Annotated in this window: 70 protein-coding genes and 1 other annotated feature (1 of these 71 cut by a window edge); of the genes, 3 read left to right on the forward strand and 67 right to left on the reverse strand. The window is 46.4% G+C overall.

Annotated elements, in window-relative coordinates:
• Nucleotides 1–233 precede the first annotated feature (233 nt).
• Together NO352_RS19135 and NO352_RS19140 are read right to left on the reverse strand one after the other, a co-directional pair.
• Nucleotides 234–458 (reverse strand): hypothetical protein, encoded by a 225-nt coding sequence (locus NO352_RS19135; protein WP_005544487.1) that lies wholly within the window; start codon nt 456–458, stop codon nt 234–236.
• A 201-nt stretch (nt 459–659) separates the two neighbouring features.
• Nucleotides 660–1,265 (reverse strand): stage II sporulation protein M, encoded by a 606-nt coding sequence (locus NO352_RS19140; RefSeq protein WP_268621578.1) that lies wholly within the window; start codon nt 1,263–1,265, stop codon nt 660–662.
• A gap of 164 nt (nt 1,266–1,429) precedes the next feature.
• Between NO352_RS19140 and pdaB the strand changes: the two genes are divergently transcribed.
• The gene (gene pdaB, locus NO352_RS19145; RefSeq protein WP_163979329.1) at nt 1,430–2,236 is read left to right on the forward strand and encodes a polysaccharide deacetylase family sporulation protein PdaB; all 807 of its coding nucleotides are present in this window, start codon (nt 1,430–1,432) and stop codon (nt 2,234–2,236) included.
• A gap of 31 nt (nt 2,237–2,267) precedes the next feature.
• Here pdaB and NO352_RS19150 read toward each other — a convergent pair whose 3' ends face one another.
• On the reverse strand, nt 2,268–2,870 hold the full coding sequence (locus tag NO352_RS19150; RefSeq protein ID WP_289356527.1) for a KinB-signaling pathway activation protein: 603 nt from the start codon (nt 2,868–2,870) through the stop codon (nt 2,268–2,270).
• 131 nt (nt 2,871–3,001) lie between these two features.
• Here NO352_RS19150 and gerD point away from each other — a divergent pair, with 131 nt between their 5' ends.
• Nucleotides 3,002–3,676 carry a spore germination lipoprotein GerD gene (gene gerD, locus NO352_RS19155; protein ID WP_005544494.1) on the forward strand — a complete coding sequence of 225 codons (675 nt, stop codon included), beginning with the start codon at nt 3,002–3,004 and terminating at the stop codon, nt 3,674–3,676.
• Nucleotides 3,677–3,750: 74 nt separating this feature from the next.
• Here gerD and NO352_RS19160 read toward each other — a convergent pair whose 3' ends face one another.
• The 64 genes from NO352_RS19160 to NO352_RS19475 all read right to left on the reverse strand — a co-directional run bounded on the left by NO352_RS19160 (nt 3,751) and on the right by NO352_RS19475 (nt 54,891).
• On the reverse strand, nt 3,751–4,896 hold the full coding sequence (locus NO352_RS19160) for an Mrp/NBP35 family ATP-binding protein (RefSeq protein WP_289356528.1): 1,146 nt from the start codon (nt 4,894–4,896) through the stop codon (nt 3,751–3,753).
• 70 nt (nt 4,897–4,966) lie between these two features.
• Nucleotides 4,967–5,725 (reverse strand): N-acetylmuramoyl-L-alanine amidase CwlD, encoded by a 759-nt coding sequence (gene cwlD / locus NO352_RS19165; protein ID WP_163979333.1) that lies wholly within the window; start codon nt 5,723–5,725, stop codon nt 4,967–4,969.
• Between the two features lie 115 nt (nt 5,726–5,840).
• Nucleotides 5,841–7,019 carry a sulfate adenylyltransferase gene (sat, locus tag NO352_RS19170; protein WP_289356529.1) on the reverse strand — a complete coding sequence of 393 codons (1,179 nt, stop codon included), beginning with the start codon at nt 7,017–7,019 and terminating at the stop codon, nt 5,841–5,843.
• Nucleotides 7,020–7,141: 122 nt separating this feature from the next.
• The gene (locus tag NO352_RS19175; protein WP_005544498.1) at nt 7,142–7,834 is read right to left on the reverse strand and encodes a phosphoadenylyl-sulfate reductase; all 693 of its coding nucleotides are present in this window, start codon (nt 7,832–7,834) and stop codon (nt 7,142–7,144) included.
• Nucleotides 7,835–8,113: 279 nt separating this feature from the next.
• Nucleotides 8,114–8,506, reverse strand: coding sequence for a 30S ribosomal protein S9 (gene rpsI / locus NO352_RS19180; RefSeq protein ID WP_005544499.1), 393 nt, complete (start codon nt 8,504–8,506; stop codon nt 8,114–8,116).
• Nucleotides 8,507–8,528: 22 nt separating this feature from the next.
• Nucleotides 8,529–8,966 (reverse strand): 50S ribosomal protein L13, encoded by a 438-nt coding sequence (rplM, locus tag NO352_RS19185; protein ID WP_005544500.1) that lies wholly within the window; start codon nt 8,964–8,966, stop codon nt 8,529–8,531.
• Between the two features lie 181 nt (nt 8,967–9,147).
• Nucleotides 9,148–9,948 (reverse strand): tRNA pseudouridine(38-40) synthase TruA, encoded by an 801-nt coding sequence (truA, locus tag NO352_RS19190; RefSeq protein ID WP_005544501.1) that lies wholly within the window; start codon nt 9,946–9,948, stop codon nt 9,148–9,150.
• A 272-nt stretch (nt 9,949–10,220) separates the two neighbouring features.
• Entirely contained in the window at nt 10,221–10,586 is a 366-nt protein-coding gene (gene rplQ, locus NO352_RS19195; protein ID WP_005544503.1) for a 50S ribosomal protein L17, read from the reverse strand.
• Nucleotides 10,587–10,619: 33 nt separating this feature from the next.
• Nucleotides 10,620–11,564: a DNA-directed RNA polymerase subunit alpha gene (locus NO352_RS19200; RefSeq protein WP_005544505.1), complete on the reverse strand. Its 945-nt coding sequence runs from the start codon at nt 11,562–11,564 to the stop codon at nt 10,620–10,622.
• A 138-nt stretch (nt 11,565–11,702) separates the two neighbouring features.
• Nucleotides 11,703–12,098 (reverse strand): 30S ribosomal protein S11, encoded by a 396-nt coding sequence (rpsK, locus tag NO352_RS19205; protein WP_021252440.1) that lies wholly within the window; start codon nt 12,096–12,098, stop codon nt 11,703–11,705.
• A 19-nt stretch (nt 12,099–12,117) separates the two neighbouring features.
• Nucleotides 12,118–12,486: a 30S ribosomal protein S13 gene (gene rpsM / locus NO352_RS19210; RefSeq protein WP_005544507.1), complete on the reverse strand. Its 369-nt coding sequence runs from the start codon at nt 12,484–12,486 to the stop codon at nt 12,118–12,120.
• 20 nt (nt 12,487–12,506) lie between these two features.
• Nucleotides 12,507–12,620: a 50S ribosomal protein L36 gene (gene rpmJ / locus NO352_RS19215; RefSeq protein ID WP_003333770.1), complete on the reverse strand. Its 114-nt coding sequence runs from the start codon at nt 12,618–12,620 to the stop codon at nt 12,507–12,509.
• Nucleotides 12,621–12,721: 101 nt separating this feature from the next.
• Nucleotides 12,722–12,937 carry a translation initiation factor IF-1 gene (infA, locus tag NO352_RS19220; RefSeq protein WP_005544522.1) on the reverse strand — a complete coding sequence of 72 codons (216 nt, stop codon included), beginning with the start codon at nt 12,935–12,937 and terminating at the stop codon, nt 12,722–12,724.
• 2 nt (nt 12,938–12,939) lie between these two features.
• Nucleotides 12,940–13,251, reverse strand: a complete 312-nt coding sequence (locus NO352_RS19225) for a KOW domain-containing RNA-binding protein (protein WP_005544523.1) — start codon at nt 13,249–13,251, stop codon at nt 12,940–12,942.
• 9 nt (nt 13,252–13,260) lie between these two features.
• Entirely contained in the window at nt 13,261–14,013 is a 753-nt protein-coding gene (gene map / locus NO352_RS19230) for a type I methionyl aminopeptidase (RefSeq protein WP_040735556.1), read from the reverse strand.
• A 3-nt stretch (nt 14,014–14,016) separates the two neighbouring features.
• A complete protein-coding gene (locus tag NO352_RS19235; RefSeq protein WP_005544525.1) occupies nt 14,017–14,661 on the reverse strand; it encodes an adenylate kinase in 645 nt (214 codons plus the stop codon).
• A 142-nt stretch (nt 14,662–14,803) separates the two neighbouring features.
• Nucleotides 14,804–16,102, reverse strand: a complete 1,299-nt coding sequence (gene secY, locus NO352_RS19240; RefSeq protein ID WP_005544526.1) for a preprotein translocase subunit SecY — start codon at nt 16,100–16,102, stop codon at nt 14,804–14,806.
• Entirely contained in the window at nt 16,102–16,542 is a 441-nt protein-coding gene (rplO, locus tag NO352_RS19245) for a 50S ribosomal protein L15 (protein WP_005544528.1), read from the reverse strand. The genes secY and rplO overlap by 1 nt, the downstream gene beginning before the upstream one ends.
• A gap of 94 nt (nt 16,543–16,636) precedes the next feature.
• A complete protein-coding gene (gene rpmD / locus NO352_RS19250) occupies nt 16,637–16,822 on the reverse strand; it encodes a 50S ribosomal protein L30 (protein WP_005544529.1) in 186 nt (61 codons plus the stop codon).
• Between the two features lie 13 nt (nt 16,823–16,835).
• Entirely contained in the window at nt 16,836–17,333 is a 498-nt protein-coding gene (rpsE, locus tag NO352_RS19255; RefSeq protein ID WP_005544531.1) for a 30S ribosomal protein S5, read from the reverse strand.
• A 25-nt stretch (nt 17,334–17,358) separates the two neighbouring features.
• The gene (rplR, locus tag NO352_RS19260; RefSeq protein WP_163979321.1) at nt 17,359–17,727 is read right to left on the reverse strand and encodes a 50S ribosomal protein L18; all 369 of its coding nucleotides are present in this window, start codon (nt 17,725–17,727) and stop codon (nt 17,359–17,361) included.
• Nucleotides 17,728–17,791: 64 nt separating this feature from the next.
• Nucleotides 17,792–18,334: a 50S ribosomal protein L6 gene (gene rplF, locus NO352_RS19265; RefSeq protein WP_021252448.1), complete on the reverse strand. Its 543-nt coding sequence runs from the start codon at nt 18,332–18,334 to the stop codon at nt 17,792–17,794.
• 31 nt (nt 18,335–18,365) lie between these two features.
• Complete coding sequence (gene rpsH, locus NO352_RS19270; RefSeq protein WP_005544534.1) at nt 18,366–18,764, reverse strand: 30S ribosomal protein S8; 399 nt, start codon at nt 18,762–18,764, stop codon at nt 18,366–18,368.
• A 32-nt stretch (nt 18,765–18,796) separates the two neighbouring features.
• Nucleotides 18,797–18,982 (reverse strand): type Z 30S ribosomal protein S14, encoded by a 186-nt coding sequence (locus NO352_RS19275; RefSeq protein ID WP_005544535.1) that lies wholly within the window; start codon nt 18,980–18,982, stop codon nt 18,797–18,799.
• Between the two features lie 89 nt (nt 18,983–19,071).
• Entirely contained in the window at nt 19,072–19,614 is a 543-nt protein-coding gene (rplE, locus tag NO352_RS19280; RefSeq protein ID WP_005544536.1) for a 50S ribosomal protein L5, read from the reverse strand.
• A 27-nt stretch (nt 19,615–19,641) separates the two neighbouring features.
• Entirely contained in the window at nt 19,642–19,992 is a 351-nt protein-coding gene (gene rplX / locus NO352_RS19285) for a 50S ribosomal protein L24 (RefSeq protein WP_005544537.1), read from the reverse strand.
• 39 nt (nt 19,993–20,031) lie between these two features.
• Nucleotides 20,032–20,400: a 50S ribosomal protein L14 gene (gene rplN, locus NO352_RS19290; protein ID WP_005544538.1), complete on the reverse strand. Its 369-nt coding sequence runs from the start codon at nt 20,398–20,400 to the stop codon at nt 20,032–20,034.
• Between the two features lie 35 nt (nt 20,401–20,435).
• The gene (gene rpsQ / locus NO352_RS19295; RefSeq protein WP_005544539.1) at nt 20,436–20,702 is read right to left on the reverse strand and encodes a 30S ribosomal protein S17; all 267 of its coding nucleotides are present in this window, start codon (nt 20,700–20,702) and stop codon (nt 20,436–20,438) included.
• Between the two features lie 63 nt (nt 20,703–20,765).
• The gene (rpmC, locus tag NO352_RS19300; RefSeq protein WP_005544540.1) at nt 20,766–20,966 is read right to left on the reverse strand and encodes a 50S ribosomal protein L29; all 201 of its coding nucleotides are present in this window, start codon (nt 20,964–20,966) and stop codon (nt 20,766–20,768) included.
• Nucleotides 20,956–21,390, reverse strand: a complete 435-nt coding sequence (gene rplP, locus NO352_RS19305; protein ID WP_005544541.1) for a 50S ribosomal protein L16 — start codon at nt 21,388–21,390, stop codon at nt 20,956–20,958. The genes rpmC and rplP overlap by 11 nt, the downstream gene beginning before the upstream one ends.
• 2 nt (nt 21,391–21,392) lie before the next feature.
• Nucleotides 21,393–22,058, reverse strand: coding sequence for a 30S ribosomal protein S3 (rpsC, locus tag NO352_RS19310; protein ID WP_005544543.1), 666 nt, complete (start codon nt 22,056–22,058; stop codon nt 21,393–21,395).
• Nucleotides 22,059–22,071: 13 nt separating this feature from the next.
• Entirely contained in the window at nt 22,072–22,404 is a 333-nt protein-coding gene (gene rplV, locus NO352_RS19315; RefSeq protein WP_005544545.1) for a 50S ribosomal protein L22, read from the reverse strand.
• Nucleotides 22,405–22,440: 36 nt separating this feature from the next.
• Nucleotides 22,441–22,719: a 30S ribosomal protein S19 gene (rpsS, locus tag NO352_RS19320; RefSeq protein WP_163979320.1), complete on the reverse strand. Its 279-nt coding sequence runs from the start codon at nt 22,717–22,719 to the stop codon at nt 22,441–22,443.
• Nucleotides 22,720–22,789: 70 nt separating this feature from the next.
• Complete coding sequence (gene rplB, locus NO352_RS19325) at nt 22,790–23,620, reverse strand: 50S ribosomal protein L2 (protein ID WP_005544548.1); 831 nt, start codon at nt 23,618–23,620, stop codon at nt 22,790–22,792.
• Between the two features lie 31 nt (nt 23,621–23,651).
• On the reverse strand, nt 23,652–23,942 hold the full coding sequence (rplW, locus tag NO352_RS19330) for a 50S ribosomal protein L23 (RefSeq protein WP_005544549.1): 291 nt from the start codon (nt 23,940–23,942) through the stop codon (nt 23,652–23,654).
• A complete protein-coding gene (gene rplD, locus NO352_RS19335; protein ID WP_005544550.1) occupies nt 23,942–24,565 on the reverse strand; it encodes a 50S ribosomal protein L4 in 624 nt (207 codons plus the stop codon). The genes rplW and rplD overlap by 1 nt, the downstream gene beginning before the upstream one ends.
• Before the next feature lie 25 nt (nt 24,566–24,590).
• Complete coding sequence (gene rplC / locus NO352_RS19340) at nt 24,591–25,214, reverse strand: 50S ribosomal protein L3 (protein WP_005544551.1); 624 nt, start codon at nt 25,212–25,214, stop codon at nt 24,591–24,593.
• Between the two features lie 87 nt (nt 25,215–25,301).
• Nucleotides 25,302–25,610 (reverse strand): 30S ribosomal protein S10, encoded by a 309-nt coding sequence (gene rpsJ / locus NO352_RS19345; protein ID WP_005544556.1) that lies wholly within the window; start codon nt 25,608–25,610, stop codon nt 25,302–25,304.
• A 323-nt stretch (nt 25,611–25,933) separates the two neighbouring features.
• Entirely contained in the window at nt 25,934–27,169 is a 1,236-nt protein-coding gene (locus tag NO352_RS19350) for a hypothetical protein (RefSeq protein WP_289356536.1), read from the reverse strand.
• Between the two features lie 1,004 nt (nt 27,170–28,173).
• A complete protein-coding gene (gene tuf, locus NO352_RS19355; RefSeq protein ID WP_005544560.1) occupies nt 28,174–29,367 on the reverse strand; it encodes an elongation factor Tu in 1,194 nt (397 codons plus the stop codon).
• Nucleotides 29,368–29,472: 105 nt separating this feature from the next.
• A complete protein-coding gene (fusA, locus tag NO352_RS19360; RefSeq protein WP_005544561.1) occupies nt 29,473–31,548 on the reverse strand; it encodes an elongation factor G in 2,076 nt (691 codons plus the stop codon).
• Between the two features lie 62 nt (nt 31,549–31,610).
• Nucleotides 31,611–32,081 carry a 30S ribosomal protein S7 gene (gene rpsG / locus NO352_RS19365; RefSeq protein WP_005544562.1) on the reverse strand — a complete coding sequence of 157 codons (471 nt, stop codon included), beginning with the start codon at nt 32,079–32,081 and terminating at the stop codon, nt 31,611–31,613.
• 32 nt (nt 32,082–32,113) lie between these two features.
• Complete coding sequence (gene rpsL / locus NO352_RS19370; protein ID WP_005544563.1) at nt 32,114–32,533, reverse strand: 30S ribosomal protein S12; 420 nt, start codon at nt 32,531–32,533, stop codon at nt 32,114–32,116.
• 136 nt (nt 32,534–32,669) lie between these two features.
• Complete coding sequence (locus NO352_RS19375) at nt 32,670–32,924, reverse strand: ribosomal L7Ae/L30e/S12e/Gadd45 family protein (RefSeq protein ID WP_005544564.1); 255 nt, start codon at nt 32,922–32,924, stop codon at nt 32,670–32,672.
• A gap of 185 nt (nt 32,925–33,109) precedes the next feature.
• Nucleotides 33,110–36,733 (reverse strand): DNA-directed RNA polymerase subunit beta', encoded by a 3,624-nt coding sequence (gene rpoC / locus NO352_RS19380; protein ID WP_040735562.1) that lies wholly within the window; start codon nt 36,731–36,733, stop codon nt 33,110–33,112.
• 151 nt (nt 36,734–36,884) lie between these two features.
• Nucleotides 36,885–40,427: a DNA-directed RNA polymerase subunit beta gene (gene rpoB / locus NO352_RS19385; protein ID WP_268594477.1), complete on the reverse strand. Its 3,543-nt coding sequence runs from the start codon at nt 40,425–40,427 to the stop codon at nt 36,885–36,887.
• A gap of 366 nt (nt 40,428–40,793) precedes the next feature.
• Nucleotides 40,794–41,408 carry a class I SAM-dependent methyltransferase gene (locus NO352_RS19390; protein ID WP_289356539.1) on the reverse strand — a complete coding sequence of 205 codons (615 nt, stop codon included), beginning with the start codon at nt 41,406–41,408 and terminating at the stop codon, nt 40,794–40,796.
• A 181-nt stretch (nt 41,409–41,589) separates the two neighbouring features.
• Entirely contained in the window at nt 41,590–41,955 is a 366-nt protein-coding gene (gene rplL / locus NO352_RS19395) for a 50S ribosomal protein L7/L12 (protein ID WP_005544568.1), read from the reverse strand.
• 46 nt (nt 41,956–42,001) lie between these two features.
• Nucleotides 42,002–42,505, reverse strand: coding sequence for a 50S ribosomal protein L10 (gene rplJ, locus NO352_RS19400; RefSeq protein WP_005544571.1), 504 nt, complete (start codon nt 42,503–42,505; stop codon nt 42,002–42,004).
• 60 nt (nt 42,506–42,565) lie between these two features.
• Nucleotides 42,566–42,731 (reverse strand) — a sequence feature (ribosomal protein L10 leader region).
• Nucleotides 42,732–42,839: 108 nt separating this feature from the next.
• Complete coding sequence (gene rplA, locus NO352_RS19405) at nt 42,840–43,532, reverse strand: 50S ribosomal protein L1 (RefSeq protein ID WP_005544572.1); 693 nt, start codon at nt 43,530–43,532, stop codon at nt 42,840–42,842.
• Between the two features lie 61 nt (nt 43,533–43,593).
• Entirely contained in the window at nt 43,594–44,019 is a 426-nt protein-coding gene (gene rplK, locus NO352_RS19410) for a 50S ribosomal protein L11 (protein WP_005544573.1), read from the reverse strand.
• Nucleotides 44,020–44,095: 76 nt separating this feature from the next.
• Complete coding sequence (gene nusG, locus NO352_RS19415; RefSeq protein WP_005544574.1) at nt 44,096–44,629, reverse strand: transcription termination/antitermination protein NusG; 534 nt, start codon at nt 44,627–44,629, stop codon at nt 44,096–44,098.
• A gap of 23 nt (nt 44,630–44,652) precedes the next feature.
• Complete coding sequence (gene secE / locus NO352_RS19420) at nt 44,653–44,844, reverse strand: preprotein translocase subunit SecE (protein ID WP_040735664.1); 192 nt, start codon at nt 44,842–44,844, stop codon at nt 44,653–44,655.
• Nucleotides 44,845–44,882: 38 nt separating this feature from the next.
• Nucleotides 44,883–45,032, reverse strand: a complete 150-nt coding sequence (gene rpmG / locus NO352_RS19425) for a 50S ribosomal protein L33 (RefSeq protein WP_019420680.1) — start codon at nt 45,030–45,032, stop codon at nt 44,883–44,885.
• 473 nt (nt 45,033–45,505) lie between these two features.
• Complete coding sequence (gene sigH, locus NO352_RS19430; protein WP_005544576.1) at nt 45,506–46,165, reverse strand: RNA polymerase sporulation sigma factor SigH; 660 nt, start codon at nt 46,163–46,165, stop codon at nt 45,506–45,508.
• Nucleotides 46,166–46,372: 207 nt separating this feature from the next.
• Nucleotides 46,373–46,912: an NYN domain-containing protein gene (locus tag NO352_RS19435; RefSeq protein WP_005544577.1), complete on the reverse strand. Its 540-nt coding sequence runs from the start codon at nt 46,910–46,912 to the stop codon at nt 46,373–46,375.
• Nucleotides 46,913–46,923: 11 nt separating this feature from the next.
• The gene (rlmB, locus tag NO352_RS19440) at nt 46,924–47,664 is read right to left on the reverse strand and encodes a 23S rRNA (guanosine(2251)-2'-O)-methyltransferase RlmB (RefSeq protein ID WP_289356543.1); all 741 of its coding nucleotides are present in this window, start codon (nt 47,662–47,664) and stop codon (nt 46,924–46,926) included.
• Between the two features lie 34 nt (nt 47,665–47,698).
• Nucleotides 47,699–48,181, reverse strand: a complete 483-nt coding sequence (locus NO352_RS19445; protein WP_005544579.1) for a Mini-ribonuclease 3 — start codon at nt 48,179–48,181, stop codon at nt 47,699–47,701.
• Nucleotides 48,182–48,224: 43 nt separating this feature from the next.
• Nucleotides 48,225–49,640 carry a cysteine--tRNA ligase gene (gene cysS, locus NO352_RS19450; protein WP_289356544.1) on the reverse strand — a complete coding sequence of 472 codons (1,416 nt, stop codon included), beginning with the start codon at nt 49,638–49,640 and terminating at the stop codon, nt 48,225–48,227.
• A 30-nt stretch (nt 49,641–49,670) separates the two neighbouring features.
• Complete coding sequence (cysE, locus tag NO352_RS19455; protein ID WP_412071057.1) at nt 49,671–50,444, reverse strand: serine O-acetyltransferase; 774 nt, start codon at nt 50,442–50,444, stop codon at nt 49,671–49,673.
• Between the two features lie 604 nt (nt 50,445–51,048).
• Nucleotides 51,049–52,497 (reverse strand): glutamate--tRNA ligase, encoded by a 1,449-nt coding sequence (gltX, locus tag NO352_RS19460; RefSeq protein WP_216633905.1) that lies wholly within the window; start codon nt 52,495–52,497, stop codon nt 51,049–51,051.
• A gap of 43 nt (nt 52,498–52,540) precedes the next feature.
• Entirely contained in the window at nt 52,541–53,023 is a 483-nt protein-coding gene (ispF, locus tag NO352_RS19465) for a 2-C-methyl-D-erythritol 2,4-cyclodiphosphate synthase (RefSeq protein WP_005544587.1), read from the reverse strand.
• 32 nt (nt 53,024–53,055) lie between these two features.
• The gene (gene ispD, locus NO352_RS19470; protein ID WP_289356545.1) at nt 53,056–53,763 is read right to left on the reverse strand and encodes a 2-C-methyl-D-erythritol 4-phosphate cytidylyltransferase; all 708 of its coding nucleotides are present in this window, start codon (nt 53,761–53,763) and stop codon (nt 53,056–53,058) included.
• A 42-nt stretch (nt 53,764–53,805) separates the two neighbouring features.
• Nucleotides 53,806–54,891 (reverse strand): PIN/TRAM domain-containing protein, encoded by a 1,086-nt coding sequence (locus NO352_RS19475; RefSeq protein WP_289356546.1) that lies wholly within the window; start codon nt 54,889–54,891, stop codon nt 53,806–53,808.
• 229 nt (nt 54,892–55,120) lie between these two features.
• On the opposite strand from NO352_RS19475, the gene NO352_RS19480 reads away from it, so the two are divergent.
• Nucleotides 55,121–55,426, forward strand: the 5' portion of a protein-coding gene (locus NO352_RS19480; RefSeq protein WP_005544593.1) for a nucleoside triphosphate pyrophosphohydrolase family protein. 90 nt of this gene lie beyond the right edge of the window; 306 of the gene's 396 nt are visible here — the first part of the coding sequence; its start codon is at nt 55,121–55,123; its stop codon lies beyond the right edge, outside the window.

Consider the following 55,426-nt stretch of genomic DNA (forward strand, 5'->3'; position numbering starts at 1 on the left):
CAGTCAGTAACCAATCTCTTAGTTACTTTCTTTTTCTCACCGCTTTGTCAGCGGCGACTTTTATATCTTATCATTTCATTCAGTTGATGTCAACACTTTTTTTCAAATGTTTTTTTCAACCGTTCTTTATGATGTTATTCCCACTCGCTTCATGTCGAAGTCGTTCAGAAGGGAACGAAAAATAATTTATCATATATTCGAAAACACGTCAACACTTTTTTAAAACTTTTTTATTACATAGTAACATTGCGATGATTCCTTGCATACTTAGACAGTTCTTTAGGTGAAGCTATCCGTGCATACATGCGGAAAACCGTGCGATATCGCTTGGATATGGCATCCCGAATTTCTACTTCTAAACGTTTATCGCTTAAGTCGAACAGCATCTCATCTAATTCTTTTCGAAGCATATAACTTAACTCTTTACATTCTCTCTCATTGAACAGAAATCCTAGCATAACTGACCGCATCCTCCCTTGAGACAATACCCCATTGAACATAATGTCTTGCTTCCATAAAGCGCATTACAGCCATAAGGTGAGCTTCAGGCTGACAGCATACACCCGCTTCTGTGATTTTACAGAAAGAATGGTGCCGCTTTACTGTTATGCTCATTTTTAAGACGTTTTATCACAGGGAGGTGCGTATTCTTCATCTAGTTAACTATGCATGAGCCAAAATGTGACTGTACTCTCAATAATAGCAGCTACTAGCAGCATTGCGGTTATCCATACAGCCCCTACTCCGGTATGCTTCACCCATTCTATAATTGTAGGCACTTCGGTTCGTTTCCGTTTGCTAAAGCATCGCTGCAAAATAAGCATTCCAAATCTCATACCGTAGGCTCCTGCGATAAGAATGGCCGGAATTTCAAGTATCCCGTGCGGCAGTAAGCCCTTGACGATTGTACTTGCTAAATCAATGCCTTGTGACTCCATCATCCGAAGCAGCAGCCCGATCACCATGCCATTGATAACAAGGAATGCTGCTGGAACAATTCCTAATACGATCCCAGCAAACATAATTAAAACGGCTTTAATCGCATTGTTATAGAAAATGAACACAAAGAACGACAACTCTTGATTTTCGGATTGCATCAACTGATCCCGAATGCCCTGAATCCCTTTGAGCTGCTCCATAATAAACCCTTCAAACCCGCTCCACTGGTTCCCCAGTATGTAACCTCCAGCAAAAAGCACGACAGCGGCTAGGAGATACAAACGAATCTGCTTTAACGTATTCCACCATGATGGAAATCGAAGCATATGAACCCTCCTTTCAGACTGACCTGCAGACATAATTCTATATACTCAGCATACAGTGTAGTAAACAAGCATGACAAGCTGCAGCTTGTCGACGGGCAGCAATATATTGGATTACTTCCTGTTAAGAAGCCCTATTCCAACGGTACGAGAGGAGCAGCCCTGCTATGAATTACTTTTATGTATTTAGCGGCAAAAAAATAAAACGCGTATTTTTCCTCGCTATTGCGATGTTATTCGCCGCTGGTGTCGTTTACGTGGAGAGCGACAACATCACTGTATTTTCAGAAGGCAGCAGTCCTTCTGCGATTTACAGCGTTCCTACTGACAAAAAAATGCTCGCACTAACGTTCGATATCAGTTGGGGCGATAGCCGCATCGAGCCTATTTTACAGGTTTTGCAGGAGAAGGGTGTCAAGAAAGCAACGTTTTTTCTCTCCTCTCCTTGGAGCAAAACGCACAGTGATCTAGTGAAAAAGATCGTAAGCGCAGGCTATGAAATTGGAAGCCATGGTCACAAGCATGACAATTACAGCAGTATGAGTGATGAGGATATTCGCAAGCAAATACAAGCAGCCCATCATATTTTGACCGAAGTTACGGGGAAATCTCCGAATTTAATCCGCATGCCCAATGGGGATTTTGACAAACGTGTTCTCCAAATCGCGAATAGCCTAAATTATAAAGTTATTCAATGGGATACGGATTCATTGGATTGGAAAAATCCCGGGGTCGATACGATTGTAAACCGTGTTGTTAGCAAAGCACATCCTGGGGACATTATTCTCATGCACGCCAGTGATTCATGCAAGCAAACCCACCTCGCTCTGCCGACCATTCTGGATCAGCTGTCTGCCAAGGGATTTGAGTTCGTCACGGTCTCGGAACTAATACAACAAACCGAAATGAAGAGCAAAGCAATTCAAGATCAAGCGACCATGATGGAGCATTTGCAAAATGCAGTTGGCATGTAAGGTGATAAACAAGAAAGCTGACGGATTTCCGTCAGCTTTTTACTGTGCCCAGCAGTCGATGCAGCATCAAAATTTGATATGCATTGCAGATTGCGAGCGGTATGTATACGAACCAAGTAGCCATATTTCCAATATTAAGTGCTGACAATGTTTCAACTGTGGTGATGGCAATCATAAAGAATAAGGTTGGAATGAGAGCTGTTGCATTTGTCGCTTTAACTTTCCAATAGGAAACAACGACAGCGAATACAAGGACGACTACGCCTAATAAGATATCCTCATATCCTCCTCTTGCTGCACCTTCTGGCCTGTCAACTAACAACATCCGTAAAAACATTAGATCCAGCAGAGCAATTACAGTCAATACGACCTGAACATACGGCCATCCTTTCTTAAACAGACCTATGGCAATATAATTCAATGTCAAGTATGCGAAAAAGCCCATCTGAGAATAGACGCTTATCATACATCCGCTCAAAATCAGTTGAAGCACATTAAGCATAATGTCCACTGGTCCTCTAAAATTGCCCATTTCCCCTTGAAATACTTGTAATGCGAGGCCAATGACGAGACTAATCGCCCCACCAATACATGTAGTCGTCCAAAATAAATAAGACCATTTTTTCAAATTCATGGTGCTCCACCTCCGCAATGTTCATTATTTTACCAATGTTCTCAGCAAAAAACTATCATTGTCAAACATAATTCATAATTTCCTCCACATACTACGCGTGAGGGACATGGACAGAAGGGAGCGAAGCTGTTATGAAGGCACCACTGGGCAAGCTTGCGATTGTCAGTCTTATCGTAATCGTGCTGTTGACCTCTTGCGGCATGGAGCAGCCCACACAAAGCAGTAATCTCGATTATAAAGAAGTCAAAACGATGGTTGTCGATATTTTAAAGACTGAGGAAGCTCAAAAGGCGATCCAATCAGGGCCATCAGGCGGTGGCGGCGGCGGTATGCAAGCCCAATCGCTTACCATGCAGCAGCAGGAGCAATTACGTACAGCTGTTAAGGATACACTTGTATCACCTGAATATGAAAAAGTGCTGGATAAGGTGATGAAGGATCCGAAATTCGCCGGGGAATTCGCTAAGGCTGTCAGCAAAGAAAATAAACAGATCCTGAAAGCATTAATGAAGGATCCAGAATATCAGAAGGATTTTGGGGATATTGTAAAATCACCGGATATGATGAAATCCTATTTGGATATGGTGAAAACACCGGAGTATCGCAAACAGCTTCAAACGGTAATGAAAGACGCAATGAATAGCCCTTTATTTAAGCTTGAAGTTATGGACTTATTAGGAAAGGTCGTTAAGGAAGAGCTTCAGCCGAAGGAAAAAGGTAAGGAAGGACAGAAAAAAGGCGGAGAAAAGCAAGGCGGCGGCGAGAGTGGAGGATCTGAAGAAGAGGGCGGAAGTAGCGAAGGCTAATAGTTACGCTATCCCCTTTTGAAATCAAAATGGAGAGGAGCTCCTGATTTGGGCCCTCTCCAATCTTGATCTTGTTATATCGAACCGGCTTGTATCTTTGCATCAACAGCCGTTGCCAGTTCATCGAACAGCTTCCCAATTGGGGAATCAGCCTTATATATAGAAGGTGCATAATCTGGCTCAGCAGGATGGTTGTCAGGAGCACCAAGCGGGAGCTGTGCAAGCAAATCAACATGAAGCTCATCTGCAAGCTTCGCACCGCCACCGCGTCCAAATACATACTGCTTCTCGCCACACGAGCCGCATTCCAAGTAGGACATATTTTCAACGATCCCAATAATGTCATGCTTCGTATGAACGGCCATCGTTCCTGCGCGCGCTGCAACAAAAGCAGCTGTCGCATGCGGTGTTGTAACGATGATTTCTTGGCTTTGCGGAATCATCTGATGGATATCGAGAGCGACATCCCCCGTACCCGGCGGCAAGTCGAGAAGCATGTAGTCTAGATCTCCCCATTGTACTTCTTGGAAGAAATTACGCAACATCTTGCCAAGCATCGGACCACGCCATACGACCGGACTATTGTCTTCCACAAAGAATCCCATGGACATTACCTTCACTCCAAAGCGCTCTTGCGGAATGATATAGTTGTCCACCACTACTGGGCGATCTTCTATTCCCATCATATCAGGTACACTAAACCCATAAATATCTGCATCTATAAGACCAACACGCTTACCGAGACGAGCAAGCGCAACCGCAAGATTCACGGTAACCGTTGATTTTCCAACCCCGCCCTTACCGCTCGCAATTGCAATGAACTTGACTCCAGATTCCGGATCCAAGATAGGATGCTGCTCTAATCCCGTACCATGTCCGCGAGGAGCAGTGCCTCCTTGAGCGTTACGGCTCGCATTCGCTTGCTCCGGAGATTGCCCTTGCATCGCTATCCCTGCAGCATTACATTCAGCTTCAGAAGCAATCCGAGTACGCACATATACATTGTGATGTCCAATTCTAGCCAAACGTTCCTTAATCTGTTCGGCCAGCGATTCGCGTGCGGCTGCATCTGCTGCCTGCGGCGCTACGATAGCCGTCAGCTTCACTTCATCTTGCTTAATCATCATATCGCGAATCCAATGAAGGCTTGTCATGTCTTGTCCGGACACCGGCTCTTGCAAGCCCTGCAGCGCTTGCAGCACTTCTTCTTTCGTCGTCATGATGGCACCTCGTCTCCTATGAAGTTCATATCGGTCACTATGTAACCGCTTCTATTATAGCATAAGGTCCTCATTTCCCAGTCTTTTCCCCTGCAATATATCGCAAAATTCCCTTGTAAATGGATGCAGCTAACTTACGCTGATATTCTTCATTAGCCAACATTCGCGATTCTTCCGGATTTGATAGGAATCCAGACTCCACCAATACAGAAGGGATTGAGATATGATCCATAAAGTAAAGCTTTCGATCCGTCGGTTTGGCTTCCCGATCGGTATTGCCCAAATTCGTTCGAATTTCAGCTTGAATCCACTTCGCTAAACGCTCATTATCGGGATGGCGATTCGTATAAAAGGCCTGTGCCCCACTCCAGCGCGAAGAAGGAACACTGTTCATATGGAGACTAATGACGACGTCCACTTTCTTTTCCTCGATATAGCTTACACGCTTCTTCAAGTCCTCAGCTTTCCTTCGAGAATAACCTTTCGTATTCTTATCTGCCAAATCATAGTCTCCTTCACGTGTCATGACAACAATAGCACCTGCTTGCTGCAAATAATCCCGTAACAAAAGCGCAATCGTTAAATTGATATCCTTTTCGAGCAGTCCTTCACGACCTACAGCTCCCCCATCCACGCCTCCATGCCCCGCATCGATTGCAATCACTTTGCCTGATAACGGAATCGACCAATACGTCCACGTTTTCGATACCGGCATCTCCATTGTCATTACCGTGATGACGGCAAGCACCAGGCATAGGCTTATCACCCATTGGCGGACATTACGCAACGGTATCCATAAGATTGACGTTTGTCTTCGTTTTTGTTTCATTTGTCCCCATCTCACATTTTTCACAAAAAAGTCCACCTCCGCTCCATAAAGACTCCTAATCATCTATATGGGACGAGGTGGACAAATATACGTTCTCTGCCGAAGGTTCCTCTATTCAATTCGTACGAGCAGTTGTGGAATGTGCCATTCCTTCGATTAAGATACGGGCTACCTCCGGTCTCGAGAACTCTGGCGGAGGACATGTTCCCTCACGCAATAAGGCACGTACCTTCGTCCCCGACAAGGTCAAATGATGGGTCGCACTGTGAGGGCAGGTTTTGTTGGAGGCCATACCGCCACATGTCCTGCAATAGAAGCTATGCTCAAAGAACAAAGGCTGTATTCCTAGTTCTCCTGGTTCGAAGGAGCTGAATATATGCTGAGCATCATAGGTGCCGTAATAATCGCCTACTCCTGCATGATCGCGGCCAACAATGAAATGTGTACAGCCGTAGTTTTTCCGTACGATGGCATGGAATATGGCTTCTCTTGGCCCCGCATAACGCATTGCAGCTGGGAATACTCCAAGAAATACTCGATTCTCTGGATAATAATTCGCTAGTAATGCTTCATAACTGCGCATGCGCACATCAGCAGGGACATCATCAGATTTGGTTTCCCCAACGAGCGGATTTAAAAATAATGCATCTACAATTTCCATTGCACTCTTCTGAATATACTCGTGTGCACGATGAACCGGATTTCGCGTTTGGAAGCCTACAATCGTTCTCCAGCCTTTGTCCGCAAATAATCGACGAGTCTCCGCCGGATCAAAATAATATTGGGTAAACTGATCCGGCTGCTTTCGCTCCAATACGGACACCTTGCCTCCTACATATGTAGAAGGTCGCTTCAGAAGCTTCTCGACCCCAGGATGCGCCGTATCCATCGTTCTGTAGATTTGTTCTGCTTCATGCAGTAAGTCCGCCTGATAGATGCTTTCGATGTCAATAGTGCCATACAGTTTTCCATCCTCTTCCCCAACTAATGCTGCCGTTTCTCCAATCGAGAGTTCCTTTGCAACTTCATCAGTCACTGCCAACGTAATAGGCAAGCTCCATATGATGTCATTTGCCAGCCTCATCCGAGCTACTACACTCTTATAATCGTCCTCATTCATAAAGCCTTCTAGTGGAGAAAAAGCCCCTACCCCGATCATTTCTAAATCTGATAATGTCCGACCGTCTATTTGGATATGCGGCAAAGCTGCCGCCTCATTGCGTTTATGTTCCTTATCAACTTCCAGTACTAGTCGATTGACTAGTATCCTCCCGTGAGGTTCTATTGTTGGCATAGTGGTTTCCACCTCTCCTCTCGCAGCAACAATACTCCTATTATTCGATGAAAGATAAGTTTAGATTATGAGCTCCACATTTACACTTGTGCAATGCCTTTTAACTTTTAATGGCTATAAAATTACTTATGAAGTCCACATTCAACTTTCTCTGTGCCTGACCAACGACCAGAACGAGGGTCTTCACCAGCTTGAACAGTTCGTGTGCAATATGAGCAACCTATACTGGGATATCCATGATCGTGAAGCGGGTTATAAATGACACCATTAACACGGATATAATTCCATACATCTTCTGATGTCCATGCAGCTAATGGATTGAATTTAATAAGGCCAAATTTAGAATCGTATTCAACTTTTCGTGCATTGGCTCTTGTTGGTGCTTGATCTCGGCGAATCCCTGTTATCCAAGCATCATATTTACTAAGAATACGTGTGAGTGGTTCTACCTTCCGCAAATTACAGCATTGATTGGGATCTCGGAGCCATAGTTCATCACCGAACTGTTCAGCTTGCTTCTGAGGGGAAAGTTGTGGGGTGACACGAACAAAATCCAAACCATATTGTTCAGAAATTCGATCTCTCGTGTCATAAGTCTCATTAAAATGGAAATCGGTATCTAAGTAAAATATATCGGTTGAAGGACTGATTCGCTGCAGCATATCTACCAATACAACGTCTTCGGCGCCAAAACTGCAGGCAAATGTAATATTCGGAAAGGTCTCTACCGCCCAGGCAACGACTTCTTCCGGCTTCGAGTGCTCGAATTGCTCAGCCATCTCGTGAATGAGGGCCTCTTTCTCCAACAAATTCATTTTCGCATCCTCCAAATACTCGCCTTATTATTCCTAGTATTTTGATATGTTTTATATAATAAATAATTATAGATCGTTTCCACGCTTTGTCAATTCGAAAATTAGAAATTAAAGAAACACGTACGATAACAGCCTATTCCAGGCGGATGTTTAAGGTGATTGTAAAGTTGGAGAGATTGATGCTTTGCGTTGAGGAGAAATGAATGACATTATTGGACAAACAAAAAAGCCCTTCTTGGCCATAGACCAAGAAAGGGCTGTATGTTCGGTAATCCAATCTTAACGTTTGGAGAACTGAGGTGCGCGACGAGCTGCTTTAAGACCGTATTTCTTACGTTCTTTCATACGAGGGTCGCGAGTCAAGAATCCTGCTTTTTTCAAAGCTGGACGAAGCTCAGGGTCAGCCTTGAGCAATGCACGGGAAATGCCGTGACGAATTGCGCCAGCTTGACCGGAGATGCCGCCACCATGAGCCAATACCAACACATCGTATTTGCCGAGTGTTTCTGTAAGGTTCAATGGTTGCTTCACGATAAGCTTCAAAGTTTCCAAACCAAAGTATTCATTAAGGTCACGTTTGTTGATCACGATGCGGCCTTCGCCTGGTACAAGGCGAACACGCGCTACGGAATGCTTACGACGACCTGTCCCATAGTATTGTACTTGTGCCATGAAACTGTCCTCCCTTTATTTATTATCCGCGAAGTTCGTAAACTTCAGGTTGTTGTGCTTGATGTGGATGCTCAGCGCCTGCATATGCTTTAACGCGAAGCTTCATTTTGTTACCCATGCGAGTCTTAGGCAACATCCCTTGAACAGCAAGTTCGATCATACGCTCTGGCTTGTTGTTCAACATTTCTTGAGCCGATGTCACTTTCAAACCGCCTGGATAGTGGGAGTGACGATAGTATTTCTTGTCAGTCAATTTCTTACCTGTCAACACGATTTTCTCAGCGTTGATGATAACAACGAAATCACCGCCGTCAACATGTGGCGTGAAAGTTGGTTTGTGTTTGCCGCGAATAAGTGCAGCTGCTTCGCTCGCCAAGCGGCCAAGTGTCTTACCTTCAGCGTCGATAATGAACCATTTGCGCTCAACGTCAGCTGGCTTCGCCATGTAAGTGGTACGCATGAAATATCCTCCTTAATAACATTCGTTCCTGTCTAGCTTGTGTATATTCGTTCAATCGTTAATTTCCATTCAAGAACTGCAATCTGCAGTGTGATTTCTTTGGGGGGCTGTGGGAAAGCCTAAAGAAACACAAAAGTTATTTTACAACAGATTAGTGCATAATGCAAGGAATTCTTTCGAATCACTCGGATACGTTGTTTATGAGGTCAAGACGCTCTTCGCCGCCATATTCCACGCTCCACAGCATCAGTCCTTGAGGAACAGCCAAGGGACCTGCCACCTGGCGATTCTTCGCTTCAAGAATGCGTGGGATATCATGAGGTGCGAGCTTGCCTTGTCCCACCCGTATCATCGTACCTGCAATGATGCGAACCATATTGTATAAGAAGCCATTGCCTGTCACGACGATATGGATCCTCCCGCGGCCTTCTTCCCCCGTTTCGCTTGGTTCATATTCGATGTGGGCATCATAAATGGTGCGAACATTGCTCACCTTCGTCGACTTCGGAGAAGTAAACGAGGTAAAGTCATGCTCCCCTATTATATGTGTAATGGCTTCTTGCATTGCACGGACATTCAGAGGCTTCGGGTAAAAGAACTCGGTCAACCTCCGGAATACATCCGGTTTCCGCTCTGCAATGATGGAGTAACGGTATGTCTTCCGCTTCGACGAGTAACGAGAATGGAATGACAATGGCGCCTCCCACGTCTCACGGATGACAATGTCATCTGGCAAACGCGAATTGATCGCAATCGTCCACCGGTCAATCGGAATCGCCGATTCGGTCATGAAGTTGAATACTTGGCCGTAAGCATGCACTCCTGCATCTGTCCGACCTGAAGCATGAATGCTTATAGATTCATTCGTCAGCATTTTAATAGCTTGCTCAATCCGACCCTGTACCGTGTCTTCATTCGGCTGTATCTGAAAACCGCTGTAAGCTGTTCCATCGTAGCTTACAAGCATTCCTATGTTACGCATGAAGACTCCTTTCATTCACTGCTCTGCGTGGCAGGGCAGTCGCTGCCATCTCTATTTGCATAAAGATAGCCGCTGCATTGCGTAAGTTCTTGCATTCATTCACCACATGAGATATAGCATATAAGGTTCATAAGTGAATCATTGCAAGAGTCATGACTGGAGACCAACAGGAGTTGGCTCCAATCCGACACAGTTAAAAAGAAAAGCTCCTCATGGGAGCCTTCTTTCACGTCGCTGTTACACGACGTATTGAACGTATTTTCTAACCGCAATTACGCGCGGTCAACCAGTTCCAAATAAACCATAGGCGCGGAGTCGCCACGGCGTGGTCCCAGTTTCATGATACGTGTGTAGCCACCTGGACGCTCTGCGTAACGTGGTGCAAGCTCCGAGAACAGCTTTTGGATTGCATCTTGTTCACCGTTCAACGTTTCGCGACGAACGAATGCTGCCACTTGACGGCGAGCATGCAAGTCACCGCGCTTCGCCAACGTGATCAACTTTTCAGCGATGGAACGAACTTCTTTCGCTTTCGCTTCAGTTGTTTGGATGCGCTCATATAAGAACAAGTCAGTAACCAAGTCGCGGAACAAAGCTTTACGCGCGCTAGAGTCACGACCCAACTTTTGGTATGCCATTGCTATTTCCCCTCCTTCTATGCCAAGTCCCGTTTAGTCTTCCATGCGTAAGCCCAATCCGAGTTCTTCGAGCTTCTCTTGAACTTCTTCCAAAGATTTGCGGCCCAAGTTGCGAACCTTCATCATATCTTCTTCCGTTTTCGTAATCAGCTCTTGAACCGTATTGATGCCGGCACGTTTCAAGCAGTTATAGGAACGAACGGAGAGATCCAGCTCTTCGATAGTCATCTCAAGAACTTTCTCTTTCTTATCTTCCTCTTTTTCAACCATGATTTCTGCGTCTTTCGCTTCATCAGTCAGACCAACGAAGAGCATCAGATGCTCTGTGAGGATCTTCGCGCCGAGGCTAACCGCTTCTTCTGGTCGAATGCTTCCGTCACTCCATACTTCAAGCATCAGCTTGTCGTAGTTGGTTACTTGACCAACACGAGTGTTCTCTACTGTGTAGTTCACACGCGAGATTGGTGTGTAGATCGAATCAACTGGAATGACACCGATTGGCTGATCTTCCCGTTTGTTGCGATCTGCTTGTACGTAACCACGTCCACGATTCGCATAAATGCGCATATGGAGTCTCGAACCTTGTGATAATGTCGCAATGCGGAGATCCGGGTTCAAAATTTCCACATCACTATCCGCTCGAATATCGCCAGCCGTTACTACCCCTTCGCCTTCCGCATCGATTTCGAGAATTTTCTCTTCATCGGAGTGAATTTTCAGCGATAGGGCCTTCAAGTTCAAGATAATCTCAGTAACGTCTTCATAGACGCCTGGGACTGTCGAGAACTCGTGCAAGACACCGTCGATTTGAACGGACGTCACTGCTGCACCGGGCAACGAGGAGAGGAGAATACGGCGCAGGGAGTTACCCAGCGTCGTACCGTATCCACGCTCTAATGGTTCTACGACAAATTTGCCGTATGTGCCTTCCTCATTGACTTCCACGGTTTCAATCTTCGGCTTTTCGATCTCAATCACTATATAACCCTCCTTAAAACGTCGCTGGCGTTCATTAACGTCAAACACCTACGGTCGGTCGATTCATGCAGTATGCCTAAACAACCATTCTTCCCAACAGGCGCTAGCTTAATACTACACGCATCGGTGTTGCCGTCATTATACGCGACGACGTTTTGGTGGGCGGCAGCCGTTGTGCGGGATTGGCGTTACGTCTTTGATCATGCTAACTTCCAAACCTGCAGCTTGCAGAGAACGGATGGCAGCTTCACGACCTGCGCCTGGGCCTTTAACCATAACTTCTACCGTCTTCATGCCATGTTCCATAGCAGCTTTAGCTGCGGATTCAGCAGCCATTTGAGCTGCGAATGGCGTAGATTTACGGGAGCCTTTATAGCCCAAACCGCCGGAGCTAGCCCAAGAAATTGCGTTGCCGTGTGGATCCGTGATAGTCACGATCGTGTTGTTGAACGTGGAACGGATATGAGCCACACCAGTCTCAATATTTTTACGGTCACGACGTTTTGTACGTACGACTTTTTTTGGTTTTGCCATTGCTACTTATCCCCCCTTATTACTTCTTCTTGTTCGCTACAGTACGACGAGGGCCTTTACGTGTACGAGCATTTGTTTTCGTGCGTTGTCCACGAACAGGCAATCCACGGCGATGACGGATACCACGATAGCATCCGATTTCAACCAAACGCTTCAAGTTCAGAGAAATCTCACGACGAAGGTCACCTTCAACCTTAACCGTTTTGTCAATCAGCTCACGAATTTTGTTTACCTCATCTTCCGTCAAATCGCGAACGCGAGTATCAGGGTTAACGCCAGCCTCAGCAATTACCTTTTTAGAAGTTGTTTTACCAATACCAAAAATGTATGTCAAGGCGATCTCAACGCGTTTATCCCGTGGCAAGTCTACACCAGCTATACGAGCCATTTACGCTACACCCCCTTCTATTATCCTTGTTTTTGTTTGTGTTTCGGATTTTCACAGATTACCATAACGTTGCCTTTGCGACGAATGACTTTGCATTTCTCGCAAATGGGCTTAACAGAAGGTCTTACCTTCATGCTGAATACCTCCCAGTTTCTCAAGTAGCACGTCAAACCGTCTTCCTGACGCGTGAACGGCCTGCAAGTTCATGCAAGCGCGACTCGGAACGATCCGAGCACTACTTCCGATATGTGATGCGACCTTTACTCAAATCGTATGGCGACAGTTGAACGACCACTTTGTCCCCCGTCAGGATACGGATGAAATGCATCCGCAGCTTTCCGGAAACGTGGGCAAGAATTTGGTGACCATTCTCCAGCTCAACACGGAACGTTGCATTCGGCAACGGTTCAATTACAACACCTTCAACTTCAATTACATCTTCTTTGGCCAACGTCATTCTCCTTTCTCATCAGCATGTGCAGCGGCTTGTTGTTCAGCATGCTTCGCTATGACATAACGTAGCTTGCTGTTCGTTACCCGTCCGCTTTCGTGTAAACTATGGACAACTTCATGGCTAATTGCAGGTTGCAATTCGAGATGAAGCAAGTTTTTACGCTTTGGTTGATCAAACTTTCGTTTGTCTCCGTCCGCTATCTTGACGTAGCGCGACTCTTCAATGCCGACAATAACCGCATATTTGCTTTCATCACGACCTTGAAGAACCTTGACGAATTGGCCGAGACGCGGAGTCGAATATTCATTCATGCCTCTCACCTACTCAACCAGCTTCGTCAAAATTTCGCATCCGTCCGGCGTTACAGCTACCGTATGCTCGAAATGAGCACACCATGAACTGTCCACCGTCACGACCGTCCAGTTGTCTGCGAGCGTTTTGACGTGACGCCCACCGGCAATGACCATCGGCTCAATCGCGAGCGCCATGCCCGGCTTTAAGCGTGGTCCGCGGTCCGGAATGCCGTAGTTCGGAATTTGCGGCTCTTCATGAAGCTCCGCACCGATTCCGTGTCCGACATATTCCCGTACAACGGAAAAACCTGCATCCTCGATCACGCGTTGAATCGCGTGCGATATCGTGTACAACCGAACATCCGGCTTAACCAGCGCTAAGCCAGCATAAAGTGATTGTTCCGTTACGTCAAGCAACTGCTGAGCTGCATCCGTAATCTTACCAACACCGTATGTCCAGGCAGAGTCGCCATGATATCCGCGGTATTCCGCACCGATGTCGATGCTGATGATGTCGCCTTCGTTTAACTTGCGCTTTCCGGGAATGCCGTGAACCAGTTCTTCGTTCACTGATGCGCAAATGCTGCCGGAAAAACCGTTGTAGCCCTTGAAAGAAGGTGTTGCTTCTTGGCTGCGAATAAACGAATCCGCGATCGAATCAAGCTCGAGAGTGGTAATCCCCGGCTCAATCGATTTCGCTAAAAGACGATGCGTTTCCGCAACAATTCGCCCAGCTTCCCTCATGAAGCCTAATTCCACTTCGGACTTACAAATGATCATGGTTTAACCCCGCAGTAAAGATACGATTTCTGACGTGACCGTATCAATTTCCTTCTCCCCGTCAACCTGACGCAACAAGCCTTTGTCCTCATAGTATGCGAGCAAAGGTGCCGTTTTGTTGATGTACTCATCAAGACGTGTGCCAACTTTCTCTTCGGAATCATCCGAACGTTGGTACAGCTCGCCTTGGCACTTATCACAAACGCCCTCTTGTTTAGGCGGGTTATAGATGACATGGTACGTCGCGCCGCAAGACTTGCAAATGCGTCGTCCTGTAAGACGCGCCAGCAGTAAATCGCGGTCAACGCTCAGGTTGATGACGTGATCAAGACTGCGACTCAGTTCCACCAAGATGCTATCCAGCGCTTCAGCTTGCGCCAATGTGCGTGGGAAACCATCGAGAAGGAAACCTTTCTCGCAATCAGGTTGTGCAAGGCGCTCTCGCACGATGCCTACCGTCACGTCATCCGGAACGAGCAGACCCTGATCAATGTATTCTTTAGCCTTCAATCCGATAGGAGTGCCTTCACCAATTGCCTTGCGGAATGCGTCTCCTGTCGAGATATGAGGAACGCCGAATTGTTCAACGATACGCTCGGCCTGTGTTCCTTTTCCTGCCCCAGGAGGCCCCATGAATAGAATGTTCATCGAATGTCACTCCCTTTATGGTAAGCACAGGCTTAACTTCGTCGGAAGTGGGGTGCTTCGATGCCATTCGTTAAGCCTCTGCTCTACAAGAACAGCACAATAGGTGCCAATGAGCCTAAATGGTCTCATCAGAACCTATTGCCTATTTATTAATGAAACCTTTGTAATGGCGTTTGATCAATTGGCTTTCGATCTGCTTCATTGTGTCAAGCGCAACGCCGACAACGATGAGAATCGAAGTACCACCAATTTGAACAGATTGCGGCAATCCAGCTAGTGCCCCGAAGAACACTGGCAAGATGGATACGCCAGCAAGGAAGATAGCTCCAGCAAGTGTAATGCGAGACATTACACGCGTCAAGTACGTAGCTGTTGCTTTCCCCGGACGAATTCCTGGAATATAACCGCCATTCTTTTTCATTTGATCAGCCATTTGCTGTGGATTCAACTGTACAAATGTGTAGAAGAACGTAAACCCGATAATCAAGAGAACGTATAAGAACATGCCAAGCGGCTTGTTCAATCCCATATGTTCAATGATCCAACGAGCCCACGGCTTATCCGCCCAGAATTGAGCAATTGTAGCCGGGAACATCAAAAGCGAAGATGCAAAGATGACCGGAATAACGCCTGCACCATTTACTTTAAGCGGAATGTGCGTGTTCTGTCCACCATACATTTTGTTACCCACAACACGTTTAGCGTATTGTACCGGGATTTTACGGTTCCCTTGCTGAATGTAGATAACACCCACCACAATCAGCACGATAACCAATACGATAACGATCATTTTGACGATGTTGAGGAACATTTGTCCGCTTGCATCGGCAAATTGACTACGATAAATCTCCCCGATATGAATCGGGATAGCTGCGACGATACCTGCGAAAATCAGAATCGAGATACCGTTGCCGATACCCTTTTCCGTGATTTGCTCACCGATCCACATCAAGAACGCCGTACCAGCAGTCAAGACAATCGCGATTAGGACATAATCCGCAAATGTCGCACCTGGAACCAGCTGCGCACCGTACATGCGATTAAACCCAATCGCCGTACCGAAAGCTTGAATCAATCCCAATATTACGGTACCGTAGCGCGTGATTTGGGAAAGCTTACGTTTGCCGACTTCTCCTTCTTTCGCCCATTGAGTAAACTTCGGAATGACGTCCATCGACAGAAGCTGTACGATGATCGATGCCGTAATGTACGGCATAATTCCTAGAGCAAAGATAGAGAATTTAAACAGCGCACCACCAGAGAATGTGTTCAGCATGCTGAACAAATCCGTGTTTTGGTTTGCTGTAGCAAAGACCGACGTATCGACGCCGGGAACCGGTATAAAGGACCCGACGCGATAAACGATCAGAACCATGAGCGTAAACAAAATCTTACGTCTCAAGTCCTCGACTCGCCATATATTCGATACGGTCTTGAACATTAGATCACCTCGGATTTACCGCCGGCAGCCTCGATCTTCTCTACCGCAGATTGAGAGAACTTATTAGCTTTGACCGTCAATTTAACGGACAGCTCGCCATTGCCCAATACTTTGATTCCGCTCATTGGGTTGTTCACGATGCCTTGTTCCATCAACAATTCCGGAGTTACTTCCGTACCAGCCTCAAAGCGGTTCAAATCCGTTACGTTAACTACCGCATACTCTTTACGAGTAGGATTTACAAAGCCGCGTTTTGGCAGACGACGGTAAAGTGGGTTTTGTCCACCTTCGAAGCCCGGACGAACACCACCGCCAGAACGGGAATTTTGACCCTTGTGACCACGGCCAGATGTTTTACCGTTTCCTGTCGCGATACCACGGCCTACACGATTACGTGTTTGGCGGGAACCAGGTGCCGGAGAAAGTTCATTCAACTTCATCGTTCGTCGCACCTCCTTTAATATTTATGACTCTAATCTTTTGTATTGTACCATGTAATCTATATCCGATTACAGAAGTCGTATGGTGTTACCCTTACGCTTCGATCTCTTTGACTTCAACCAAGTGTTTAACTTGGTTTACCATTCCGCGGATCGCAACGTTGTCGTTATGAACAACCGTCTGATTCAACTTGCGCAAACCCAAAGTGTTCACCGTTTGGCGATGAGTTTCCGGGCGACCGATCAGACTGCGAACGAGGGTAATTTGCAATTTCGCCATCTTCGTCCCCTCCTTAACCTAACAGTTCTTCAACGGATTTACCGCGCAATTTTGCTACTTGTTCAGCTGTCTTCAAACGAGACAAGCCTTCCAATGTAGCGTTAACCATGTTCATGGAGTTAGAGGAACCAAGCGATTTCGTCAAGATATCGCCTACACCAGCCAACTCAAGAACGGCACGTACTGGACCGCCTGCGATAACCCCAGTACCTTCGGATGCTGGCTTCAAGAGAACTTTACCAGCGCCGAACTGACCAATTACTTGGTGAGGGATTGTCGTGTTAACAAACGGAACATGAATCAGGTTTTTCTTAGCGTCTTCGATACCTTTGCGGATTGCGTCTGGTACTTCGGATGCTTTACCGATTCCAGCGCCAACCCAGCCCTTGCCATCGCCGACAACCACGAGAGCGCTAAAGCTAAAGCGACGTCCGCCTTTAACAACTTTAGCAACGCGGTTAATTTGAACAACTTTTTCAGAAAGTTCTAACGTGTTTGGATCAACTCGCAAGTCGTTTACCTCCTTCGATTAAAAATTAGAATTCAAGACCAGCTTCGCGTGCTGCGTCAGCCAAAGCTTGAATACGTCCATGGTACAAGTAACCACCGCGATCGAATACGATTGTCTCATATCCTTGCTCTTTCGCACGTTTTGCGATCAATTCGCCAACTTTGCGAGCGGATTCTACGTTACCACCATTTTTGATATCTCCACGAAGCTCTTTATCCATAGTCGAAGCGGAAGCGACTGTTACGCCTTTCACGTCATCGATAAGTTGAGCGTAAATATGTTTGGAAGAACGGAATACGTTCAAACGAGGACGTTCCGTTGTACCTTCGATTTTTTTACGGACACGCAGGTGTCTTTTCAAACGAGCTTTGTTCTTATCGCCTTTGGTAATCATCGGATTGTTTCACTCCCTTCAGTTTAACCATTAAGCTGCTAAGGTAAGTGAGCTAGGCAAGATCTTACTTCTTCTTGCCTGCTTTACCTTCTTTACGAATGATGCGTTCGCCTTCGTACTTGATACCTTTACCTTTGTAAGGTTCTGGTTCACGTACTGCACGAATGTTCGCTGCATATGCACCAACGCGCTCTTTATCAATGCCTTTAACGATGATTTTCGTTTGAGCAGGCACTTCGAATTCAATACCAGCTTCCGGTGTAATTTCAACCGGATGGGAGTATCCTACGTTCAAGACAAGCTTGTCGCCGGATTTGTTAGCACGGTAACCTACACCGACCAACTCAAGGGTTTTGGAGAAACCATCAGTTACTCCGCTAACCATGTTGTTGATTACGCTGCGTGTTGTACCGTGCAACGAACGATGAAGTTTATTTTCAGAAGGACGTTCTACGGAAATGACGTTCTCTTCTACAGACACTTTCATGTCTTTATGAAGTTCACGAGTCAAAGTTCCTTTCGGTCCTTTTACTGTAATAACGTGGTTTTCCAAAGTGACAGTTACGCCACCTGGTACCTCAATTGGTTTGCGACCAATACGGGACATGTTGTTGCACCTCCAATCTTATGCGAATGGTTTACCAAACGTAGCAGATTACCTCGCCGCCGGATTTGGACTGGCGAGCTTCTTTGTCAGTCATGACGCCCTTGGACGTCGAGATGATTGCGATACCGAGACCGCCCAGTACACGAGGAACCTCATTAGCTTTCGTGTACACGCGCAGTCCTGGTTTACTGATGCGCTTCAAGCCTGTGATAACACGCTCGTTGTTTGCACCGTACTTCAGGAACACGCGAATGATCCCTTGTTTGTTGTCATCGATATATTCAGCGTCACGGATAAAGCCTTCACGCTTCAAGATTTCTGCGATTTGCTTCTTCATAGTAGAAGCAGGCATTTCCACCGTTTCATGACGCACTGTATTAGCATTGCGAATGCGTGTAAGCATATCTGCAATCGGATCGGACATAACCATTAGTGTAAACCTCCTTCCCGCAACAGGGTTGATTACCAGCTTGCTTTTTTAACGCCAGGAATCTGGCCTTTGTATGCCAATTCGCGGAAACAAATCCGGCAAATTTTGAACTTACGTAATACGGAATGCGGACGTCCGCAGCGCTCACAGCGCGTATATGCCCGTACTTCAAACTTCGGTTTGCGTTGTTGCTTGATTTTCATCGAAGTTTTTGCCACGTGAGTTGACACCTCCTAGAGATTTGTGTCGATGGATTCAAAACTGATTGCTCAGTTCGTATCTCAAACGTAACCGACCTTTTTACGAATTACTTCGCGAAAGGCATGCCGAGTTGCGTCAACAATTCGCGGGACTCTTCGTCCGTCTTCGCCGTCGTAACGATGACGATATCCATACCACGAACCTTGTCAACTTTATCGTACTCGATTTCAGGGAAGATGATTTGCTCCTTCAAACCGAGTGTGTAGTTGCCGCGGCCGTCAAACGCTTTGTTCGAGATACCGCGGAAGTCGCGTACACGAGGAAGCGTGACATTGAACAATTTGTCCAAGAAGTGATACATGCGCTCGCCGCGCAATGTAACTTTCACACCAATCGGCATTCCCTCACGAAGCTTAAAGCCTGCGATAGACTTCTTCGCGCGAGTGATTACTGGCTTTTGACCAGCGATTTGTTGCAATTCAGCTACTGCAGTATCCAAAACTTTGGAGTTTTGAACAGCCTCACCCATACCGATGTTGATGACGACTTTCTCCACTTTTGGAGCTTGCATAACTGATGTATAGTTGAACTTCTGCACTAGCGCAGGAGTAATTTCGTTCAAATAACGTTCTTTCAAACGAGCTGCCATCTAGAATGGACCTCCTTTCCGAAGCGATTAGTCGATAATTTCGCCGGAGCGTTTAGCTACGCGCACTTTTTTACCGTTTTCCACTTTGTAACCGATGCGCGTTACTTTACCCGACTTTGGATCCACGTGCATAACGTTAGATGCATGAATTGCTGCTTCTTGCTCAACGATACCGCCTTGTGGGTTCTTAGCGTTAGGCTTCTGATGCTTCTTCACCATGTTTACGCCTTCCACAATAACGCGGTTTTCACGAGGGAATGCTGCAATAACACGGCCTTTTTTGCCTTTATCTTTACCCGTGATCACGATGACAGTGTCATCTTTTTTCACGTGCAATTTGTTGTTATGCGACTCGAGAATTTTTTTCAATCGTGGCATGTGTCACACCTCCTGAGTCTTGCCTGGCGGGCAAGTTGATTAGATAACTTCCGGTGCCAGGGAAACGATTTTCATGAAGTCTTTTTCGCGAAGTTCGCGAGCGACAGGTCCGAAAATACGAGTCCCACGTGGGCCCTTATCTTCTTTCACGATAACCGCTGCGTTTTCGTCAAATGCGATGTAAGAACCGTCTTTACGGCGAACAGCACGCTTCGTACGAACGATAACCGCTTTGACTACGTCACCCTTTTTGACAACGCCGCCTGGTGTTGCTTGTTTGACGGAGCATACGATCAAGTCACCGATGTGAGCTGATTTACGGCCAGTACCGCCCAACACGCGAATACACATCAGTTCTTTCGCACCAGAGTTGTCTGCTACATTTAAACGTGAAAATGCTTGAATCATTCGAATGTCCTCCTTTCGGTGAAACTATCCGTTCATTAAACGATAACTGCTTTCTCAACGATTTCAACGAGTCTCCAGCGCTTGTCTTTCGACAACGGACGCGTCTCCATGATTTTCACAGTATCGCCAATTTTGGCTTCGTTATTTTCGTCATGCGCTTTGAACTTCTTCGTGTATTTGATGCGTTTGTGATACAAATCATGCTTCTTGTATGTCTCAACCGCTACTACGATTGTTTTGTCCATTTTGTCGCTGACAACTTTACCAATTTGCACTTTACGAGCGTTACGTACTTCACTCATTAGTGTTCTGCCTCCTTCCTGGATACAGGATGTCTATTTTTCCGAAACTGACATCTTGGTGAATTAGCTAGTAATACCAAGTTCTCTTTCACGCAGAATCGTATGTGCACGAGCAATCGCTTTACGCACGTCACGAATGCGAGTTGGGTTGTCAAGCTGTCCGGTAGCCAATTGGAAACGGAGGTTGAAAAGTTCTTCCTTGAATCCGGCAATCTTTTGTTCAATTTCAGCAGTGGTCAAGTTGCGGAATTCACTAGCTTTCATTTGCTTCACCACCCATTTCTTCACGTTTCACAAACTTAGTCTTGACAGGCAGTTTGTGAGCAGCAAGGCGCATAGCTTCGCGAGCTACCTCTTCAGGTACACCGGAAAGTTCGAACATTACTTTACCAGGCTTAACTACAGCAACCCACTTCTCAACGTTACCTTTACCGCTACCCATACGAACCTCAAGCGGCTTAGCCGTAATTGGTTTGTCTGGGAAAATTTTAATCCATACTTTACCGCCACGTTTGATGTAACGAGTCATCGCAATACGAGCAGCCTCGATTTGACGGTTCGTAATCCATGTAGGCTCCAATGCTTGCAACCCGTATTCACCGAAGTGAACTGTCGTGCCACCTTTAGCTTGACCCTTCATGCGTCCTTTTTGCTGCTTCCGGTGCTTTACACGTTTAGGTACCAACATGATTAGTTGCCTCCTTCCTCAACAGCCTTTTTCTTAGCCGTAGGAAGTACCTCTCCACGATAGATCCATACTTTTACGCCGATACGGCCGTAAGTTGTATGAGCTTCAGCTGTGCCGTAGTCGATGTCGGCGCGAAGCGTATGAAGTGGCACTGTCCCTTCGCTGTATCCTTCTGTACGAGCGATTTCAGCACCGCCCAAACGACCGCTTACTGCAGTCTTGATCCCTTTCGCACCAGCGCGCATGGAACGTTGAATTGATTGTTTCAAAGCGCGGCGGAAAGAAACGCGGCGTTCCAGTTGTTGTGCAATGCTCTCTGCAACGAGAGTTGCGTCCAAATCTGGAGTTTTGATTTCCGAGATGTTGATGTGTACTTTTTTGCCGTTAGCAATTTTCGTTACTTCACGACGAAGTGCTTCAACTTCGGAACCGCCTTTACCGATTACCATACCCGGTTTCGCAGTGTGGATTGTAACGTTCACGCGGTTAGCTGCACGTTCAATCTCAATGCGGGATACGGCGGATTCTTTCAATTTATTTTTAAGGAATTCACGAATCTTCACGTCTTCGATGAGCAATGTACCGAAATCTTTCTCGGCATACCACTTGGATTCCCAATCGCGGATAACGCCCACTCGAAGTCCGACTGGATTTACCTTTTGACCCACACGTTGTCCCTCCTTATTTTTCAGATACTACAAGCGTGATGTGGCTTGTTCTTTTGTTAATTCGGCTCGCACGTCCCATAGCGCGTGGACGGAAACGTTTCATCGTTGGACCTTGGTTCACGAAGACTTCCGAAATAACGAGATTATTAACGTCCATTTGATGGTTGTGTTCTGCATTGGCAATTGCAGAGTTCAACAATTTTTCAACCACTGGCGAAGCTGACTTCGGCGTGTGGCGCAAAATTGCGATTGCTTCGCCCACTTGTTTGCCGCGGATCAAGTCAATAACGAGCTTAACTTTGCGCGGGGCGATGCGAATGTTATTCGCATGTGCTTTTGCTTGCATGGAAGTACCTCCCCTCGAATGCTCTCTAATCAATAATTAGCGTTTGCCTGTTTTTCTGTCATCGTCATGACCTTTGTACGTACGCGTTGGCGCGAATTCGCCAAGCTTATGGCCGACCATATCTTCCGTTACGTACACTGGCACATGTTTACGTCCGTCATATACCCCGAACGTGTGACCGATGAATTGAGGGAAAATTGTAGAACGACGGGACCAAGTCTTGATAACAACTTTTTTGCTTGTATCGTTCAATTCTTCAACTTTCTTCATCAGGTGACCATCAACAAATGGTCCTTTTTTCAAACTGCGACCCATGTATGAATCCTCCCTTCGACAGAACTGATTCGCTTGCGATTACGCTGCTGCGCAATGAAACGGAAACATATTATTTCGTGCGACGACGAACGATATATTTATCGGAATGTTTGCCTTTTTTACGCGTTTTGTAACCAAGTGTCGGTTTGCCCCATGGAGACATAGGAGACTTACGACCGATTGGAGCTTTACCTTCACCACCACCGTGAGGGTGATCAACCGGGTTCATTACCACACCACGAACGACTGGACGTTTGCCCAACCAGCGGTTACGGCCTGCTTTACCGATTTTGATAAGCTCATGGTCTCCGTTACCTACGGAACCGATTGTAGCACGGCACACTTTCAACAATTTACGAACTTCGCCAGAAGACAAGCGTACTGTTACGTACTTTTCTTCTTTACCAAGCAATTGAGCTTCCGTACCAGCGGCGCGAACCAACTGACCACCCTTACCTGGTTGCAATTCGATATTGTGGATAACTGTACCTACTGGAATGTTTTCCAATGGCAATGCGTTACCGATTTTGATGTCTGCGCCGGAACCGGATTCGATTACGTCGCCTACTTTCAACCCTTTAGGAGCGATGATATAACGCTTTTCACCATCAGCATAGTTGATCAATGCGATATTGGAAGTACGGTTTGGATCGTACTCGATTGTAGCAACGCGGCCTGGAATGCCATCCTTGTTACGTTTGAAATCGATGATACGGTATTTACGCTTGTGTCCACCACCGTGGTGACGAACCGTAATTTTACCTTGGTTGTTGCGGCCCGCAGTTTTGCTCAAAGGAGCCAACAACGATTTCTCCGGTACATTCGTTGTAATTTCTTCGAACGTGGACACGCTCATATTACGACGAGCCGGGGATGTCGGTTTGTACTTTTTGATAGGCACTTGTTTTCCCTCCTTACTTTAGAAATCTATATTAAACCGTCTCGAAGAACTCGAGTGGCTTGCTGTCTTTTGCCAAAGTGACGAACGCTTTTTTCCATTCGGAAGTGTAGCCGGAGTGACGGCCATAGCGTTTTGGCTTAGCAGGCATACGAAGCGTGTTCACGTTCGCAACCTTCACTTTGAAGATTTGTTCTACAGCCAATTTGATTTCAGTCTTGTTAGCACGCATATCAACTTCGAATACGTATTTCAAGTCATTCATCATGTCTGCTGTACGCTCAGTAATAACCGGACGCTTAATGATATCGCGAGGGTCTTTCATTATGCGAACACCTCCTCTACCTTCTGAACCGCATCCTTCGTAATGATGAGCTTCTCATGGCGAAGAACATCATATACGTTGACACCGTCAGCTGCAACAAGCTTTACAGAAGGAATGTTGCGAGCGGAAAGTGCTACGTTGTCGTTGTACTCAGGAAGCACGACAAGCGCTTTGCGATCCACTTTCAGGTTGTTCAATACTGCCGCGAATTCCTTCGTTTTTGGCGTGTTCAAAGCAAGGCTATCGATTACGATAATTTGCTCTGCCAACACTTTCGAAGACAATGCGGATTTAATCGCCAAACGACGAACTTTCTTAGGAAGCTTGTAAGCATAGCTACGTGGTGTCGGTCCAAATACTGTACCGCCGCCAACCCATTGTGGCGAACGAATGGAACCTTGACGCGCACGACCTGTGCCTTTTTGTTTCCATGGTTTGCGACCGCCGCCGCTAACTTCGGAACGGTTCTTAACTTTGTGAGTACCTTGACGCATAGATGCAAGCTGCATCACGACTGCATCATGAAGTACATGTTTGTTTGGTTCAATGCCGAATACGCTGTCGGACAATTCGATCTCGCCAACTTGCGCACCGCTCATGTTGTAAACTGCTACTTTAGGCATTATGTGCTCCTCCTTTCCTCACCAATTACTTTTTAATTGCAGATTTAATGTTAACGAAGCTGTTTTTAGGGCCTGGAATAGAACCTTTAACGAGGATAACATTGCGTTCTGCATCCACTTTAACAACTTCAAGGTTTTGAATTGTTACTGTGTCAGTACCCATGTGACCTGGAAGGCGTTTGCCTTTTGGTACGCGGTTCGCTTGAATGGAACCCATGGAACCTGGACCACGATGGTAACGGGAACCGTGAGACATAGGGCCCGTGCTTTGTCCCCAACGCTTAATTACGCCGGCAAAGCCTTTACCTTTCGAAATACCTGTAACGTCAACGTATTCTCCCTCAGCGAACAAATCAGCCTTCAATTCTTGGCCAACTTCATATTGAGAAAGATCCACACCACGAAGTTCTTTAACGTAGCGCTTAGGTGTTGCGTTAGCTTTTTTCGCGTGACCGATTTCTGGTTTCGTAGCACGCTTTTCTTTCTTATCAGCGTAGCCGATTTGGATTGCTTCGTAGCCATCGTTCTCAACGTCTTTCTTTTGCAGAACGACGCAAGGACCAGCTTCGATAACAGTTACCGGCAGTACATTACCTTCAGCGGTAAATACTTGAGTCATGCCGAGCTTTTTACCTAAGATACCTTTCATGTTGACACCTCTTTTCTTTCCTTAGTCCGTTCATAGTGAAGTAGAAACGGCTTTGCTATCCACATGTGGATAACCGTTTCAACTAACTTACAATTTGATTTCGATATCTACACCGGACGGCAAGTCCAAGCGCATCAGCGCATCCACCGTTTGCGGCGTTGGATTCACGATGTCGATAAGGCGCTTATGAGTGCGCATTTCGAACTGCTCGCGGGAATCCTTATACTTGTGCACCGCACGAAGAATCGTAATGATTTGCTTCTCCGTTGGCAACGGGATTGGACCGGATACTCCAGCACCGGAACGTTTTGCCGTTTCAACGATTTTCTCAGCGGATTGGTCAAGAATTCTGTGATCGTATGCTTTCAAGCGAATACGAATTTTTTGCTTTGCCATTTTAGTCCCTCCTTTTATCGCCCAATTTTGCATCGGACATACTCCGTGAAAATTTTCCTAACACATCGCCATGGCAAAGGGGCCGGGTGTGTCGGTAACCTCTCACTTCATCGCAACGTCGACGAACAACATTCACTATTATATATAAATGTCCTGACTATTGCAAGTTTTTTTCGTAACTCTTTTCAGACGATTGCTTGCGGGCAGCCAGGACATAACATAACTCAATTCTATTAGGCACTTGTTAGAGTCTATCACAGTTTATATAAATATTGAAAGATGAAGGTTCTGGATGCTGTTCCAACCTCCGTAAGCTGTCCGATTTACTTTGCTCTCCATACGGTACCGTCGGAGAACTTAACCGATGTTACCTTCACACTTGCCTTGACCATATTGTCATGGAAATGCATCTTCCAGGTGTAGACTCCTCTACTCCCCATTCCTATCACCTCGGAAAGATTTTGGGCAATTCCCTTTAATGATGATTCCTTTGTTATGGTATTTCGGACGACTCGGTTGTAACTGTCATATCCCGTCACAATAACTTCGAATGCGACTACTCGCTTCTCCGATAAATTTATGATGTCAACATTTACTTTAGGAGTACCTATAGAGTCATAACTTACTTCTGTACCTAGCACTTTTAGTGGTTGGTTATTATTTCTCTTCAACTCTTGCTTCAAATACGCTTTGACTTCTTTTTCGAATATCTTATACTCCTGATCTAATTGGTACTTTACGTCTTCAAGTCGTGTCTTACTTTTGTAAAAATCGATTTCCTCTATAGCTCTTAAGTTTGCTACTTTTTCCCCCTCGACGGTAACCACATTAAATAAAACCGTTCCTAAGTATCCCATCACTATTCGTTTTGCATTATCCTCTTGCTTGTTACCTTTTACTGCAGCGACAGTTTCAACATTACGTAGGGTTTCAAACTTCTCTTGTATTTGACCATCTTGCAAGTAGAAATGCTTAATTTGAATTTGACTCATCGTTTGTCCAGTGCGATTATAAACTTTATCGTCTGTGACCCAAATATTCAATTCATTGTTATAGGTTGAAGAATTGAGCTTCAATTGTATCGTTTTACTTTTTGCTTCCCATGTCATATCACCAAACATTTTCAGATCGCTTAAACGAATTACGTTTGTATTATCAATTTGATATGCTGTCAGCTTAAGGTTCCCCACGTAGATTTCTTTGTCTGTATAATGAACCGTAATTTCCTTTTTTGAAGGAGCTGTATTTCCTTGTTTTACTCCTTTTATTTCCTTATTAAGGTTACGAGAAATACGTATAGGATCCGTTTTTCCACCAACTGCTACATCGAATCCGTATTCGATTAGCTGTTTAACCGGTATCCAGAAAGAATTACGAAATGTATAGCCTGATATCGAAATCCCGTTAATTTTTCCTTTCATTTGCTCAGATGAGATCTTCCCTATAGCAGCACTTTCTTGTAAATAATTCGATTTTGCTGATGCTATACCCGACATCGAGGTCAGTAGTAATACACTTACAAGCATCAATACAACCGCCTGACTCATCCACTTTCTCATTTGTCTCCCCCTGTTTATAAATAAAGTAAATACGAAAGCAAGCATAACACGCAAAACATCCATAACATAGAAAAAGACTAGTCATTAAACCAGTCTCTTCCACTGTATGCTGGATTTCTATCGACAAAGAAATCAACGTGACTATAAATGCTTCATTTAGGATTCAATTGCTCAGCTGAAAATGCAACCTCTACTTTCACCTCATGTATACAGCTGATCATCCTTAAAAGGTGAATCATCACCTTGAATAAGCTCCAATGCGATGTACTATGCTTTACATGCTCCACGATTTGCTGAAATGCACCTTCTTATTAGCGGCCAACTTGTTCCCTCTTTAGCTACAATGGCCAACTTGCGCCATGCTCACCTGCTCGGTCGTTCTAGTCGATCCCGTTCTTCATATGTTTGTACAAGCTGGTGCTCAAGACATTTCATCGGTATGCTGTTCCAATGTCAGTTGCAAACATTCTATTGGACAGTGTTTTAGAATCAGCTGTTTTAATTGATCCATACTTATGATTGTTAACTTGTTAAAACTTCTCTGTCATACCTTTCATCTGTGGCAATAAATATAGCCTAAACTGACATAGCAAGGTAAGTTTGTCCCACGTCAAACCGATGACATCGATGTATGGGATGAGTTGTGGATAAAAGAATCATAGCTTGTTCTAATGGTTGGCTTTCTGTAGATATTATAACTTTGTTATCCACAGTACGTTCCTTGGTTTACTTGGCACCCCATTCCCAGCAGCTTGTTGCTCCTTCTTATTGCTTCCCTCCTGTGTCTCACTACTTCCACAAATATTCTATTTTCTCTAGCTCTACGTACCTATACCTTTTGAATTTTATTACATATTATAGCGCTATAACGGAATATTCGTGTAAAGCATTCTGGTCAGCACTTCTTAAAAGAATGATGAACATTAGCTGTTCTTTATATAAAGCAAAAACCCCTTATCACAAGGATAAGGGGCTTTTATTACCGACTATTGTCGGTACTATCATTATTTGATGATAGTTGCAACCGCACCAGCACCTACTGTACGGCCACCTTCGCGGATCGCGAAGCGAGTACCTTCTTCAATCGCGATTGGAGCGATCAATTGTACAGTAACTGTGATGTTGTCACCAGGCATAACCATTTCAGTACCTTCTGGCAAGTTGATGATACCAGTTACGTCCGTTGTACGGAAGTAGAACTGTGGACGGTAGCCTGTGAAGAATGGCTTATGACGGCCACCTTCTTCTTTAGTCAAAACGTAAACTTGAGCAGTGAACTCAGTGTGTGGTTTAACCGAACCTGGCTTAACCAATACTTGGCCACGCTCGATGTTGTTGCGGTCTACACCACGAAGCAACGCACCGATGTTGTCACCAGCTTGAGCGGAATCCAAAAGTTTACGGAACATTTCAACGCCTGTTACTACGGACTTGCGAGTCTCTTCTTGGATACCAACGATTTCGATCTCGTCGCCGACTTTAACAGTACCACGCTCTACGCGGCCAGTAGCAACTGTACCACGACCAGTGATGGAGAATACGTCCTCGACTGGCATCAAGAATGGCTTGTCAGTGTCACGTTCTGGAGTTGGGATGTACTCGTCGATTTGTGCGAACAATTCAACGATTTTGTCAGCCCATTCTCCGTCTGGGTTTTGAAGAGCTTCACGAGCGGAACCGCGGATAACTGGAGTGTCATCGCCAGGGAATTCGTATTCGCTAAGCAAATCGCGAATTTCCATTTCAACCAATTCCAACAACTCTTCGTCTTCAACCATGTCGCATTTGTTCATGAATACGACGATGTAAGGTACGCCTACTTGGCGAGACAACAAGATGTGCTCACGTGTTTGTGGCATTGGGCCGTCAGCTGCGGATACTACGAGAATCGCGCCATCCATTTGAGCAGCACCAGTGATCATGTTTTTAACATAGTCGGCGTGACCTGGGCAGTCAACGTGTGCATAGTGACGGTTAGCGGACTCATACTCTACGTGGGACGTGGAGATTGTGATACCGCGCTCGCGCTCTTCTGGAGCTTTATCGATTTGATCGAATGCTACAGCTGCACCGCTACCATATTTTTTAGACAGAACTGTTGTGATAGCAGCTGTCAAAGTTGTTTTACCATGGTCAACGTGACCAATTGTACCGATATTAACGTGCGGTTTCGTACGTTCAAACTTAGCCTTTGCCATTTGAACTAGTCCTCCTTCAATGAGTGGAATAGATATATGTTATAAGCAGCTGAGACACACAACAAGTCATGTGCTCAGCCGATTGCAAATGAATCAGAAGCGAAATTATTCGCCTTTGTTCTTCGCGATAATCTCTTCGGAGATATTCTTAGGAACTTCTTCATAGTGAGAGAGTTCCATGGAGAACACACCGCGTCCTTGAGTACCGGAACGCAAAGTTGTGGAGTAACCAAACATCTCGGAGAGAGGTACCTTAGCACGGATAATTTGTGCACCAGCACGAGCATCCATACCTTCGATACGACCACGACGGGAGTTCAACATACCCATAACATCGCCCATGTACTCTTCTGGCACTGTAACTTCTACTTTCATGATTGGCTCAAGCAATACTGGCTTACACTTGTCCTTAGCAGCTTTAAGCGCCATGGAACCAGCGATCTTAAACGCCATTTCACTTGAGTCAACATCATGGTAGGAACCGTCGAAGATAGTAGCCTTGATATCAACAAGCGGGAAGCCTGCCAAGACACCGTTCTTCATCGATTCTTCAATACCAGCTTGAACCGCAGGCACGTATTCACGAGGGACTACGCCACCAACAATTTTGTTCTCGAACTGGAATCCTGTTCCTGGCTCGAGAGGTTCGAAGTCGATCCATACGTGACCGTATTGACCACGACCACCGGACTGACGTACGAATTTACCTTCAACTTTAGCTGGTTGACGGAATGTCTCACGATAAGCAACCTGTGGGCTACCTACGTTCGTATCAACCTTGAACTCACGACGCATACGGTCGATGATGATATCAAGGTGAAGCTCACCCATACCAGACAAGATCGTTTGACCTGTCTCTTCATCAGTGTAAGCACGAAGTGTTGGGTCTTCTTCTGTCAACTTCGCCAAAGCAGTACCCATTTTATCTTGGTCTGCTTTAGTCTTCGGCTCAACTGCGATACTGATAACCGGATCTGGGAAGTTCATGGATTCCAAGATGATCGGAGATTTTTCATCGCAGAGTGTGTCGCCTGTACCTGTATCTTTCAAACCAACGGCAGCAGCGATATCACCAGCATAAACTGTAGCGATTTCCTCACGGCTGTTCGCATGCATTTGAAGGATACGGCCAATACGTTCACGTTTGCCTTTTGTCGCGTTCAAGACGTAAGAACCGGAGTTCAATACACCAGAGTAAACGCGGAAGAACGTCAACTTACCAACATAAGGGTCAGTCATGATCTTGAACGCAAGTGCCGAGAACGGCTCTTCATCCGAAGAATGACGAACTTCTTCTTCACCATCTTCAAGATGACCTTTAATGTCAGGTACATCAAGTGGGGATGGCAAGTAGTCAACGACAGCATCAATCATGAGCTGTACGCCTTTGTTGCGGTAGGAAGAACCACATACTACTGGGAAGATTTGGACGCTACATACCCCTTTGCGAAGAGCTGCTTTCAGTTCAGGAACTGTAATTTCTTCGCCTTCAAGGTATTTCATCATCAGATCTTCGTCAAGTTCTGCGATTTTCTCTATCATTTCCATACGAAGTTCAGCGACTTTGTCTTTGAACTCAGCAGGAACTTCTGTTTCATCAACTTCTTTACCCAAGTCATCTTTGAAGATGTAAGCTTTCTCTTCCATCAAGTCAATGATGCCTGTAAAGTCGTTTTCTGCACCGATAGGAAGCTGAATAGCAACAGCATTCGCTTGCAAACGATCCTTCATGGACTCGATAACGTTGAGGTAATCAGCGCCGATGATGTCCATTTTGTTAACGTATGCGATACGAGGTACGCTGTACTTGTCAGCTTGACGCCATACCGTTTCAGATTGCGGTTCTACGCCTTCTTTAGCGGAGAACACGCCTACTGCTCCATCCAATACGCGAAGGGAACGCTCAACCTCTACCGTAAAGTCAACGTGCCCCGGAGTGTCGATGATATTTACACGATGGCCCTTCCATTGCGCTGTAGTCGCAGCGGAAGTGATCGTAATACCACGCTCTTGCTCTTGTTCCATCCAGTCCATCGTAGCGGCGCCTTCATGCACCTCTCCGATTTTGTGAGTACGGCCTGTGTAGAACAAGATACGTTCCGTAGTTGTTGTTTTACCGGCATCGATGTGAGCCATGATTCCGATGTTACGCGTATTTGCTAAGGAGAACTCTCTTGCCATGGAATGGTCTCCCTTCAAATTGGGTTTGGTTACTCGAATATCGAGACCAAAACAGCTTTATCCTACCAACGGTAGTGAGCAAACGCTTTGTTCGCTTCAGCCATTTTGTGCGTATCTTCGCGTTTCTTAACTGCTGCACCAGTGTTGTTGGAAGCATCGATAATCTCTGCTGCCAAACGCTCTTCCATCGTTTTCTCACCGCGGTTGCGGGAGTAGTTAACCAACCAGCGCAATCCCAAGGATGTGCGGCGCTCAGGTTTAACTTCGATAGGCACTTGATAGTTAGAACCACCTACACGGCGAGCCTTAACTTCAAGGACTGGCATGATGTTTTTCAGTGCTGCTTCAAATACTTCCATAGGATCGTTGCCTGTACGCTCACGAATGATTTCGAAAGAATTGTACAAGATCGATTGAGCAACACCACGTTTACCGTCGAGCATGATGCGGTTGATCAAGCGAGTAACAAGCTTGCTGTTATACACCGGATCCGGCAACACGTCGCGCTTAGGAACTGGACCTTTGCGTGGCATGTGAATCCCCCTTTCTGAGTAGCATTAACTTCTTATTTCTTTGCTTTAGGACGCTTCGTACCGTATTTGGAACGAGCTTGCATACGATTGTTTACACCTGCAGTATCCAAAGCACCGCGAACGATGTGGTAACGAACACCCGGAAGGTCTTTTACACGACCACCGCGAACGAGAACAACACTGTGCTCTTGCAAGTTATGGCCGATACCACCGATGTACGCTGTAACTTCTACACGGTTCGTCAAGCGAACACGAGCATATTTACGAAGCGCGGAGTTCGGTTTCTTCGGAGTCATTGTACCTACACGAGTGCAGACACCGCGTTTTTGAGGCGCGCTCAAATCCGTTTCTTCACGTTTCAACGCGTTGAAACCTTTTTGCAAAGCTGGGGATTTGGATTTAGTAACTTTATCTTTGCGGCCCTTACGTACCAATTGGTTAATTGTTGGCATGTTGGCACCCCCTTCCCATATTATCGACACCTTCACAAATCATTCATCTAAGTCCACAGATCCAGGTGGTTCATAAATGAACAAATGAAATGTCTTTGCCCCAGAATTTCTTCTGTTACAAAAACAATCGGCTTCCTTATTCTTCTTCAACGACAGCTGCGACGGCTGCACCTACTTCAATGCCGCATGCCTTGCCAAGATCGCGCATCGTGCTGACATATGTCAATTTGATACCCTTCTTCTCACATAAGCTTACGACTTTCGATGTAACGCGTTCATCAGCGTCTTCGGCAATGTACACCTCGATGGCCTTATCAAGCTCAACCATCTTCAATGTTTGCTTCGTCCCAATACGAATTGTTGCATCCTGTAAACCTTTTTCATTAGACATGAAGCATGTTCCTCCAAAAGCACAGGTCTTTGTCTTGGGCACACTACGACATAATATCACTTCGTTTACCCAGTGTCAAGCAATTTCGTAACTTCTTTTTCAAAACAATATATTTGTTACAAAAATGGAGGTTGGCGCCGTACTAGACAGCGCCAACCAACTCATTTGAAACTCATTATTTGAGCTTACTCAGCTGCGCCAACACTTGCTGCATCTAGGGATTCTTCCGTTACTTCCTCGTCAAGCGGATTAATCACTTTAACGCTGCGATAACGGTTCATACCTGTACCTGCAGGGATCAGCTTACCGATAATAACGTTCTCTTTCAAGCCGAGCAATTGGTCGACTTTACCTTTGATCGCTGCATCAGTAAGAACGCGAGTTGTCTCCTGGAAGGATGCTGCAGACAAGAAGGAGTCTGTCTCCAAGGATGCCTTCGTGATACCGAGCAAGATCGGTTTCGCAACAGCAGGTTCCTTGCCAGAGAGGATCGCCTCTTTGTTCGCTGCTTCATATTCATGCATGTCAACGAATGATCCTGGAAGCAATGTCGTTTCACCCGCATCGATGATACGGATTTTGCGAAGCATTTGCTTGATCATAACTTCGACGTGCTTATCGTTAATTTCTACCCCTTGGTTCCGGTATACGCGTTGAACTTCTTGCAAGATGTAGTTCTGAACGCCACGGATACCTTTAATGCGGAGCATTTCTTTAGGGTCGATGGAACCGTCTGTAATCTCATCGCCGGCTTCGATTGCCATGCCTTCGCTTACGCGGACACGAGAACCGTATGTGACGGAGTACACTTTGGACTCTGCCTCACCTTGGATTTCGATTTCACGACGATCTTTCGCTTCGCGAATTTCCTTAACCACACCGTCGATCTCGGAAATGATCGCTTGCCCTTTCGGATTGCGCGCCTCGAACAACTCTTGGATACGCGGCAAACCTTGTGTAATATCGTCACCCGCGACACCACCGGTATGGAACGTACGCATGGTGAGCTGTGTACCTGGTTCACCGATGGACTGCGCCGCGATGATACCAACAGATTCACCAATTTCAACGTGCTTACCAGTCGCCAGGTTGCGACCATAACAAATTTTACATACACCGTGACGAGCACGGCAGCTGAGTACGGAACGGATCATCATCTTCTGTACGCCAGCATTGACGATCAACTCTGCCTTATCCGTATCGATCAGTTCGTTGCGGTTAACAAGGATTTCCCCTGTCTCCGGATGGCGAACTGTTTCACCGGAATAGCGACCTTCGATACGATCGTACAAGCCTTCGATAACTTCTTTACCGTCGGAGATGTTGGCTACTAAGAAGCCTTTATCCGTACCGCAATCTTCTTCACGAACGATAACGTCTTGTGCAACGTCAACGAGACGACGAGTCAAGTAACCCGAGTCCGCCGTACGAAGAGCCGTATCCGCGAGACCTTTACGCGCACCGTGAGTGGAAATAAAGTATTCCAGGACCGTCAGGCCCTCACGGAAGTTCGATTTAATTGGCAACTCAATGATTCGACCGGACGGGTTGGCCATGAGACCACGCATACCACCCAGCTGAGTAATCTGCGATTTGTTACCCCGTGCTTTGGAGTCAACCATGAGCATGATGGAGTTATAGCGTTCCATCGATTTCATCAAAATATCGGTAATCCGATCTTTCGTGTTCGACCAGATTTCGATGACACGGTCATAACGTTCTTCGTTCGTAATCAGACCGCGACGATATTGGTTCGTAATCACGCGTACTTTCTCTTCGGATTCCTTCAAGATATCCACTTTCTCTTGCGGTACGATAACGTCGGATACCGCGATCGAGATACCAGCCTTCGTGGAATACGTGAAACCGATTTGCTTGATACGGTCCAAGATAACAGAAGTCTTCGTCGTATGGAAAATATCAAAGCAGCGGGCGATAATTTGACCAAGATAGTCTTTACCTACCCCACCTGTTTGCGGAATATTTTCAATCAACTCTCTAATATTCGCGCCTTTTTCATATACGAAATAGTGTTCCGGTGTTCCCTCGAACAAGTTGCGCTTCGTCGGCTCGTTGATGTACGGGAAGTCCGCCGGGAAGATTTCGTTGAAAATGATACGTCCAACCGTTGTAATGAGGAACGCATCTTGTTGTTTTTCAGTAAAGTCAGATTTACCCAATGCACGTACTGGAATCGCAACGCGTGCGTGCAAGGATGCCGAACCGCGTTGATAAGCAGATACAGCCTCGTTAACGGAGCCAAAGATCATGCCTGTTCCTTTAGCTTCCTTGTTGTCCATCGTCAAGTAGAAGGATCCAAGAACCATATCCTGAGATGGGGTTACAACTGGCTTACCGTCTTTCGGGTTCAAGATGTTGCCGGAAGCGAGCATAAGAAGACGAGCTTCTGCTTGCGCTTCTGCAGACAACGGAACGTGAACCGCCATTTGGTCACCGTCGAAGTCAGCGTTATAGGCTGTACATACGAGTGGGTGAAGACGGATTGCTTTCCCTTCTACCAAAATCGGCTCAAATGCTTGGATACCGAGACGGTGAAGTGTTGGTGCACGGTTAAGCAATACTGGATGCTCGCGAATCACTTCTTCGAGAACGTCCCATACTTCCGGGCTAATGCGCTCTACTTTACGTTTCGCGCTCTTAATGTTGTGTGCCAAACCTTTATTCACGAGTTCTTTCATGACAAAAGGTTTGAACAGCTCAAGCGCCATTTCCTTCGGCAAACCACATTGGTACATCTTCAAGTAAGGACCTACGACGATAACGGAACGACCAGAGTAGTCAACCCGTTTACCGAGCAAGTTCTGACGGAAACGACCTTGCTTACCTTTGAGCATATGGCTGAGCGATTTCAATGGACGGTTACCAGGGCCTGTAACTGGACGACCACGGCGACCGTTATCAATCAAGGCGTCTACTGCTTCTTGCAGCATACGCTTCTCGTTCTGCACGATAATGTCCGGGGCACCCAAGTCAAGCAAACGCTTCAAGCGGTTGTTCCGGTTGATTACACGGCGATACAGGTCATTCAAGTCAGACGTCGCGAAGCGACCGCCATCGAGCTGTACCATTGGACGAAGCTCTGGAGGAATAACCGGAAGAACATCGAGAATCATCCAATCTGGCTGGTTGCCAGAGTTGCGGAATGCTTCGATTACTTCCAGACGCTTGATCGCACGGTTGCGGCGTTGGCCTTGTGCCGTACGAAGTTCTTCCTTCAGCACTTCAAGTTCTTTCTCAACATCCAAGTCTTGCAAAAGCTTCTTAACCGCTTCTGCACCCATTCCTGCTTGGAATGCGTGACCGTACTTCTCACGGTAGCTGCGATATTCCTTCTCAGAAAGCAATTGCTTCTTCTCAAGAGGCGTATCGCCAGGCTCTGTTACAACATAAGATGCGAAGTAAATGATCTCTTCCAAGGAACGTGGAGACATGTCCAGCGCCAAGCCCATGCGGCTTGGAATGCCCTTGAAATACCAAATGTGCGACACAGGAGCAGCCAATTCAATATGACCCATCCGTTCGCGGCGCACCTTCTGACGTGTTACTTCAACGCCGCATCGATCACAGACAACGCCTTTGTAGCGTACACGCTTGTATTTACCGCAATGACACTCCCAGTCTTTCGTCGGTCCGAAAATCTTCTCGCAGAACAAACCTTCTTTCTCCGGTTTGAGCGTACGATAGTTAATCGTTTCCGGCTTCTTGACTTCGCCACGAGACCAAGAACGAATCTTTTCGGGAGAGGCAAGCCCGATTTTCATAAATTCAAAATTGTTGACGTCCATCAAGGAGCGACCCTCCTTAATCTGTACTTGAGTGTACCGCTCTGTTAGTACACAGGAGCGGAATTCTGTGTTCGAACCATATATGGGTTGGCGGTGGCCGTATAGCAAATGCTAACGGCCACCGTCCGATCCAACGTTATACGACTTCGGCAGCTTACTCGATGACGTACTCGTCATCCATGCCGAGATTCAACTTATCCTGCGGAATATCGTCATCTTCATCGAATTCGCGCATTTCAATTTCTTCTTCGTTCTCTGTCAAGATTTTGACATCCATACCCAAGCTTTGCAGCTCTTTGATAAGGACTTTGAACGACTCAGGAACACCTGGCTCAGGAACATTTTCGCCCTTCACAATCGATTCGTACGTCTTCACGCGGCCGACAACATCATCAGACTTGACGGTAAGAATCTCTTGCAGAGTATAAGCTGCACCGTAAGCTTCGAGCGCCCATACCTCCATCTCACCGAAGCGCTGACCACCGAACTGTGCTTTACCACCGAGCGGCTGCTGCGTAACGAGCGAGTATGGTCCAGTTGAACGTGCGTGAATTTTATCGTCAACCATGTGTGCGAGTTTGATCATGTACATGACACCAACGGTAACTTCACGCTCGAACGGCTCACCTGTACGACCATCGTACAAGATCGTTTTACCGTTGCGCTGCATGCCAGCTTCTTCCATTGTATCAAATACGTCATACTCGGTAGCACCGTCGAATACCGGCGTTGCCATATGCATGCCAAGGTAACGAGCAGCCATACCCAAGTGAACCTCGAGTACCTGACCGATGTTCATACGCGATGGAACCCCCAATGGGTTCAAGACGACTTGAACTGGTGTACCGTCTGGAAGGAACGGCATATCTTCTTCAGGCAAGATACGTGCGATGACACCCTTGTTACCATGGCGTCCCGCCATCTTATCACCCTCGGAAATTTTACGTTTTTGGGCAATATAAACACGAACGAGTTGATTCACACCTGGAGGGAGTTCATCCCCGTTCTCACGTGTAAATACTTTGACATCAACGACGATACCGTCAGTACCGTGAGGAACGCGCAAGGAAGTATCACGAACTTCACGTGCCTTCTCGCCGAAGATAGCATGCAAGAGGCGTTCTTCTGCTGTCAGTTCAGTAACCCCTTTAGGTGTTACTTTACCAACGAGAATGTCACCGTCTTTAATTTCCGCACCGACGCGGATAATACCGCGCTCATCCAAGTTCTTGAGCGCTTCTTCACCGACGTTCGGAATATCGCGGGTAATTTCTTCTGGTCCGAGCTTCGTATCACGAGCTTCGGACTCGTATTCTTCAATGTGAATGGACGTATAAACGTCTTCTTTCACCATTTTCTCGGATAGCAAAATCGCATCCTCGTAGTTGTAACCTTCCCACGTCATGAACGCGACAACAACGTTGCGTCCAAGGGCCAATTCGCCGACCTCTGTGGAAGGGCCGTCCGCCAAGATGTCGCCTTTTTTCACGATATCGCCTTTCTTGGCAAGTGGACGCTGGTTAATGCATGTTCCTTGGTTGGAACGCATAAACTTCTGCAATTTATATTTGACGAGGTCACCTTTAACCTCTTTACCATCAATCACTTCAATTTTGCGAACTTGAACTTCATTCGCTGTAACACGCTCGACGACACCGTCTACTTTGGAGACGATACATACGCCGGAGTCTTTCGCAGACTTGTATTCCATTCCTGTACCAACAAACGGAGCTTCTGGCACGAGCAAAGGCACCGCTTGCCGCTGCATGTTTGATCCCATGAGCGCACGGTTGGAGTCATCATTCTCCAAGAACGGAATAAGCGCTGTTGCAACCGATACAACCTGCTTCGGCGATACGTCCATATAGTCAATACGATCCGTAGGCATTGTCAAAATGTTATCAGATTGCTTATTGTAACGAACGATAGCTGTTTCGTCACGGAATGTACCATCTTCATTCAGCGGCGCATTCGCCTGTGCGACTACGTAGTTATCTTCTTCGTCAGCAGTCATATAATCGATATGATCTGTAACTTTACCTGTCTTCGGATCGATCCAACGGTATGGTGCTTCGATAAAGCCATACTCGTTCACTCTAGCGAATGTAGACAAGGAGTTGATCAAACCGATGTTCGGGCCCTCTGGAGTCTCGATTGGACACATACGGCCATAGTGGGATGGATGGACGTCACGAACTTCAAAGCCCGCGCGCTCACGCGTCAAACCACCAGGTCCGAGTGCAGACAGACGACGCTTGTGCGTAAGTTCCGCAAGTGGGTTCGTCTGATCCATGAACTGAGACAACTGGGAGCTACCGAAGAACTCCTTAATGGATGCAATAACAGGTCTGATATTAATCAACGCCTGCGGTGTAATCACGTTCGCGTCTTGGATAGACATGCGTTCGCGCACAACACGCTCCATACGAGACAAACCGATGCGGAATTGGTTCTGCAGCAATTCACCTACAGAGCGCAGACGACGGTTGCCCAAGTGGTCGATATCATCTGTGCTGCCAATTCCATGCAACAAGTTAATAAAGTAGTTAATCGATGAGATAATATCCGCTGGAGTAATGTTCTTCACGGATTTATCAATGTTACGATTAGCAATAATTTTAATAACTTTGCCGTCTTCGATTGGAGAGAATACGTCGATAACCTGTACTGGGATATCTTCAGACTCCATTACTCCGCCTGCCACATGATAGGTCTTGAAGCCAACATTGCTTTCAAGACGAGGCAAAATTTCGTCTAAGAGACGACGGTCAACGACTTGACCAGCTTCCGCAATAATTTCACCTGTTTCCGTATCAACAAGCGTTTCTGCCAAACGTTGATTGAACAAGCGATTCTTAATGTGAAGCTTCTTATTAATCTTGTAACGACCTACATTCGCTAGATCATAGCGCTTCGGATCAAAGAAACGTGCGATCAGCAAGCTTCTTGCATTCTCCAATGTAGGAGGTTCGCCTGGACGAAGACGCTCATAGATTTCAATCAGAGCCTTCTCTGTTGAATCCGTATTATCTTTATCCAGCGTATTACGGATATACTCATCATGGCCAAGCAAATCTAAGATTTGCTCATCTGTACCAAATCCGAGTGCTCTCAGCAATACCGTAACCGGAATTTTACGAGTACGGTCGATACGAACATAGATAATGTCCTTCGCATCCATCTCAAGTTCCAGCCATGCACCACGATTCGGAATAACTGTCGCCGTGTAAGTTTTCTTCCCGTTCTTGTCAACTTTAGTACTGAAATAGACACTCGGAGAGCGAACTAACTGGCTGACAATTACACGTTCAGCACCATTAATAACGAACGTGCCCGTTTCCGTCATGAGCGGGAAATCACCCATAAACACTTCCTGCTCTTTGACCTCTCCGGTCTCTTTGTTAAGAAGGCGCACTTTTACACGGAGCGGCGCCGCAAAAGTTACATCGCGTTCTTTCGAATCATCGACTGTATATTTGGGTTCACCCAAGCTGTAATCGATAAATTCCAAAACCAAATTACCTGTGAAATCCTGAATCGGTGAAATATCTTGGAACATTTCACGCAATCCCTCGTCCAAAAACCATTGATACGATTTCTGTTGGATTTCAATCAAGTTCGGAACTTCGAGTACCTCTTTGATGCGCGCATAACTGCGCCGAGTGCGTCGTCCATATTGAACAAGATGTCCTGCCAACTTTAACTCACCCCTCATGTCTACTCACAAAAATGGATTGCGAATCCTTTTCGATATCCTTTATAATAAAGTCCACGAAAGAGACTCTAAAAACGAATAATATAGTACAAAATGTCAGAAAAAAGAAAAACGCACGTTCACGGCAAAACGCAAATGCGATGGACGCCGTTTCCCCCGTGTCGCCGTTTCCTGTTGTCGATTACAACTTCATATCCGATAGACTTGCCCAAAATGTAAACATTATACGTCATTTCGCAAAAATGTATGCATCCTTTCAAAAAAAGGCTTGACAATTTGGTCATGTAAAGACATGAAGCCTATCCTAATACTGACATTTTATAATAATACCATATTGGGTACTTGGAGTCAACTTGGAAATGATTTCTTTGCTTGATAGATCCGATACCCTTTGTCCTTCACTACTAATTCTACGTTTTCTTCTCCAAACAACTGTTGCAGCTTCGCTTCAGCTGATGGCGCCCCCTGTTTCTTCTGAATCACGATCCAGAGAGCTCCTCCATCCACTAGATGCTGATAGGATTGTTCGAATATCCGATGAACAACTTCTTTGCCTGCACGAATTGGTGGATTCGTAAGAATTACAGAATACTGTTCATTGCCAAGCGCATTAAGACCATCACTCTCTTGAATCGTGACGTTATGGATTCCATTAAGAAGAGCATTCTCTCTCGCCAAATCCAAGGCCCGTTCATTCACATCTACCATGGTGACTTGCCCACGCTTAGCCAGCTTTGCCGCAGTCAATCCAATTGGGCCATATCCACAGCCCACATCAAGAACAGCAGCATCTTCAGGGATGTCCATGCAATCAATCAGCACACGACTGCCGTAATCGACACCACCCTTGGAAAACACACCTGCATCTGATACAAATGCTAGCTGCATACCACGCAAAGCTGTAGTCCATTTTTTTCGATCATGCTCTACATCTGGACGCTTGCTGTAATAATGGCCTGTCATCTCGATCCCTTCCTGTCATGGTGAAAATAAAAAGTGCTGTCGTTCATTGGCTAAGATGCGCGTCGAGTTCCCTTTTTACACTTCGTATTCGATTACATCCATGCTAAATCGGTAAGTCGTATCTTAGACAACGAACCCCTTGAAAACAGGTTCAAGGGGTTCGCACTTTCGCAAGCAGAGATTACTTCACTTCTACAGATGCGCCAGCTTCTTCGAGCTTCGCTTTTACTGCTTCTGCTTCTTCTTTGCTTACTTTTTCTTTCAATGGTTTCGGGCAGTTGTCTACCAAGTCTTTTGCTTCTTTCAAGCCAAGACCAGTGATTTCGCGAACAACTTTGATAACGTTGATTTTGCCTGCGCCTGGTGCAGTCAAGATTACGTCAAATTCAGATTGTTCAGCTGCGCCAGCGTCACCAGCTGCGCCACCTACTACAGCTACAGGAGCTGCTGCAGTTACGCCGAATTCTTCTTCGATTGCTTTAACAAGGTCGTTCAATTCCAATACGGACATGCCTTTGATGGCTTCCAAGATTTGCTCTTTGCTCATTTGTTAAACCTCCATATTTAATAAAATGTATGTTACGCGATTAAGCTTACGCTTCCGCTTCGTTCTTCTCTGCAACGGCTTTGACAGCCAATGCGAAGTTGCGCATTGGTGCTTGGAGCACGCTGAGCAACATGGACAACAAACCTTCGCGGGAAGGCAATGCTGCCAAAGCTTTGATTTGATCTACGTCAACGACGCGACCTTCAACGACGCCACCTTTAATTTCAAGGGCTTCGTTTTTCTTCGCGAAATCGTTCAAGATTTTCGCAGGTGCTACTGCGTCTTCACGACTGAACGCGATAGCCGTCGGACCAGACAATACTTCATCAAGTTCAGACAACTCAGCTTCTGCTGTCGCACGGCGTACCAATGTATTTTTCAATACTTGGAATTCGATGCCTGCTTCACGCAGTTGCTTACGAAGTTCAGTAACTTGTGCTACTGACAATCCACGGTAGTCAGCAACAACCGTTGTAGCGCTGCCGCGCAATTTCTCAGCGATATCTTGTACGGCTTGCTGTTTCGCTTCGATTACTTTTGCGTTTGCCACTCGATCCACCTCCTACAAGGTTCTACTTACACCGTATCCTGTCCGATATCTTCTACCTACTTCAGCATAAGAAAAGCCTCTGTAGTCCACTACAGAGGCATCACGATAGCACTTGGTGCGCAGACGTATCAACGACACGCCCCAAGCACTCAGTCTATTTCGAACACCTCGGTAGGAGATTAAGCCTTTCGGCACCTACTGTCTACGGTACGATTATTCAAAAGTTAATTGCATGTGTTAGCAACTCTATTAGCATAGCATGGATAGGCGAACGATGTCAACCATCCACAAAACTTGCCAATATTCTGCTAGATTTTCCATACAGGAATGAATCTTAGCGGAAAGACGCTGTGTTCACACGTGCTGCAGGACCCATCGTGGAAGAAACCGCGATGTTTTTCAAGTACACGCCTTTAGCCGCTGCCGGCTTCGCACGGTTCAATGCATCGATCAACGCTTTGAAGTTGTCATGCAACTTGTCCGCATCGAAAGAAGCTTTACCGATTGGAGCGTGGATTTGACCTGCTTTATCCAGACGGTATTCGATTTTACCAGCTTTGATCTCTTGGATCGCTTTAGTAACGTCGAATGTAACCGTACCGGCTTTAGGGTTAGGCATGAGACCTTTACCACCGAGGATACGTCCCAATTTACCTACTTCGCTCATCATGTCTGGCGTAGCTACGCAGACATCGAAGTCAAACCAGCCTTGTTGAATTTTGTTGATCATATCTTGATCGCCTACAAAATCAGCACCAGCTGCTTCTGCTTCTTTCGCTTTTTCGCCTTTTGCAAAGACGAGAACGCGTTTTGTTTTACCTGTACCGTGTGGAAGTACAACTACCCCACGAACAGCTTGGTCTTGTTTACGAGGGTCTACACCCAAGCGAACAGCCACTTCAACTGTTTCGTCGAATTTTGCTGTAGCCGATTTTTTCACCAATTCAATGGCTTCCATCGACTCATAAGCTGCATCTCTATCGATGAGCTTCGCAGCTTCGATATATTTCTTGCCACGTTTTGCCATTTTAATTTCCTCCTTTGTGGTTTTAGCGGATTAACCTCCCACATGCGCCAAGAAGAACGTATTAGTCTTCTACGACAAAGCCCATGCTGCGAGCTGTACCTTCAACCATACGCATAGCCGATTCAACGGATGCTGCGTTCAGGTCAGGCATTTTTTGCTCAGCGATTTGACGTACAACGTCGCGTTTCACTGTTGCAACTTTTTTCTTGTTCGGTTCACCGGAACCTTTTTCAACCTTAGCCGCTACTTTCAACAATACTGCAGCCGGTGGAGTCTTCGTGATGAACGTAAAGGAACGATCTTCGAATACAGAGATCTCAACAGGAATAATCAAACCTGCTTGGTCAGCTGTTTTCGCATTGAATTCCTTACAGAACGCCATGATGTTGACACCCGCTTGACCCAATGCTGGACCTACCGGAGGCGCTGGATTCGCCTTACCCGCTGGAATTTGCAATTTAACGACTTTAATGACCTTTTTCGCCATTTCAAACACCTCCTTGCGCTAGTTATGTGAGTGTAAGGTTGCCCTATCTCACAAAAGAAACCATTAGAAAGATGTATTAAATCTTCTCCACTTGGTGGTAATCCAACTCAAGAGGGGTTTCTCTTCCAAACATGTTGACATGAACCTTAAGCTTCTGCTTGTCTGTAACGATCTCTTCGACCGTACCGACGAAGTTTGCAAAAGGCCCTACCTTGATGCGAACCGATTCCTTCAAGTCGTACTCGACTTTTGGTCTCGGATCTTCCATTCCCATTGTCTTCAAGATCTGTTCGACCTCTTCTGGCAACAGTGGAATAGGCTTCGAACCAGAGCCGGTAGATCCGACGAATCCGGTAACCCCTGGCGTGTTGCGAACAACATACCAAGACTCATCCGTCTGAATCATTTCAACCAAAACATACCCCGGGTAAACTTTACGCATGACAACTTTCTTTTTGCCATCCTTGTTTACCATTTCTTCTTCCATCGGAACAAGAACGCGGAATATTTTGTCTTCCATGCCCATGGATTCAACGCGCTTTTCCAAATTGGCTTTTACTTTGTTCTCATAACCTGAGTAGGTATGAACAACGTACCATCTTTTTTCCATAACTAAGCCACCTTGGGACTTTATTAAATAATCGCTTCGACTATCGCGGAAATACCGATATCAAGGACCCAGAAATAAAGCGTCATAAAGATAACCGTGGCTAATACGACGATCGTGTAGCTTGTCAGTTCTTTACGATTGGGCCAGCGAACCTTTTTTAATTCACCCCAGCTGTCGGCAAAGAAGGAAAACATCGAACCGAAACTTTGTTTCAGTTTCCCGAAGAAAGCCACGGACTACACCTCCATCAGACTTATCTCGTTTCGCGATGAGAAGTATGCTCGTTGCAGAACTTGCAGAATTTCTTCAACTCAATGCGGTCTGGGTGATTACGTTTGTTCTTTGTTGTCGTATAGTTGCGTTGTTTGCAGTTCGTGCAAGCCATCGTAACGATTACCCGCATGTAGTACACCTCCTGAAGACACCTTAATGATAAGAAGCGTCGAATTTCCCCAAGCAGAAACGGATTGACCATCCTTCTACAGGGGGACAAGTCGTCTCTTGTGCGCTGAATAATCCACTCTCAGTCTCATAACCAATCATTTCTTATTCAGTAAATACGTACGCATATTTAGGGCTACCTAAAACACTTTATCACAAGGGTCAAATGATGTCAATGATAAGATGTTGACGCCGTGGGGGGGCGATGCCTTTCACTCTACCATATTCGACAGCCGCTTGACAAAGGAAAAGATCACTAATGCTCTTATTCGATATCAGTATGGTGGAATAAACAACAATCTAAACCCTATTCGTTACAAAACCTTTCATTTTCTACTGTTTATCTGCCCTCTTGAACGCATATTCATCTATCTTCTAAAAAAGAGCTTATCCCCCACACTTGGTTGATAAGCTCTCATACCTGTATTTGACTTATTAACATTCGCTATCCCCGCCATCCCGTAACTCCAAATATCGCTCCAACTTGCGCTTGACTCGCTGTAGCGCATTGTCTATCGATTTGACGTGGCGATCCAGATCGACGGCAATTTCCTGATAGGAACGCCCATCCAAGTAAAGCATCAGCACTTTCCGCTCCAAATCGCTCAATATTTCAGACATCTTGTCCTCAAGCCCGACGAATTCTTCCTGATTGATGATTAGCTCTTCAGGATCAGATACCCGAGATCCACCGATCACATCCAGCAAGGTACGATCCGAATCCTCATCATATATCGGCTTGTCCAAGGACACATAAGAATTCAGTGGTATGTGCTTCTGGCGAGTTGCCGTCTTGATTGCCGTAATAATCTGTCTCGTAATGCACAATTCAGCGAACGCCTTGAAAGAGGCCAGCTTGTCTCCCTTAAAATCACGAATCGCCTTGTATAATCCGATCATGCCTTCTTGAACAATATCCTCACGGTCAGCGCCGATTAGAAAATATGAGCGTGCTTTCGCTCGAACGAAATTGCGGTACTTGTTAATTAAGTATTCGAGCGCTTCGCTATCTCCCTCCCGAACCGCGTCGACTAACTGTTCATCCGACGAACGTTCGTATGAGGAGATGCTTAATACTTTGAGGTCAACACTCACTAGCAATCCCTCCGGCCTGCAACGCAATCCATCCGTTACATCACAAATGATAGATTCAGTATATATGAATCTATCTATCAACGTCAACCAAAGGAAGCCTTATCCTGTGCGGAATTTGAGCATTATTCCAAAATAATACTATGCATTTGGCTGCATACGCCACTTATAACGATGAATATGGCATTCATTACTCTTGTGCGCTTCTGCTCAATCCTCTTCTCCTCGGCGCAGCCGTTCGAGCTTAAGCAATTGATCCAGCTTCAGCTTCCCTTCAATAGGATTGCGTTTAATTGGCTGTATCGCCTGTTCACGGATCTTCGTTTCGACCTCGCGCCGGGCTTGCATAATAATAAGTCTAAGTTCACGAGCTGAAATACGGAGCGCGCCCTGTGCAAAAGCTACATTCTGCTCCGTCATGTCAGAAGTCGCAACGTAGATTTGCCGACGACGGTGACCGAGCTCTCTTGCGAGACGCTCAATACACTCATCCGCTGTTTCCTTTTCCTTCGTGAATTGTACCGTCACTTTGCCCTGTGCATATTTGGCACCTAAGCCTGGAACACGATAAGCATCGAATACGACAATTGCTCTCCGGCCTGAATATGCCTGATAGTCCGCAAGCATATTCAGCAGCCGTTCTCTTGCTTCATCTAAATCTTTATCTTTCACCTCTCTTAGCTCCGGCCACGCCCCAATCATGTTGTAGCCGTCTACGAGAAGCACATCTCGCCAGTCCTGACGCTCCATACCGAGCAGCCTCAGCCGCGACGCCGGCGCACGACCTCATACATGAAGATGCCTGCAGCTACCGACGCATTAAGCGAGTTGATTTGCCCTGCCATTGGAAGCTTGTACAGCATATCGCAATTTTCCCGAACAAGTCTGCCCATTCCTTTATTCTCGTTGCCGATGACAAGTGCGATAGGAAGATTGAATACATCTGCTTCATAGATGTCTTGAGTTGCCGACACATCTGTACCTACAATCCATACGCCGCGTTCCTTCAACTGCTGCATCGTCTGCACCAAGTTAGTCACCTTTGCTACAGGTACATATTCAACCGCTCCCGCTGATGTTTTGGATACCGTAGCAGTCAGCCCTGCTGAACGGCGTTTCGGAATAACAACCCCATGTGCTCCTGTGCAATCTGCGGTACGAAGAATAGAGCCCAAGTTGTGTGGATCTTCAATTTCATCTAACAGGATCAAGAACGGTATCTCGCCCTTTACCTCAGCCTGAGCCAAGATATCATCTACTTCTACATAATGATATGCAGCAACCTGTGCTACAACTCCTTGATGCTGAACACCCTCAACCATTTGATCAAGCTTTCGCTTATCGACCGTTTGGATGACTACGCCAGCTTTCTTGGCTTCTGCGATAATCGGGCCTGTTAAATGTTTTTGTGCGTTTTCCGCGATCCATACTTTATTAATCGTTCTTCCAGATTTCAGCGCCTCGGTAACCGAGTGCTTCCCGGCAATATATTCTTCCTGCATGCGTATGCGCGCCTCCCGTCTTGATGTTTCCTTCTTACTTTGGCTGCTGTTCCTTCTCGTGTGCTTGAACAATCATATTGACGAATTGCTGCATCCGTTCAAAGTTTTCATTCAAGTATAAATAACCGAATAGCGATTCAAGCGCTGTTGCTTGTCTATACTCACTTACATTCGCGCTCTTCGGCACGCTGGACTTCGTATTGCGTCCTTGTCGAACAACATCTGCCTCTTCATCGGTCAAATGCGGTGCCAGCAGTGCAAGGGCACGTGCCTGCGCTTTGGCAGATACATACCCAGTCGCCTCTCTATGCAAATGATTCGGTCGATGATTCGGCTGTGATATAAGGTATTGTCTAATGGCAATTTCGAAGATGGCATCGCCGATATAGGCGAGCACAATCGGATGCAACTGTTTTGGCTGCTTCGTAGGGGCAAAAGGGAACAGCCATGTCCCCTCAGCCCCTAATTCCTTCCCATCCCTCATTGCTAATTGATGTTCCTGTTGATTATCATTCATTGATTATGCTCAAGCTCCTTCGTCAACCGTAATGCCGCCGCCACTATTTCCGACGCCAGCGTACACCCTGAGGCGTATCTTCCAGAACGATCCCCTGCTCGGTCAACAAATCGCGGATTTCGTCAGCTCTCGCCCAGTTTTTCGCTTTGCGAGCATCGTTACGCTCTTGGATGAGTCGTTCAATTTCCTCATCCAGCAATTCTTCGTCCTTGTCCAGCACCAATCCAAGCACACCGTTCATCGCTTCAAAAGCGTCAAGCAGTGCTTCCAGATCCCCTGCTGCTAACGCATCAGATTGCTGCAAATACGAGTTCGCCTCACTTGCCCATTCGAATACAGCTGTAATGGCATCCGCTGTATTGAAGTCATCCTGCATCTTGGCGTCAAAGGTCTCTAGAATGGAAACAACCTTCGCTTGAATCGCTTCATTTGGATCCTCCTGCATGGAACGATCTGCTTTCAATGATGCCAACGCATGACGCACATTCGCAACTGCATTCTCAATGCGGCTAACGCTCTTCTCTGCTTGCTCCATCGCTTCAGCACTGAAGTTCAGCGGATTGCGATAATGGGTCGACAGCATGAAGTAACGCAATGCGCCTGGATTGTATTGCTTACGCAATTGTTGAACAGTCACCCCGTTGCCAAGCGACTTCGACATTTTTTCATTATCAATATTAATATATCCGTTATGCATCCACACGTTGGCAAGCGGCTTGCCCGTAACCGATTCGGATTGCGCAGCTTCGCATTCATGATGCGGGAACTGCAGATCCTGACCGCCGCCATGGATGTCGATCGTTTCACCCAAGTACTTGCGCGACATAGCCGAGCATTCAATATGCCAACCTGGACGGCCTTCTCCCCATGGGCTGGCCCACGATATTTCACCCGGCTTGGCTGCCTTCCACAATACGAAGTCAGCCGCGTCCTCTTTGCGCTCATCTACTTCTATGCGAATGCCCAATTGCAGCTCATCTACATTTTGACGAGAAATCTGTCCGTACTTTGCGAATTCTCTCGTACGGAAATACACATCGCCACCCGATTCATAAGCCTTGCCGCTCTCCACGAGTTCCGAAATAAAGGCGATGATTTCTTCCATATTATCCGTTACACGAGGGTTATTCGATGCACGGCGAATGCCGAGACCATCATTATCCTCATAGAACGCCTGAATGAAGCGATCCGCAACCTCCGGCACTGTCGATCCCAGTTCAGCCGCTTTGCGGATCAACTTGTCATCTACATCCGTGAAGTTCACGATGTAGTTCACTTCATAATCCAGTGTTTCTAAATAACGGCGCACTACATCAAAAAATATCGCGGGCCGCGCGTTTCCAATGTGAATATAATCATACACGGTTGGTCCGCATACATACATTGTAACGCGATCCGGATCTATCGGCTGAAATGGCTCTTTCGTGCGTGTCAGCGTATTATAAATGTGCAAAGTCATTCAAGTCACTCCTCCTTGATGTTCGAGCGTCTATTTGTTCACTTTCTCAAGTTCTTTTTTTGGTGATTCAGATGATTTTGATGATTCGGCAGACTCTTCATCAGCAGACTCATCTATCTGCTGACTTGCTTGGCTGGCAAGCGATCCATTGTCCGATTCTGTTCGCTGCTTCAATTGATGAAGCTCAGCCTTCACTGCATCCAACTCATGCTGCATGTTGCGAAGCATATCAATAACAGGGTCAGGAAGTTGGGCATGGTTCAAGCGATCAATCCGTACTCCATCCTGCTTCACTACCCGTCCCGGTATGCCTACAACGGTACAGTTCGGCGGAACCTCTCGAAGCACAACGGAATTGGCTCCAATGCTTGAATTATCTCCGATGGTGAAGGAGCCTAACACCTTAGACCCGGAAGCGATGACGACGTTGTTCCCAATCGTCGGATGCCGCTTCCCTTTCTCCTTCCCAGTCCCCCCTAACGTTACACCTTGGTAAATAACCACATCATCGCCTATCTCACAAGTTTCTCCAATAACAACCCCCATACCGTGGTCAATGAACAGTCTCTGACCAATACGAGCACCAGGATGTATTTCGATCCCTGTCATGAATCGGCTAATTTGAGAAATAATACGCGCTGTTGTATACCAGCGCCAGCGGTAGAACTGGTGTGCGATGAGATGTGCCCATATCGCATGCAGGCCTGAATAGGTAAAGATAACTTCAAATCGGCTACGTGCTGCCGGGTCGTTATCGAACACCGCTTGCACATCGGATTTCATTCTGCGAATGATACGCCACATGCTCTATCCCCCCCGGAACTTAGCGAATTGAGTTAGGGTTCTCTCTCTTGTGCACCATGTGGATGCATGAATTCAAGGCAATAAAAAACGTCTCTGCAGCATGATGCTGCAGAGACGCGATGCGCGGTTCCACTCTGCTTAGACAACATCATGCCTCTATCGCCGTTCCGCACCAACGGATACAAGCTCATTACATAGCAGACACCTGTTATCTCTCTTGAACATCCATAACGCGGATGATTCGCCATCCCCTACCCATGCATCACATGCATGCTCAAGGACGGAGCTTCCGGGTGCATCGCATAAGCTTAAAATGGAACGACTTGCAGCCTGTTAGGCGAGATGGACTTTTCAACTCCACCATTCCCCTATCACGATCGTTCTCTCTGTTCATTTTTGTAAGGCTTATACTCTCCCGTTCAACGCTATTGTTCGTATTCTCATTCATACAGCTCTTTGCATGACTTTTGTTCAGAACGAATTTATGAAAAGGATTCTATCGTAAGTATATTCGAAGCATGTGCTGCATGACAATAACCAAACCTTGAAAGTTGCACAACTTCGAATCTGAACCATCAATGGCATCCTCGTTTCCGGTGAATCTCTATGCGTTCAAGCGAGCAAGAACCTTTTCTTTGCCTAACAGAACGATCGTTTCGTTTAAATCTCGGCCGTGCATTTGACCAGATACAGCAACACGAACCGGCATAAACAAGCCTTTGCCCTTAGCGCCCGTTTCCTTCTGTACTTCCTTCAACGATGCCTTGATCGTATCCGCATCCCAAGTCGCAGCAACTTCCAGCTTCGCACGAAGTGCGGACAATACAGTTGGAACCTGTTCTTCAGCCAGTACAGACTTTGCTTCTTCATCGATGACAAGCTCTTCACGGAAGAACATCTCTGACAATTCCACAATATCGGAAGCACAGTTCATTTGCTCCTGATACAGCTTCACAAGCGCAGCCGCCCATGCTTGCTGCTCTTCATTCAACTGGTCCGGCAAGCGTCCTGCACGTTGAAGATGAGGAATCGCTAATGCCGCAATGCGGTCGGGATCAGCTTTCTTCATATACGTATTATTAATATGCGTCAGCTTATTCGTATCAAATACAGCAGGACTCTTGGACAAGCGTGTCTCGTCGAAGATCGAGATCAGCTCTTCCAAAGAGAATATCTCTTCTTCACCTTTAGGGGACCAGCCAAGCAGCGCAATGAAGTTGACCATTGCTTCTGGCAAGTAACCGAGCTGCTCATACTGCTCGATAAATTGAATAATGGATTCGTCCCGCTTGCTCAGCTTCTTATGGTTCTCGTTAACGATCAGCGTCATATGACCGAAGATAGGAGCTTCCCATCCGAACGCTTCAAAAATCATAAGCTGGCGAAGGGTATTGGTAACATGGTCTTCCCCGCGCAGGATGTGGGACATCCGCATCAAATGGTCATCGATAACCACTGCGAAATTGTAAGTCGGAATGCCATCCTTTTTCACGATTACCCAGTCGCCTGTTGTATCCGATTCAAACGTAATTTCACCTTTAACCATGTCGTTAAATGTATACGAGCGTCCTTGCGGTACACGGAAGCGAATGCTCGGCTTACGCCCTTCTGCTTCCAAACGAGCATGGTCTTCTGCAGACAAGCTGCAGCACTTGCCGGAATACTTCGGTGTTTCGCCGCGCTCAACCTGTGCCTCTCGCTCCGCTGCAAGCTCATCTTCCGTACAATAGCAGCGATACGCAAGACCACGCTCAAGCAACTCATTCACATATTTATTGTAGATATCCAAGCGCTCCGTCTGGCGATAAGGCCCATATTCGCCGCCTACATCAACGCTTTCATCCCAATTCATGCCGAGCCACTTCATATACGTAAATTGGTTCTCTTCTCCGCCTTCCACATTGCGCTTCACGTCCGTATCCTCGATTCGAACGATGAATTTCCCCCCATGGTGGCGTGCGAACAAATAATTAAACAATGCCGTACGCGTATTGCCAATATGTAAGTGTCCTGTTGGGCTTGGTGCGTAACGAACTCGAATATCGTTATTCATGATTGCTTCACTCCCGTACTTTGTCTTTCCATTAATCATTTCATCATACCATATTGTGAAATAAGCAGACAACAGCCTGTGCGGCAATTCCTTCACCACGCCCTGCAAAGCCTAGCTGCTCTGTTGTTGTAGCCTTTACATTCACCTGCGATTCTTCCGCCCCGAGCGCCCTAGCAATATTCGCTACCATAGCCGGGATATGCGGCAGCATCTTCGGCTTCTGTGCAATGATTGTGCAGTCAATGTTGCCTAGACGATACCCCCGCTCAACAGCCAGTGCCCATACATGTTCTAACAGCTTCATGCTGTCTGCATCTTTGAATGCTGGATCCGTATCTGGAAAATGCTTGCCTATATCCCCTAGTCCAAGCGCACCCAAAATAGCATCACTGACCGTGTGCAAAAGCACATCAGCATCTGAATGCCCAAGCAATCCCTTCTCGTACGGAATACGAACACCGCCGATAATACACGGGCGTCCTTCTACCAACTGATGAACATCGAATCCTTGACCCACTCTAATCATCCGAATGCCTCCCTCTCCTTCTGCCTCTAGATTCAAGTTCTTGAAGCCTTATGGCGAGACAGCCACCATTCAGCCCACTCCAGATCATCTGGCGTCGTCAACTTAATGTTCGTATAGCTTCCCTCTACCACATGAACAGCAATTCCCATCCGCTCAACGAGCATTGCATCGTCTGTTCCAACGAATTGCTCCTGCTCAGCAAGCTCATGTGCAGCCATTACATCCTCCAGCCTGAAAGCCTGAGGTGTCTGAATGGCCCATAATCTGCTGCGATCAGGCGTTGCCGTAATGATACCGGAATTGTCCACCTGCTTAATGGTATCCTTGACCGGAACGGCCAATACGGCCGCTCTGTGCTGCCGGGCCGCATCATAACATGCGCTTACTTTGCCCGGCTCTACAAAGGGCCGTACACCATCATGGATACATACATACTCAATGCCGCGCGATTTCAGAGCCTGGAGGCCAGCATATACTGAATGCTGTCTCTCCTTGCCCCCTGCGACGATGTCTTGTACCTTATGCAATCCGTATTGTTTCACCCATGCTTCGCACCGCGTATAATCCTGTGCCGAAGTTACCCATGCGATTGACTCGCATTCCTCCATGGCTTGGAACCGCTCTACTGTATGGATGATTACTGGCTTGTCCTTTAATTGCAAATACTGCTTACTCTCTTCCGTACCCATGCGCGTGCCTTTTCCGGCAGCGACGATGACCACGCCAAACCCTCTGTCCATCCTTGCTAACCCCCATGATGGTAGTATCCCCATCATACCTGTTTATTGGGCTTTTTCCAACAGTTTTGGCTTGGCAAATATCATTCGACCAGCAGAGGTCTGCAGCACACTTGTCACGAGAACCTCCATTGTCATACCGATATAGTCTCGGCCGCCTTCAACGACGATCATTGTACCGTCATCCAAATAGGCTACGCCTTGTCCGTGCTCTTTACCATCCTTAATAACTTGAACAACAATTTCTTCTCCCGGCAGGACGACTGGCTTCACTGCATTTGCAAGATCATTAATATTGAGCACAGACACGCCTTGCAGTTCGCATACCTTATTCAAGTTGAAATCATTCGTTACAACCTTGCCCTTCAGCAGCTTCGCAAGCTTGACCAGCTTGCTGTCTACCTCGGAGATCTCTTCAAAATCCCCTTCATATATGAGCACCTTTACTTCCAGTTCCTTTTGAATCTTATTCAAAATGTCTAAACCTCTACGTCCACGATTGCGCTTGAGCAAATCCGAAGAATCCGCGATATGCTGAAGCTCCTCCAGAACGAATTCTGGAATGACAATGGTTCCTTCAATGAACCCCGTCTTGCATATATCTGCAATGCGGCCATCAATGATGACGCTTGTGTCTAAAATTTTATGTTCTTCTATGCCCCTTGTCTTCTCCTCTCCCCGCTCTGGTAGCCGGAATGAAGAAAACCACTTCACGATTTCTTCCCGCTTCATAAGTGCCGCTTGCATGCCTGCTGCTGACAATAAAACAACCAAACAGACTGAAATCATACGTCCTACTATCCCGAACGGCTCGAACACCGGTGCAAGCAAGGCACCGAAGGACAATCCGAGTAATGCCCCTGAAGCTCCTGACAGCAGCATTCCTGCTGACATACTTACCATACGTTCCTCTACCATGCTCCATACCCGTGCCAATGGCGTAAAAAGTGCACGACCCATCACAATAAAGCAAAATGCCCCGCCAAGCGCCCATAACAATCCGTTAGAAGTTATTCCAGGGTTGGATAATGACGAAAACTCCATCGACTGCATATTCCAATATCGATGGAACTCAATCCCACTCCATGCTCCGATCAATCCTGCCACCGCATAAAATAATCGTCTGAACACGAAGTCCACCTCCTTGTCTAAATTGGATATCTTTACAATTATGGCCCAACCCCTCCGCTCCTAACCGTCCACTCGTACAATTTTAAATTTGAGGCGAAGTTGAAATGTGGGAATTCCCAGACGTATAATAGGGGAGTAATTACTGTTTGCGGAGCACTAAATTAACGTGAGTCTCTTGAGTGGTATGGCTCGGGCTACCCACGATTCCATGAATAGAGGTGGATGAGAAATGAGTACTTCCAGTTTGCAATCTTTGCAGGATCAAGTCGGCGATTTATTGTTAAGACACCGAAGCTTGCTGGACATTCTTTCGAAATACGGACAGTCCGATGCCTCGGTAAACCGCGCGATTACAAAAGCGATAACGGAATGTGGATGCTTGGAGCTGCACGCGAAACGACAGCCTTATCATGACGACATGGATGTAGATCAAGCGAAGCGAATTCTCGAATCCCATGTCCAAGGACATTTATGCGAGAACTGCAAGGATGTGGTGAAGAGTGAACTCGGTAAGCATCTTTTCTATATGTCTGCA

Source organism: Paenibacillus sp. S-12, from assembly GCF_030363895.1.
In the GTDB taxonomy this organism is placed as follows: Bacteria; Bacillota; Bacilli; order Paenibacillales; family Paenibacillaceae; genus Paenibacillus_B; species Paenibacillus_B alvei.

What these genes read in the sequence shown, in the direction of transcription:
- rplX (WP_005544537.1), bottom strand. Translation starts at nt 19,992, where the DNA reads ATGCCACGATTGAAAAAAATTCTCGAGTCGCATAACAACAAATTGCAC.
- rpsH (WP_005544534.1), bottom strand. Translation starts at nt 18,764, where the DNA reads ATGGTTATGTCCGATCCGATTGCAGATATGCTTACACGCATTCGCAAT.
- rplO (WP_005544528.1), bottom strand. Translation starts at nt 16,542, where the DNA reads ATGAAGTTGAATGAACTTTCTCCGGCACCTGGTTCCCGCCAAACACGT.
- rplP (WP_005544541.1), bottom strand. Translation starts at nt 21,390, where the DNA reads ATGTTGGTACCTAAACGTGTAAAGCACCGGAAGCAGCAAAAAGGACGC.
- rpmD (WP_005544529.1), bottom strand. Translation starts at nt 16,822, where the DNA reads ATGGCGAAATTGCAAATTACCCTCGTTCGCAGTCTGATCGGTCGCCCG.
- NO352_RS19225 (WP_005544523.1), bottom strand. Translation starts at nt 13,251, where the DNA reads ATGAATGAATATTCGACTCCGCGTCTCGGCCAATTCGTCAAGGTTCTT.
- NO352_RS19175 (WP_005544498.1), bottom strand. Translation starts at nt 7,834, where the DNA reads ATGAATTTGTTGGAGAAAGAGGCCCTCATTCACGAGATGGCTGAGCAA.
- NO352_RS19160 (WP_289356528.1), bottom strand. Translation starts at nt 4,896, where the DNA reads ATGACGACGAAAGAAGAAGTGCTGCAAGCGCTGCAGGGCTTGCAAGAG.
- rpsQ (WP_005544539.1), bottom strand. Translation starts at nt 20,702, where the DNA reads ATGAGTGAAGTACGTAACGCTCGTAAAGTGCAAATTGGTAAAGTTGTC.
- rplQ (WP_005544503.1), bottom strand. Translation starts at nt 10,586, where the DNA reads ATGGCATACCAAAAGTTGGGTCGTGACTCTAGCGCGCGTAAAGCTTTG.
- rplM (WP_005544500.1), bottom strand. Translation starts at nt 8,966, where the DNA reads ATGCGTACCACTTACATGGCGAAGCCAGCTGACGTTGAGCGCAAATGG.
- ispF (WP_005544587.1), bottom strand. Translation starts at nt 53,023, where the DNA reads ATGATTAGAGTGGGTCAAGGATTCGATGTTCATCAGTTGGTAGAAGGA.
- rplA (WP_005544572.1), bottom strand. Translation starts at nt 43,532, where the DNA reads ATGGCAAAACGTGGCAAGAAATATATCGAAGCTGCGAAGCTCATCGAT.
- rplK (WP_005544573.1), bottom strand. Translation starts at nt 44,019, where the DNA reads ATGGCGAAAAAGGTCATTAAAGTCGTTAAATTGCAAATTCCAGCGGGT.
- rplR (WP_163979321.1), bottom strand. Translation starts at nt 17,727, where the DNA reads ATGATTACCAAAGGCGATAAGAACAAAGCTCGTTTGAAAAGACACCTG.
- rpsM (WP_005544507.1), bottom strand. Translation starts at nt 12,486, where the DNA reads ATGGCTCGTATAGCTGGTGTAGACTTGCCACGGGATAAACGCGTTGAG.
- NO352_RS19445 (WP_005544579.1), bottom strand. Translation starts at nt 48,181, where the DNA reads ATGAATGATAATCAACAGGAACATCAATTAGCAATGAGGGATGGGAAG.
- tuf (WP_005544560.1), bottom strand. Translation starts at nt 29,367, where the DNA reads ATGGCAAAGGCTAAGTTTGAACGTACGAAACCGCACGTTAATATCGGT.
- pdaB (WP_163979329.1), top strand. Translation starts at nt 1,430, where the DNA reads ATGAATTACTTTTATGTATTTAGCGGCAAAAAAATAAAACGCGTATTT.
- rpsL (WP_005544563.1), bottom strand. Translation starts at nt 32,533, where the DNA reads ATGCCAACAATTAACCAATTGGTACGTAAGGGCCGCAAAGATAAAGTT.
- NO352_RS19135 (WP_005544487.1), bottom strand. Translation starts at nt 458, where the DNA reads ATGCTAGGATTTCTGTTCAATGAGAGAGAATGTAAAGAGTTAAGTTAT.
- nusG (WP_005544574.1), bottom strand. Translation starts at nt 44,629, where the DNA reads ATGGAAAAAAGATGGTACGTTGTTCATACCTACTCAGGTTATGAGAAC.
- cysE (WP_412071057.1), bottom strand. Translation starts at nt 50,444, where the DNA reads ATGTGGCGTATCATTCGCAGAATGAAATCCGATGTGCAAGCGGTGTTC.
- NO352_RS19140 (WP_268621578.1), bottom strand. Translation starts at nt 1,265, where the DNA reads ATGCTTCGATTTCCATCATGGTGGAATACGTTAAAGCAGATTCGTTTG.
- rplV (WP_005544545.1), bottom strand. Translation starts at nt 22,404, where the DNA reads ATGCAAGCAAAAGCACATGCGAATAACATTCGCATCGCCCCGCGCAAA.
- ispD (WP_289356545.1), bottom strand. Translation starts at nt 53,763, where the DNA reads ATGGACAGAGGGTTTGGCGTGGTCATCGTCGCTGCCGGAAAAGGCACG.
- truA (WP_005544501.1), bottom strand. Translation starts at nt 9,948, where the DNA reads ATGCGTAACATAGGAATGCTTGTAAGCTACGATGGAACAGCTTACAGC.
- secY (WP_005544526.1), bottom strand. Translation starts at nt 16,102, where the DNA reads ATGTTCAAGACCGTATCGAATATATGGCGAGTCGAGGACTTGAGACGT.
- rplC (WP_005544551.1), bottom strand. Translation starts at nt 25,214, where the DNA reads ATGAAAGGTATCTTAGGTAAAAAGCTCGGCATGACTCAAGTATTTACC.
- rpsK (WP_021252440.1), bottom strand. Translation starts at nt 12,098, where the DNA reads ATGGCAAAACCAAAAAAAGTCGTACGTACAAAACGTCGTGACCGTAAA.
- rpsJ (WP_005544556.1), bottom strand. Translation starts at nt 25,610, where the DNA reads ATGGCAAAGCAAAAAATTCGTATTCGCTTGAAAGCATACGATCACAGA.
- gltX (WP_216633905.1), bottom strand. Translation starts at nt 52,497, where the DNA reads ATGAATAACGATATTCGAGTTCGTTACGCACCAAGCCCAACAGGACAC.
- NO352_RS19350 (WP_289356536.1), bottom strand. Translation starts at nt 27,169, where the DNA reads ATGAGAAAGTGGATGAGTCAGGCGGTTGTATTGATGCTTGTAAGTGTA.
- rlmB (WP_289356543.1), bottom strand. Translation starts at nt 47,664, where the DNA reads ATGCAGGAAGAATATATTGCCGGGAAGCACTCGGTTACCGAGGCGCTG.
- NO352_RS19150 (WP_289356527.1), bottom strand. Translation starts at nt 2,870, where the DNA reads ATGAATTTGAAAAAATGGTCTTATTTATTTTGGACGACTACATGTATT.
- rplF (WP_021252448.1), bottom strand. Translation starts at nt 18,334, where the DNA reads ATGTCCCGTATTGGTCGCAAACCAATTGAGGTACCAGGTGGCGTAACT.
- cysS (WP_289356544.1), bottom strand. Translation starts at nt 49,640, where the DNA reads ATGACTTTGCACATTTATAATACGCTGACACGCACGAAAGAGCCATTT.
- rpsS (WP_163979320.1), bottom strand. Translation starts at nt 22,719, where the DNA reads ATGGGTCGCAGTTTGAAAAAAGGACCATTTGTTGATGGTCACCTGATG.
- rpmG (WP_019420680.1), bottom strand. Translation starts at nt 45,032, where the DNA reads ATGCGGGTAATCGTTACGATGGCTTGCACGAACTGCAAACAACGCAAC.
- cwlD (WP_163979333.1), bottom strand. Translation starts at nt 5,725, where the DNA reads ATGAAACAAAAACGAAGACAAACGTCAATCTTATGGATACCGTTGCGT.
- map (WP_040735556.1), bottom strand. Translation starts at nt 14,013, where the DNA reads ATGATCATTTGTAAGTCCGAAGTGGAATTAGGCTTCATGAGGGAAGCT.
- rplE (WP_005544536.1), bottom strand. Translation starts at nt 19,614, where the DNA reads ATGGCAGCTCGTTTGAAAGAACGTTATTTGAACGAAATTACTCCTGCG.
- fusA (WP_005544561.1), bottom strand. Translation starts at nt 31,548, where the DNA reads ATGGCAAGAGAGTTCTCCTTAGCAAATACGCGTAACATCGGAATCATG.
- NO352_RS19375 (WP_005544564.1), bottom strand. Translation starts at nt 32,924, where the DNA reads ATGTCTAATGAAAAAGGTTTACAGGATGCAACAATTCGTATTGGGACG.
- rpsI (WP_005544499.1), bottom strand. Translation starts at nt 8,506, where the DNA reads ATGGCACAAGTACAATACTATGGGACAGGTCGTCGTAAGCATTCCGTA.
- gerD (WP_005544494.1), top strand. Translation starts at nt 3,002, where the DNA reads ATGAAGGCACCACTGGGCAAGCTTGCGATTGTCAGTCTTATCGTAATC.
- rpmJ (WP_003333770.1), bottom strand. Translation starts at nt 12,620, where the DNA reads ATGAAGGTAAGACCTTCTGTTAAGCCCATTTGCGAGAAATGCAAAGTC.
- NO352_RS19435 (WP_005544577.1), bottom strand. Translation starts at nt 46,912, where the DNA reads ATGGAGCGTCAGGACTGGCGAGATGTGCTTCTCGTAGACGGCTACAAC.
- sat (WP_289356529.1), bottom strand. Translation starts at nt 7,019, where the DNA reads ATGCCAACAATAGAACCTCACGGGAGGATACTAGTCAATCGACTAGTA.
- NO352_RS19390 (WP_289356539.1), bottom strand. Translation starts at nt 41,408, where the DNA reads ATGACAGGCCATTATTACAGCAAGCGTCCAGATGTAGAGCATGATCGA.
- rplN (WP_005544538.1), bottom strand. Translation starts at nt 20,400, where the DNA reads ATGATTCAAGCATTTTCACGTTTAAATGTAGCAGACAACTCTGGTGCG.
- rpmC (WP_005544540.1), bottom strand. Translation starts at nt 20,966, where the DNA reads ATGAAAGCTAGTGAATTCCGCAACTTGACCACTGCTGAAATTGAACAA.
- rplW (WP_005544549.1), bottom strand. Translation starts at nt 23,942, where the DNA reads ATGAAAGACCCTCGCGATATCATTAAGCGTCCGGTTATTACTGAGCGT.
- rplL (WP_005544568.1), bottom strand. Translation starts at nt 41,955, where the DNA reads ATGAGCAAAGAGCAAATCTTGGAAGCCATCAAAGGCATGTCCGTATTG.
- rpsG (WP_005544562.1), bottom strand. Translation starts at nt 32,081, where the DNA reads ATGCCACGCAAAGGTCCAGTTCCTAAGCGCGACGTGTTGCCGGATCCG.
- rplD (WP_005544550.1), bottom strand. Translation starts at nt 24,565, where the DNA reads ATGCCTAAAGTAGCAGTTTACAACATGAGCGGTGCGCAAGTTGGCGAG.
- NO352_RS19235 (WP_005544525.1), bottom strand. Translation starts at nt 14,661, where the DNA reads ATGAACATTCTATTCATGGGGCCTCCTGGGGCAGGAAAAGGAACACAG.